50 protein-coding genes, 2 pseudogenes and 1 riboswitch (1 of these 53 cut by a window edge) are annotated in these 55,522 nt (G+C 65.1%); of the genes and pseudogenes, 26 read left to right on the forward strand and 26 right to left on the reverse strand.

Annotated elements, in window-relative coordinates; all coding sequences use genetic code 11:
- Positions 1-104: 104 nt before the first annotated feature.
- From ACGLHT_RS19800 to ACGLHT_RS19810, 3 genes are all read right to left on the reverse strand, one after another.
- Positions 105-398, reverse strand: a complete 294-nt coding sequence (locus ACGLHT_RS19800) for a hypothetical protein (RefSeq protein WP_013972806.1) — start codon at positions 396-398, stop codon at positions 105-107.
- Between the two features lie 84 nt (positions 399-482).
- Positions 483-1,835 (reverse strand): GntP family permease, encoded by a 1,353-nt coding sequence (locus tag ACGLHT_RS19805; RefSeq protein WP_015270532.1) that lies wholly within the window; start codon positions 1,833-1,835, stop codon positions 483-485.
- Between the two features lie 111 nt (positions 1,836-1,946).
- Entirely contained in the window at positions 1,947-2,486 is a 540-nt protein-coding gene (locus ACGLHT_RS19810) for a gluconokinase (RefSeq protein ID WP_085664749.1), read from the reverse strand.
- 206 nt (positions 2,487-2,692) lie between these two features.
- Between ACGLHT_RS19810 and ACGLHT_RS19815 the strand changes: the two genes are divergently transcribed.
- From ACGLHT_RS19815 to ACGLHT_RS19825, 3 genes and pseudogenes are all read left to right on the forward strand, one after another.
- The gene (locus tag ACGLHT_RS19815) at positions 2,693-3,712 is read left to right on the forward strand and encodes a LacI family DNA-binding transcriptional regulator (protein WP_025339312.1); all 1,020 of its coding nucleotides are present in this window, start codon (positions 2,693-2,695) and stop codon (positions 3,710-3,712) included.
- 427 nt (positions 3,713-4,139) lie between these two features.
- Positions 4,140-4,823: pseudogene (locus ACGLHT_RS19820) on the forward strand (PAS domain-containing protein); the annotation flags it as partial.
- A gap of 111 nt (positions 4,824-4,934) precedes the next feature.
- Positions 4,935-5,360, forward strand: a pseudogene (locus ACGLHT_RS19825) (methyl-accepting chemotaxis protein); the annotation flags it as partial.
- On the opposite strand, the gene ACGLHT_RS19830 reads toward ACGLHT_RS19825, so the two are convergent.
- The 8 genes from ACGLHT_RS19830 to ACGLHT_RS19865 all read right to left on the reverse strand — a co-directional run bounded on the left by ACGLHT_RS19830 (position 5,335) and on the right by ACGLHT_RS19865 (position 13,037).
- Complete coding sequence (locus ACGLHT_RS19830) at positions 5,335-8,607, reverse strand: transporter substrate-binding domain-containing protein (RefSeq protein WP_274120599.1); 3,273 nt, start codon at positions 8,605-8,607, stop codon at positions 5,335-5,337. The pseudogene ACGLHT_RS19825 and the gene ACGLHT_RS19830 sit on opposite strands and share 26 nt — an antisense overlap.
- 13 nt (positions 8,608-8,620) lie before the next feature.
- On the reverse strand, positions 8,621-9,235 hold the full coding sequence (locus ACGLHT_RS19835) for a response regulator transcription factor (RefSeq protein ID WP_274120585.1): 615 nt from the start codon (positions 9,233-9,235) through the stop codon (positions 8,621-8,623).
- Positions 9,236-9,466: 231 nt separating this feature from the next.
- Entirely contained in the window at positions 9,467-9,709 is a 243-nt protein-coding gene (locus ACGLHT_RS19840) for a DUF1272 domain-containing protein (protein ID WP_137164101.1), read from the reverse strand.
- A 66-nt stretch (positions 9,710-9,775) separates the two neighbouring features.
- Complete coding sequence (cobM, locus tag ACGLHT_RS19845) at positions 9,776-10,528, reverse strand: precorrin-4 C(11)-methyltransferase (RefSeq protein ID WP_025339307.1); 753 nt, start codon at positions 10,526-10,528, stop codon at positions 9,776-9,778.
- 31 nt (positions 10,529-10,559) lie between these two features.
- Positions 10,560-10,946 (reverse strand): cobalamin biosynthesis protein, encoded by a 387-nt coding sequence (locus ACGLHT_RS19850; protein WP_274120584.1) that lies wholly within the window; start codon positions 10,944-10,946, stop codon positions 10,560-10,562.
- The gene (locus tag ACGLHT_RS19855; protein ID WP_075045338.1) at positions 10,946-11,632 is read right to left on the reverse strand and encodes a CbtA family protein; all 687 of its coding nucleotides are present in this window, start codon (positions 11,630-11,632) and stop codon (positions 10,946-10,948) included. Before ACGLHT_RS19855 ends, ACGLHT_RS19850 begins: the two co-directional genes overlap by 1 nt.
- A 9-nt stretch (positions 11,633-11,641) precedes the next feature.
- Complete coding sequence (locus ACGLHT_RS19860) at positions 11,642-11,830, reverse strand: CbtB domain-containing protein (RefSeq protein WP_025339304.1); 189 nt, start codon at positions 11,828-11,830, stop codon at positions 11,642-11,644.
- Between the two features lie 92 nt (positions 11,831-11,922).
- Positions 11,923-12,147, reverse strand: a riboswitch (cobalamin riboswitch).
- Positions 12,148-12,557: 410 nt separating this feature from the next.
- Positions 12,558-13,037 carry a GNAT family N-acetyltransferase gene (locus tag ACGLHT_RS19865; RefSeq protein ID WP_137164098.1) on the reverse strand — a complete coding sequence of 160 codons (480 nt, stop codon included), beginning with the start codon at positions 13,035-13,037 and terminating at the stop codon, positions 12,558-12,560.
- Between the two features lie 125 nt (positions 13,038-13,162).
- On the opposite strand from ACGLHT_RS19865, the gene ACGLHT_RS19870 reads away from it, so the two are divergent.
- From ACGLHT_RS19870 to ACGLHT_RS19890, 5 genes are all read left to right on the forward strand, one after another.
- Positions 13,163-13,792, forward strand: a complete 630-nt coding sequence (locus tag ACGLHT_RS19870; protein WP_025339302.1) for a LysE family translocator — start codon at positions 13,163-13,165, stop codon at positions 13,790-13,792.
- 21 nt (positions 13,793-13,813) lie between these two features.
- On the forward strand, positions 13,814-14,686 hold the full coding sequence (locus ACGLHT_RS19875) for an alpha/beta fold hydrolase (protein WP_274120582.1): 873 nt from the start codon (positions 13,814-13,816) through the stop codon (positions 14,684-14,686).
- A 96-nt stretch (positions 14,687-14,782) separates the two neighbouring features.
- The gene (locus ACGLHT_RS19880; protein ID WP_025339299.1) at positions 14,783-15,670 is read left to right on the forward strand and encodes a pirin family protein; all 888 of its coding nucleotides are present in this window, start codon (positions 14,783-14,785) and stop codon (positions 15,668-15,670) included.
- Between the two features lie 180 nt (positions 15,671-15,850).
- Complete coding sequence (locus tag ACGLHT_RS19885; protein WP_274120581.1) at positions 15,851-16,780, forward strand: DNA-3-methyladenine glycosylase; 930 nt, start codon at positions 15,851-15,853, stop codon at positions 16,778-16,780.
- 184 nt (positions 16,781-16,964) lie between these two features.
- Positions 16,965-17,225 (forward strand): DUF1652 domain-containing protein, encoded by a 261-nt coding sequence (locus tag ACGLHT_RS19890; protein WP_025339297.1) that lies wholly within the window; start codon positions 16,965-16,967, stop codon positions 17,223-17,225.
- Between the two features lie 19 nt (positions 17,226-17,244).
- Here the strand turns inward: ACGLHT_RS19890 and ACGLHT_RS19895 are convergent, their stop codons facing one another.
- From ACGLHT_RS19895 to ACGLHT_RS19925, 7 genes are all read right to left on the reverse strand, one after another.
- Positions 17,245-17,859 (reverse strand): Yip1 family protein, encoded by a 615-nt coding sequence (locus ACGLHT_RS19895; RefSeq protein ID WP_075045332.1) that lies wholly within the window; start codon positions 17,857-17,859, stop codon positions 17,245-17,247.
- A gap of 96 nt (positions 17,860-17,955) precedes the next feature.
- The gene (locus tag ACGLHT_RS19900) at positions 17,956-18,243 is read right to left on the reverse strand and encodes a hypothetical protein (RefSeq protein WP_075045331.1); all 288 of its coding nucleotides are present in this window, start codon (positions 18,241-18,243) and stop codon (positions 17,956-17,958) included.
- A 169-nt stretch (positions 18,244-18,412) separates the two neighbouring features.
- Complete coding sequence (gene alkB, locus ACGLHT_RS19905) at positions 18,413-19,060, reverse strand: DNA oxidative demethylase AlkB (RefSeq protein ID WP_274120580.1); 648 nt, start codon at positions 19,058-19,060, stop codon at positions 18,413-18,415.
- Between the two features lie 279 nt (positions 19,061-19,339).
- On the reverse strand, positions 19,340-20,785 hold the full coding sequence (locus ACGLHT_RS19910) for a curlin (RefSeq protein ID WP_274120579.1): 1,446 nt from the start codon (positions 20,783-20,785) through the stop codon (positions 19,340-19,342).
- A 16-nt stretch (positions 20,786-20,801) separates the two neighbouring features.
- A complete protein-coding gene (locus ACGLHT_RS19915; RefSeq protein WP_025339292.1) occupies positions 20,802-21,275 on the reverse strand; it encodes a curlin in 474 nt (157 codons plus the stop codon).
- A gap of 15 nt (positions 21,276-21,290) precedes the next feature.
- Positions 21,291-23,528 carry an Ig-like domain-containing protein gene (locus ACGLHT_RS19920; protein WP_274120578.1) on the reverse strand — a complete coding sequence of 746 codons (2,238 nt, stop codon included), beginning with the start codon at positions 23,526-23,528 and terminating at the stop codon, positions 21,291-21,293.
- A gap of 32 nt (positions 23,529-23,560) precedes the next feature.
- Positions 23,561-24,889 carry a hypothetical protein gene (locus ACGLHT_RS19925; RefSeq protein WP_023662458.1) on the reverse strand — a complete coding sequence of 443 codons (1,329 nt, stop codon included), beginning with the start codon at positions 24,887-24,889 and terminating at the stop codon, positions 23,561-23,563.
- A 441-nt stretch (positions 24,890-25,330) separates the two neighbouring features.
- On the opposite strand from ACGLHT_RS19925, the gene ACGLHT_RS19930 reads away from it, so the two are divergent.
- The 8 genes from ACGLHT_RS19930 to ACGLHT_RS19965 all read left to right on the forward strand — a co-directional run bounded on the left by ACGLHT_RS19930 (position 25,331) and on the right by ACGLHT_RS19965 (position 34,534).
- Positions 25,331-26,071: a gluconate 2-dehydrogenase subunit 3 family protein gene (locus ACGLHT_RS19930; protein ID WP_024087189.1), complete on the forward strand. Its 741-nt coding sequence runs from the start codon at positions 25,331-25,333 to the stop codon at positions 26,069-26,071.
- Between the two features lie 3 nt (positions 26,072-26,074).
- The gene (locus ACGLHT_RS19935) at positions 26,075-27,859 is read left to right on the forward strand and encodes a GMC family oxidoreductase (protein ID WP_274120577.1); all 1,785 of its coding nucleotides are present in this window, start codon (positions 26,075-26,077) and stop codon (positions 27,857-27,859) included.
- A gap of 12 nt (positions 27,860-27,871) precedes the next feature.
- The gene (locus ACGLHT_RS19940) at positions 27,872-29,116 is read left to right on the forward strand and encodes a cytochrome c (protein WP_024087188.1); all 1,245 of its coding nucleotides are present in this window, start codon (positions 27,872-27,874) and stop codon (positions 29,114-29,116) included.
- A 272-nt stretch (positions 29,117-29,388) separates the two neighbouring features.
- Complete coding sequence (gene ptxS, locus ACGLHT_RS19945) at positions 29,389-30,408, forward strand: transcriptional regulator PtxS (protein ID WP_274120576.1); 1,020 nt, start codon at positions 29,389-29,391, stop codon at positions 30,406-30,408.
- Positions 30,409-30,478: 70 nt separating this feature from the next.
- Positions 30,479-31,267 carry a TIM barrel protein gene (locus ACGLHT_RS19950; protein ID WP_024087186.1) on the forward strand — a complete coding sequence of 263 codons (789 nt, stop codon included), beginning with the start codon at positions 30,479-30,481 and terminating at the stop codon, positions 31,265-31,267.
- Entirely contained in the window at positions 31,260-32,210 is a 951-nt protein-coding gene (locus tag ACGLHT_RS19955; RefSeq protein WP_024087185.1) for a sugar kinase, read from the forward strand. Before ACGLHT_RS19950 ends, ACGLHT_RS19955 begins: the two co-directional genes overlap by 8 nt.
- A 57-nt stretch (positions 32,211-32,267) precedes the next feature.
- Positions 32,268-33,560, forward strand: a complete 1,293-nt coding sequence (locus ACGLHT_RS19960) for an MFS transporter (protein WP_023663526.1) — start codon at positions 32,268-32,270, stop codon at positions 33,558-33,560.
- Positions 33,561-33,571: 11 nt separating this feature from the next.
- On the forward strand, positions 33,572-34,534 hold the full coding sequence (locus tag ACGLHT_RS19965; RefSeq protein ID WP_013972765.1) for a D-glycerate dehydrogenase: 963 nt from the start codon (positions 33,572-33,574) through the stop codon (positions 34,532-34,534).
- Between the two features lie 531 nt (positions 34,535-35,065).
- On the opposite strand, the gene ACGLHT_RS19970 is transcribed toward ACGLHT_RS19965, so the two are convergent.
- Positions 35,066-36,370, reverse strand: coding sequence for an MFS transporter (locus ACGLHT_RS19970; protein WP_274120575.1), 1,305 nt, complete (start codon positions 36,368-36,370; stop codon positions 35,066-35,068).
- Positions 36,371-36,795: 425 nt separating this feature from the next.
- On the opposite strand from ACGLHT_RS19970, the gene ACGLHT_RS19975 reads away from it, so the two are divergent.
- Positions 36,796-37,671: an AEC family transporter gene (locus tag ACGLHT_RS19975; RefSeq protein ID WP_025339272.1), complete on the forward strand. Its 876-nt coding sequence runs from the start codon at positions 36,796-36,798 to the stop codon at positions 37,669-37,671.
- Between the two features lie 117 nt (positions 37,672-37,788).
- Here the strand turns inward: ACGLHT_RS19975 and ACGLHT_RS19980 are convergent, their stop codons facing one another.
- From ACGLHT_RS19980 to ACGLHT_RS19995, 4 genes are all read right to left on the reverse strand, one after another.
- Positions 37,789-38,382: a hypothetical protein gene (locus ACGLHT_RS19980; RefSeq protein WP_137164085.1), complete on the reverse strand. Its 594-nt coding sequence runs from the start codon at positions 38,380-38,382 to the stop codon at positions 37,789-37,791.
- A 214-nt stretch (positions 38,383-38,596) separates the two neighbouring features.
- On the reverse strand, positions 38,597-39,730 hold the full coding sequence (locus ACGLHT_RS19985) for an HlyD family secretion protein (RefSeq protein ID WP_137164084.1): 1,134 nt from the start codon (positions 39,728-39,730) through the stop codon (positions 38,597-38,599).
- The gene (locus ACGLHT_RS19990; RefSeq protein ID WP_025339269.1) at positions 39,727-41,376 is read right to left on the reverse strand and encodes an MFS transporter; all 1,650 of its coding nucleotides are present in this window, start codon (positions 41,374-41,376) and stop codon (positions 39,727-39,729) included. The genes ACGLHT_RS19985 and ACGLHT_RS19990 overlap by 4 nt, the downstream gene beginning before the upstream one ends.
- A gap of 205 nt (positions 41,377-41,581) precedes the next feature.
- The gene (locus ACGLHT_RS19995) at positions 41,582-44,098 is read right to left on the reverse strand and encodes an excinuclease ABC subunit UvrA (RefSeq protein WP_274120574.1); all 2,517 of its coding nucleotides are present in this window, start codon (positions 44,096-44,098) and stop codon (positions 41,582-41,584) included.
- Positions 44,099-44,257: 159 nt separating this feature from the next.
- Between ACGLHT_RS19995 and ACGLHT_RS20000 the strand changes: the two genes are divergently transcribed.
- The 5 genes from ACGLHT_RS20000 (at position 44,258) to ACGLHT_RS20020 (ending at position 50,131) form a co-directional block, all read left to right on the forward strand.
- Positions 44,258-45,076: an RHS repeat-associated core domain-containing protein gene (locus ACGLHT_RS20000; protein WP_274120573.1), complete on the forward strand. Its 819-nt coding sequence runs from the start codon at positions 44,258-44,260 to the stop codon at positions 45,074-45,076.
- A 193-nt stretch (positions 45,077-45,269) separates the two neighbouring features.
- On the forward strand, positions 45,270-46,445 hold the full coding sequence (locus tag ACGLHT_RS20005; protein ID WP_137164080.1) for a M20 aminoacylase family protein: 1,176 nt from the start codon (positions 45,270-45,272) through the stop codon (positions 46,443-46,445).
- Between the two features lie 82 nt (positions 46,446-46,527).
- Positions 46,528-47,838: a citrate-proton symporter gene (locus tag ACGLHT_RS20010; protein WP_015270478.1), complete on the forward strand. Its 1,311-nt coding sequence runs from the start codon at positions 46,528-46,530 to the stop codon at positions 47,836-47,838.
- A complete protein-coding gene (locus ACGLHT_RS20015; protein ID WP_274079470.1) occupies positions 47,838-49,292 on the forward strand; it encodes an amidase in 1,455 nt (484 codons plus the stop codon). The genes ACGLHT_RS20010 and ACGLHT_RS20015 overlap by 1 nt, the downstream gene beginning before the upstream one ends.
- A 65-nt stretch (positions 49,293-49,357) precedes the next feature.
- Entirely contained in the window at positions 49,358-50,131 is a 774-nt protein-coding gene (locus tag ACGLHT_RS20020) for an IclR family transcriptional regulator (protein WP_025339264.1), read from the forward strand.
- 147 nt (positions 50,132-50,278) lie between these two features.
- Here ACGLHT_RS20020 and ACGLHT_RS20025 read toward each other — a convergent pair whose 3' ends face one another.
- The 3 genes from ACGLHT_RS20025 to ACGLHT_RS20035 form a co-directional block, all read right to left on the reverse strand.
- Positions 50,279-51,190 carry a LysR substrate-binding domain-containing protein gene (locus ACGLHT_RS20025; RefSeq protein WP_025339263.1) on the reverse strand — a complete coding sequence of 304 codons (912 nt, stop codon included), beginning with the start codon at positions 51,188-51,190 and terminating at the stop codon, positions 50,279-50,281.
- A 281-nt stretch (positions 51,191-51,471) separates the two neighbouring features.
- A complete protein-coding gene (locus ACGLHT_RS20030) occupies positions 51,472-52,128 on the reverse strand; it encodes an HAD family phosphatase (RefSeq protein ID WP_274079457.1) in 657 nt (218 codons plus the stop codon).
- Positions 52,129-52,352: 224 nt separating this feature from the next.
- Entirely contained in the window at positions 52,353-52,598 is a 246-nt protein-coding gene (locus tag ACGLHT_RS20035; RefSeq protein ID WP_084785190.1) for a DUF2790 domain-containing protein, read from the reverse strand.
- Positions 52,599-52,849: 251 nt separating this feature from the next.
- Here ACGLHT_RS20035 and lexA point away from each other — a divergent pair, with 251 nt between their 5' ends.
- The 4 genes in view from lexA to ACGLHT_RS20055 are tightly spaced (at most 6 nt apart) and all read left to right on the forward strand, a layout consistent with a single transcriptional unit that may run on beyond the window.
- Positions 52,850-53,467: a transcriptional repressor LexA gene (gene lexA / locus ACGLHT_RS20040; protein ID WP_025339260.1), complete on the forward strand. Its 618-nt coding sequence runs from the start codon at positions 52,850-52,852 to the stop codon at positions 53,465-53,467.
- The gene (gene imuA / locus ACGLHT_RS20045; protein ID WP_025339259.1) at positions 53,467-54,087 is read left to right on the forward strand and encodes a translesion DNA synthesis-associated protein ImuA; all 621 of its coding nucleotides are present in this window, start codon (positions 53,467-53,469) and stop codon (positions 54,085-54,087) included. Before lexA ends, imuA begins: the two co-directional genes overlap by 1 nt.
- Positions 54,088-54,093: 6 nt before the next feature.
- Entirely contained in the window at positions 54,094-55,512 is a 1,419-nt protein-coding gene (locus ACGLHT_RS20050; RefSeq protein ID WP_274120572.1) for a DNA polymerase Y family protein, read from the forward strand.
- A protein-coding gene (locus ACGLHT_RS20055) for an error-prone DNA polymerase (RefSeq protein ID WP_274120571.1) crosses the window boundary here: on the forward strand, positions 55,488-55,522 show its start. The gene runs 3,067 nt beyond the window's last position; 35 of the gene's 3,102 nt are visible here — the first part of the coding sequence; it begins with the start codon at positions 55,488-55,490; the stop codon falls past the right edge of the window. The genes ACGLHT_RS20050 and ACGLHT_RS20055 overlap by 25 nt, the downstream gene beginning before the upstream one ends.

The following is a 55,522-nucleotide window of genomic DNA, read 5'->3' on the forward strand; positions in this document are numbered from 1 at the left end:
TGATGCGCAACAGTTGAAATTGCTGGGGCTGCTTTGCAGCCCTTTCGCGACACAAGGCCGCTCCTACAGGGATTGCGGCAACTTTTGGAATTTGAGCGCATTGATCAACGCTGATTATCGGCTGCTCCCTGCCGCCCGGTACCTTCCGAGCCACTGCCATCCATCCCCGGCAAATCCCGGTTGTCATTCTGTTCAGCGGGCGGGCTGTCCGGGTCGTTGCCTTTTATGCGTGGGTCGGTGTCCCGCGGCATGGGCTTTTCGATCGGGTTGAGGGTGCTGTCCGCGCCCGGCTTGGGCGCCGGGTTGTGCGGGTCGTCGGGGTAGGTGGGGCCGGTGCCGGCAGCGATGGCCAATGGCGCGGCGAGCAGGGCAATCAGCAGGATGCTTGAGCGGGGCATGGCAGGCTCCTTTGCTTCGGGTAGGGCTGATACTTCCGTTCGGCCCTACCCGAAGCTTCAAGGTGCCATTACCCCGATCAACGGTTACACCACCAGCGACAGCAACATGATGAAGATGATGCCGACGATCGACAGGATGGTCTCCATCATGCTCCAGGTCTTGAAGGTTTCCGCCACGGTCATGTTGAAGTACTGCTTCACCAGCCAGAAACCGGCGTCGTTGACATGGGACAGGATCAACGAGCCGGCGCCGGTGGCCAGCACCAGCAGCTCACGGTTGACCCCAGGCACCAGGTCGATCACCGGTGCGACGATGCCCGCACCGGTGATGGTGGCAACCGTCGCGGAACCGGTGGCAATGCGGATTACCGCCGCTACCAGCCAGGCCAGCATGATCGGCGAAATCTCCGCCTGCACGGCCATCTGCCCGATCACGTTGCCCACGCCGGTGTCTACCAGCATCTGCTTGAAGCCGCCGCCGGCACCCACGATCAGCACGATCGCCGCGGTCGGTGCCAGGCTCTGGTCAAGCATCTTCATGATCTGCTGGCGGTTGAAGCCACGGGCCGAGCCGAAGGTGTAGAAGGCCAGCAGCAGGGCAGCGAGCAGGGCGGTGATGGGGTGGCCGATCAGGTCCATCCACTGGCGCACGATGTGCTCGGCGGGCAGCACCACGTCGGCGAAGGTCTTCAGCAGCATCAGAACCACCGGCAGCAGCACGGTGACCAGGGTGATGGTGAAGCTTGGCAGGTTGCCCTGGTCGGACTCCTTGGCGATCTGGTCCATCAGCTCCTGGGACGGGGTGCCCGGGATGTAGCGGGAAATGAAGTTACCGAACAGCGGGCCGGCGATGATGGCGGTAGGCAGCGCCACGATCAGGCCATAGAAGATGGTCTTGCCGATGTCGGCATGGAAGATGCCGATCGCCAGCAGCGGGCCCGGGTGCGGGGGCACCAGGCCGTGCACCACCGACAGGCCGGCCAGCAGTGGAATGCCGATCTTGATCAGCGACACGCCGGAACGCCGGGCGACGATGAACACCAGCGGAATCAGCAGCACGAAGCCGATTTCGAAGAACAGCGGAATGCCCACCAGGAAGGCGGCGAACATCATCGCCCAGTGCACGTTCTTCTTGCCGAAGGCACGGATGAGGGTTTGCGCGATCTGGTCGGCCCCCCCGGAGTCGGCCATCAGCTTGCCAAGCATGGTGCCCAGGGCAAGCACGATGCCGACGAAGCCCAGCACGCCGCCAAAACCGTCCTGGAACGATTTCATGACCTTGGCCACCGGCATGCCGGAGGTCAGGCCCAGGAAGCCGGCCGCGATGGTCAGGGCGACGAAGGGGTGGACTTTGAAGTGGGTGATCAGCAGGATCAGCCCGACGATGGTAACCAGCGCGTCGAGCAGCAGGAAGGTATCAGTAGCCAGTCCGAACATGGTTTGAAGGCCTCGGTCTTATCGTTGTTTTGGCGTAGCTTTTTTGTAACTTTGCTTGCGCTTATGGGGCAGGGTAGCGCTGTCTTGTGTGGGCCGGGAAAGCCGCCACGGTCAGGCAGTTTGTGCCAGGCCCGGCTCACCGCGGCCCTTTAGCCAGCTGTCCACCGCTTCGGCAAGCGCTTCAATGGGCTGGGTGGCGTCAAGCGCGATAGTCAGGGGTTCGCCGTGTGGCGCCTCGAGGGCAGCGAACTGGCTGTCGATGAGGCTCGCCGGCATGAAATGCCCGGGGCGGGCCAGCACGCGTTTTTCCGCCTCGGCGGGTGACAGTTCGAGGAACACGAACACCAGCCCGGGCATGGCATCGCGCAGGGAGTCGCGATAGCGGCGCTTGAGGGCCGAACAGGTCAGGATCGGACGTTCCCCGGCCTGGGTCGTGGCTTGCAGCTCCTGACCAAGACGCACCAGCCAGCCGGCACGATCGCTGTCGTCCAGGGGGATGCCAGCGCTCATCTTGCGGATGTTTTCGGCAGGGTGGAAAGCGTCGCCTTCGATCAGGCGGCCGCCGCTTCGGGCGGCGATGGCAGCGCCGATGCAGCTTTTGCCGCAACCGGCCACGCCCATCACCACGATGGCGGACAGGGGAGAATTCATCAGTACCTCCTGCGGGTGAGATAGCGCTGTCTCGTCGTCGACGAACAGCCACCTCCCCGGTGTTATTGATCTTGTCCTTACGCAGTATGGACGCTTGGCGGCGAGCGCGCGGTGGCTGCTACCAAAGATTACATTGCCTGCGTCCTGAGACAGCGCTACCTTAGTGGCCGTTCCCTTTCCTTGCAAGTAGTAAAATTACAACATCCATGTCCCGCACCGGCTCCCGCACCACAGGTCGTCCCACCCTGGCAGAAGTTGCCAGGCTTTCCGGGGTTTCCCCGATTACCGCCTCGCGCGCCCTGCGTGGGGTCAGCACGGTTGCGCCGGAGCTGGTGGAAAAGGTCGTTGCTGCCGCAGCGAGCCTTGGCTACGTGGCCAACCCGGCGGCCCGTGCCCTGGCGTCGGCGCGCAGCCAGTCGGTGGTGGTGTTGATCCCGTCGCTGTCCAACCAGCTGTTCATCGATACGCTGGAAGCCATTCATGAGGTCATGCGCCCGCGCGGGCTCGAGGTGCTGATCGGCAACTATCACTACGATCTTGCCGAAGAAGAGAACCTGATCCGCAACTACCTTGCCTACCAGCCCTGCGGCATGCTGCTGACCGGTTTCGAGCGCAGCGAGGCATCGCGGCAGATGCTGGCGGCCAGTGGCGTGCCCTGTGTGCACATGATGGAACTGAATGGCGAGGCTGGGGCGTTGTCGGTCGGCTTCTCGCAGCAGCAGGCCGGGCGCGCCGCGGCCCGCCACCTGATCGAGCGCGGGCGCAAGCGCCTGGCGTTCATTGCCGCGCAGCTCGACCCGCGGGTGATGCAGCGTGCCGAAGGGTTCCGCCAGGCGTTGGCCGAGGCTGGCTTGCAGGCGGCCGAGCTGGAAGTGCTGGCGCCGGAGCCTTCTTCCATTGCCCTGGGCAGCGCGTTGTTCAGCCAGTTGCTGCAGCAGGCGCCGGATGTCGACGGTATCTTCTTCTGCAACGACGACCTGGCCCAGGGCGCGGTGCTGCAGGCATTGCGCCAAGGGGTGGAGGTGCCGCGGCAGGTGGCGATGGTCGGTTTCAACGACCTGCCGGCTTCGGCGCACATGGTGCCGCGGCTGACCTCGATTCGCACGCCTCGGGCCGCCGTGGGGCGCGGTGCTGCGCAGGCGCTGCTGGCGTTGCTCGATGGCAAGCGGGTGCCGAATGCGCAGCAGGACCTGGGCTTCGAGTTGATGGTGCGGGAGAGTTCCTGAGTTTGTCCTGAGGGGGGTGGTGGTTTCGAGACCGAGCGCCGCCCGCGCGGCGCTTCGCAGCACAAGGCTGCTCCTACATCTGTTTCAGGCCAGTAACGCCTGTACCAGTGCACGCGACCGCCTTGTTCGTACAACGCGATATCGAGCCATGCGCCAGAGCGTTCGCGCACAAACCTCACAGAAATAATTGGCCCGAAACAGATGTAGGAGCAGCCTTGTGCTGCGAAGCGCCGCGCGGGCGGCGCTCGATCTCACAGGCGCCACAAAAACCACGACTTACGCCAGGCGATCTATGCTCAGGACACCGCGCATACAGGAGCCCGGCGTCATGTTCGATTTCCACCGCAAGTCCGATCTGGTCGAGATCCAGCGCAGTCATGAGGCCTTGGCCAGCTTGCAGGCCAAGCTGGCGGCGATCAGCCGCTCCATGGCAATGATCGAGTTCACCCCCGACGGCACGATCCTCGATGCCAATGAGCGCTTCTGCCAGGCCATGGGCTACAGCGCCGAGGAGTTGCGCGGCAAGCATCACCGGCTGTTCTGCGACCCTGGCTACGCGAAAAGCGCCGAATACCAGCAACTGTGGCGTGAACTGGGGCAGGGCAAGGCCATCAGCGGTACCTTCGAGCGCATCGACAAGGCCGGCCGCGAAGTCTGGCTGGAAGCCAGCTACATGCCGGTGCTGGACGAGCAGCGCCAGGTCACCAGCGTGATCAAGGTGGCATCCGACATCAGCCAGCGGGTGATGGAGGAGCACGAGAGCGAAAGCCTGCTCAAGGCCATCGGCCGCTCCATGGCGGTGATCGAATTTACCCCGCAAGGCCGGGTGATCAAGGCCAACCAGAACTTCCTCGACACCATGGGCTATCGCCTGGACGAGGTGGTCGGTCGCCATCACGGGCTGTTCTGCCTGGCGCATGAGCGCGAATCGGCCGAGTACCGCGAGTTCTGGGCTTCGCTCAACCGCGGCGAATACCATTCGCACCGTTTCGAACGCGTCGACAAACATGGCCAGACGGTCTACCTGGAGGCGTCCTACAACCCGATCTTCGACAGCAAGGGCCGCTTGTACAAGGTGGTGAAGTTCGCCAGCGACATCACCCATCAGGTCAGCACCCAGCAAAGCGCTGCCGATGCTGCCCATGCCAGTTCGGTACAGACTGATGCCTGCGCGCGCAAGGGCACCGAGGTGGTACAGCAGGCGGTACAGGTGATCGAGCAGATTTCCCATGAACTCAACGACGCGGCCCGCAGCATCGATGCGGTAAGCAAACAGTCGGATGTGATCGGGCAGATCGTGCTGACCATCCGTGGCATTGCCGACCAGACCAACCTGCTGGCTTTGAACGCGGCCATCGAGGCGGCCCGCGCCGGCGAGCACGGGCGCGGTTTTGCCGTGGTGGCCGACGAGGTGCGCAACCTGGCGGCGCGAACCAGCAAGGCCACCCTGGAAATCGTTGACGTGGTGCGGCAGAACCACGACCTGTCGCTGTTGGCCGTGGCCAGCATGCAGTCGAGCCTGAAGCGTACCGGTCATGGCGTGGCGCTGGCCAACGAGGCCGGCACGGTGATCATGGAAATCCAGCAGGGTTCACGGCACGTGGTAAACGCCATCAGCCAGATCAGTTCGACGCTGCAATTGCATTGAGCGCATCGCCCAGCTCGTCCAGCAGGGTCTCCAGGCTGGCTTGCAATTGCAGGCGCAGGTCAGTCGTCTGCAGGCCTTGGCCTTGGGCCTGTTCGATGGCTTCGCAATCGTGGACCAGCGTGCGTACCTTGAGCATCTTCGCCCCGCCCTTGATCCGGTGAGCCAGGGCGCGCACAGCCTCGCCGGGGGCATCTGCTGCCAGTGCGCGCAAGGTCGCAAGGTCTTCGCTGACGCTTTGCGCCAGCTGTTCCAGCAGATTCCGCGTCAGTTGTTCGTCGTCCTGGGTCAGGTGCCGCAGTTCGCCAAGGTTGAACCCGCTGGCGCGCCGCGCTGGCGGCTGTTGCCGGGGGTGAGCGTGGGGCAGGTGGGCCTTGAGCGTACGCAGGCCAATGGGTTTGAACAGGCATTCGTCCATGCCGCTGGCCAGGCAGCGGGCACGCTCCTCGGCCTGGGCGTTGGCGGTGACGCCGAGAATGCGGCATGCCGCCAGGCCGCGTTCGCCCTCGAGGCTGCGGATGCGGCGGGTCAGTTCGTGGCCGTCCATGACCGGCATGCTGCAGTCGGTGATCACCAGGTCGAAGCGCGCTGCCTGCCAGCGTGCCAGCGCGATTTCCCCGTTCTCCGCCAGCGTCACCCGATGCCCCAGGGTATGCAACTGCCGCTCCAGCAGCAGCAGGTTGGCGGGGTAGTCGTCGACCACCAGTATGTTCAGCGGGCCGCTGCTGCTTTCCAGCTCCGGGGCGTGCTGTTCGACCTGTACCGGTGCTGCGCACGCGGGCAGCCGCACGCAGACCTGCACCTTGGTACCTACGCCTTCGACGCTCTGCAGGCTCAAGGTGCCGCCCATCAACTCGGCCAGGGTGCGGCTGATGACCAGTCCCAGGCCGGCGCCCTGGCGTGCCCGTGGGCCGTCGGCCTGGACGAAGGCGTTGAACAGCCGGGCCTGGTCGGCAGGGCTGATGCCGATGCCGGTGTCTCGCACATTCAGTTCCACTGCCAAGATGTCAGCGTCGCTGGGCGAGTGCAGCAGCAGGCTGGCCTGGACTTCGCCGCGGTCGGTGAACTTGATGGCGTTGCTGATCAGATTGGACAAGACCTGCTTGAGGCGCAGCGGATCAGCCAGTACCCAGACCGGCGCAGCGGGCAGCTCGCTGTGCAAGTGCAGGCCTTTGGCCCGTGCATTGCCTTCGAACACCCGCACGGTGGCGCGTACCAGTTCGACCAGGTTGGTGGGCACCGGCTGCAGGGTGATGTGCCCGGATTCGATGCGGGAAATGTCGAGAATATCGCCAATCAGCTCAAGCAGGCCGATGGCCGAATCGTAGGCGGTCTGCAAGGTCTGGGTGTCGCAACGGCCGCCGCGGCTGTCTTCCAGGGCCAGCTCCAGCAGGCCGATCACGGCATTCATCGGGGTACGGATTTCATGGCTCATGGTGGCCAGGAAGGTGCTTTTGGTCTGGCTGGCCTGTTCGGCGTCGTCCTTGGCCTGGCGCAGCTGCTCGAGCAGGCCGCGGCTGAGCGCCAACTGCGCTTGCAGGGCATGCTGGGCCTCGGTGCGCTGGTTGATCAGCTTGCGCAGGTAGCTGTTCCAGAACACCACCCCGGCCAGCAGCAAGGCCGACAGCACCAGCACCTGCAAGGCCAGGGTGCGGTAGTCGCGCCAAGGGCTGTCACTGACCAGGGTGTTGGTGCGCCAGCGGTTGATCAATTGGTCCAGCTCTTCGGGTGGAATGCTCAGCAGCGCCTTGTCGAGGATTGCCTGCAACTGCGGCTGGTCGGCGGCCACGGCGAAGGCGGCGATGGCCGGGTCGTCGTCGAGCACGCTGGCAATGCGCAGGCGGTCCTTGAACACATGGCTGATGTAGTAGGCGGCATTGATATGGCTGCTCAAGGCGACGTCGGCGGCACCGTTGGCCACGGCTTCCATCAGGCCGAGCGGGTTGTCCACTTCGACCATCCTGGCCTGCGGGTAGCGTTGTTGCAGCACGGCCCGTTGCGGCGAGCCGCGCACCAGGGCGATGCGCTGGCCGTCCAGCGCCATGGTCTGCGCCGGTAATGCATTGTCGCTGCGGGTGACCAGCACCCGCGGGCTGACCAGGTAGGGGCGGGTATAGCGCAGTTGTTTCGAACGGTCTGCGCTATAGCCCAATGCGCCGATCATCTGCGCATCGCCGCGCGCCAGGCGCTCGACCATTGCCTGCGCCGACGGGCTTTCGACCGGCTTGAAATGCAGCCCCGTGCGCAGCGAGATCTGCTTGAGCAGGTCGAGGGTAATGCCGCTGGGGCGGTGCTGGGCGTCGTTGAAGGTCAGTGGTGCCAGCGATGTGTTGACCAGCACGCTGATGCTGGGGTTTGCGCTGATCCAGGCTTCTTCTTCGGTGGTCAGGGCGGTGAGGTGGCGTTGCAGCAACAGGCTGGTGTTGCCACTGCTCCAGCGGCGCAGGATGTTCAGGCGTTCGCTTTCGCTGATGCGCGCCAGTGCCTTGTCGACCAACTGGCGCAGGCGCGGGTTGTCATTGGCCAGGGCAAAGGCAAACGCCCCGGGGGCGACCTGGCAGAAGTGGTCGATCTTCAGTGTGCCCTGGTAACTCTTGCCAATCGCGAAGTCGGTACTGATGGCATCTCCCAGGTAGGCGTCGGCCTCGCCCAGTTCGACGGCGGCCAGCCCGGCCAGCGTCGAGCGATACAGGCTCAGTTGCGCCTTGGGGTACAGGCTGCGAACGCTGCTGGCCGGCAGGTAATGATCGACCATGGCCAGGCGCAGGCCGGCGAGGTCGGGGGTGTTCTTCAGGCTGTGCCCCTCGCGGGTGACGATGACCGGCAGGTCGTCGGCGTAGCTCGCGCTGAGGCTGAGCTGGGCATCCGCTGCCTCGAAGGCGTTGGAGCTGCCCAGCAGGTCGATACGGCCGTCGCGTAGCGCAGCGATGGCTTCGTGGCGGCTGTCGTAGCGCCGTACTTCGATGGTGGTGCCCAGCTGTTCAGCGATGATGCCTGCGTAATCGGCGCTGAGGCCTTCATAGTCGCGCTGGCTGACATTGATTTCCAGCGGTGGGTAGTCGGGCCGCGAACTGCCAAGCACCAGGTGCTGGCGTTGCTGGAGCCATTGCCGCTCTTCGCTGGACAGCGCGAGCGGGGCGGCGGCGCTGACCGAGCGTGCCAGCAACTGGCGGGGTTCGCTGTTGGCCAGCAGCGCGCCGGAACTGGCCAGGCCGATGACCAGAAGGGCGCTTGCCAGCAGGCGCTGCATTGCCACCGAGCGCTCAGTAGACGTTGTTGCGTTTGGCCAGGTCGACCATCTCAACCAGCGATTCTGTCTTGAGCTTTTCCATGATGCGGCCCCGGTAGGTGCTGATGGTCTTGGCACTGAGGTTCATGCAGGTGCCGATATTCTTGTTGTTCTCGCCGCGTGACAGGCGCCTCAGCACTTCCATTTCCCGGTTGGAAAGGCTCGCCAAGCGCATAGGCTCGCTTTCCAGCGAGTTGCTGTTGACCGACATCTGCGGGAAGGTCGAGTAGCCCTTGACCAAGGCCTTCAGAGCGAACAGCAAGGCCTCGTGGTCCTCGTCCTTGGTGACGAAGGCTCCGATGCCGGCATCCAGGCAGCGCCGTACATACAGGTCGGTGGCCTGGCCGGTCAGTACCATGATCTTGGGGGCCGGTTCCAGGCTTTGGAGGCGCTTGATGACTTCCATGCCGTCCAGGCCCGGAAGCCCGATGTCAAGGATGACCACGTTCGGGCGCAGTTTGCGGACCAACTGAGTGACTTCACTGCCATCGCCAACTTCGCCGACGACCTCAAAGCGCTCGCGGTTGAGCAACATTTTCAAGGACAGTCGCACTATGGGGTGGTCGTCGACGATGAGCACGGTAGTCATGAAGAAAACTCCTGTCAGGATGTGGTCCGCTTCCTGGATCACTCAGGAATACGTCTGCAAGTAGGGTTATCGGAAGCGCTGCACGATACGACCATTCCCGAAATTTGGTAATGCCGAGTATAGAAGTGTTGAAAGTCTCCGCACTTGTTGTTGAAAAGTCCTACAAAAAATAGGAAAGACATTACCCTTGCAAAGCGGCGATGTCTGTCTTTTTTTATGTTTTGAAGTAGCTCACGCGCAGGCGGAATGTGCTTTGCTCACGCGCTGGGTCGAGGCGGGGTTGTTGGCCAGCGCCTGGCCGACCCGTGTCGGGCGTGCCACCAACTGGCCGGTGCAGTTCGGGCAGCGGCCCTGGAAACGGGTTTCGGCGCAGGTGCGGCAGAAGGTGCATTCGAAGGAGCAGATCAGCGCATCGGGGCTGTCACCGGGCAGGTCGGTATCGCAGCACTCGCAGTTTGGGCGTAGGTCCAGCATGGGCATGATTCCTGTTTGCAGGCGGGAAACCGGAGTCTGCTACGCCCGTGGCGAGCCTGGCAATGCTCAATCGCCAGGGCGATACAGGTGGGCGTGCCCGGCCCGGTACAAGGCCGATTCGGCAAACGGTGTGTCGCCCAGCACATGACCCACCAGGATCAGCGCCGTGCGCCGGAAGCCCTTGGCCGCGACGCGTTCGACGATATCGCCGAGGGTGCCGCGCACCCAGTCCTGGTCCGGCCAGGTGGCGCGATGCACCACCGCCACCGGGCAGTGCGTGCCGTAGTGCGGCAGCAGTTCTTCGACGATACGCGACAGGTGCTTGACCCCCAGGTGGATCGCCAGGGTGCTGCCATGGCGCGCCAGGTCGCCAAGTTGCTCGCCGGGCGGCATCGGCGAACTGTCGCCATAACGGGTAAGGATAACGGTCTGTGCTACCTGGGGCAGGGTCAGTTCGCAGCCGAGCAGGGCGGCGCTGGCCGCCGTGGCGGTGACCCCGGGGATGATCTGGTAATCGATGCCCAGCGCCTGCAGATGGCGGATCTGCTCGCCGATGGCGCCGTACAGGCTGGGATCGCCACTGTGTACCCGGGCCACATCCAGGCCTTGCTCATGCGCACTGCGCATGGCGGCAATGATCTGTTCCAGGTGCAGTTCGGCGCTGTTGATCACGGTCTCGGCCTGGTGGCCCTCGAGCACGGCGGCCGGTACCAGCGAGCCGGCATAGATGATCACCGGGCACTGGCGGATCAGCCGTTGGCCCTTGATTGTGATCAGTTCCGGGTCGCCGGGGCCGGCGCCGATGAAGTAGACCGTCATGGAAAGTCCTTGCAGGAAAGAGGGGAAACGTTCAATAGGCCAAGGCGAGGGTAGCCGGGCCCAGTACCTGGCGCCTCAGCAGCAACCTGGCTGTGCCGAGCCGCTGGCTGGCCTGGGCCAGTGCCGCGCTCTCTGCCACGCCCCAGCAGCCGCAGTGGGCATGGGCAGCAGCGGAGCGGTGGCTGAGCTGGTGTTCGTAGGGTTGCAACTGCGCGGTATCGTACAACACCAAGGGCACGCCGAGGCGTTCGGCCAGTTGCTGCAAGCCGGGTTCGTCGGCCTTCAGGCTGATGCTGGCGATACCGTGCAGGTCGGCCAACGCCAGGCCCTGGTTGGCCAGGGCCTGGCGTAGCAAGGTTTCCAGCGTATCCGCCGGGCAACCCCGGCGGCAGCCGAAGCCGGCGTAAAAGGCAGGCATCAGGCTTGGCTGGAGCGCCGGAACAGCCAGGCGCTGAGCAGGCCCAGGGCCAGCCAGAAGGCGGCGTTGGTCAGCCAGGAGGCCACTTTGAACTGGGTTTCCAGTGCGGCGGGGGCCAGGCTCTCGTGCACCTCGGGTTGCGGCGCACCGATCACGTGGGGAATGACCAGCAGCACGGCGCCCAGCGCCTTCAGCAACCAGTGGCGGGCGAAAACCAGCAGGGCAAGGCCCAGCGCGGTGGCGCTGGCGGTGCCGATCCACCAGGCCTGACGTTGTCCCAGGTCGGCGGCTGCAGTACCTGGCAGTTCCGGCGGCAGGCCCAGGGTCGGGGCCAGGCAGAACACGGCGAAGCCGGCCAGGCCCCACAGTGCGCCGGTGCCGGCACGCTTGGGTTCGCGCAGGCTGTACAGGGCGGTGAGGATCAGGGCGAAGCCGACTGCGACCACCAAGTTGCCGCCGGTGGTGGACAGCACCCGCTGCCAGCCGTCTTCCGGCGACCAGGCTTCGGCACTGTGTTCATGTGCGGCCACTTCGCCAGCATGCTCGTGCTGGGCGACCGGAGCTGAGGATTCGTAGGTTTCTGCCTCGAGAATCAGCGGGGCGACCCAGAAGCTTTGCAGCAAGGTCAGCAGCAAGGCCGCCAGCAACCCGCTGAAGCCCGCGGTACGGGCAATGCGTGTGATCATCGGGCGTACTCAGTGGCAGGGGAAGGCGGCGCTGTGGCGGGTGTCGTGGGCGGCGTTGTGCACGGCTTCGATGTGCGAGAAGCCGGCGAAATACACCAGGCACAGGCCCAGCAGGCTGGCGCCGACGGCGATGACGACACGCTGGCTGAGGGTGACGGGGGTGGTGATGCTGTGTTGCTTGGCGCTGGTGACGGGCATGACGCGTTCCTCTGCTTTTTGTGGGCAACGGGCAAGCGCGGCAGCCCCGAGCGTGGCAGCCCAGGGGAATGCAACAGCGCCCGCCCACCGCGGGGTGTTCATGAACGCCAGGCCGGTCTCCGGGCTTGCGAGGAGGAGCCAGGCTCCTGGAAGGCGTCACCTTCCCATGCCGGGTGATCGGGCACAGTGGTACAGACGCTTCGCTCGCTTACCGTTGCGGGGGCAGCACCGGCCTTGTCCGGCCCTGCTGGAGGGCCTGTGACGCACCGGTTTCCCGTTTCACCCCCATCGGGGGCACCTGAACGCGAGGCATAAGGAGACCATGGGGCGGGGCTGCCGTCAATTGCCCTGATGGTAGGGCTTTGGTTTTGCAGTGCCTGGGAGATCGAGCGCCGCCCGCGCGGCGCTTCGCGGCACAAGGCCGCTCCTACATCTGTTTCCGGCCAGTTACTCCTGTGAGTTCACCTCTGTCCGTCTTGTTTGTTCCATTCGATATCGAGGGGCGCACGACTGCTCCTCATCAATCTTCAGCCAAGCACCAAGGCTGCAACCCACCTGGCACAGGAGTAATTGGCCGGAAACAGATGTAGGAGCGGCCTTGTGCCGCGAAGCGCCGCGCGGGCGGCGCTCGATCTCACAGGCGCTGAAAAGCTCAAGGCATGCGCACTCAAGCCCTCATGCAAGCCGATTCGGCCTGTAGTGGTCTATGCCGTGAGCATTCACCTGGTCAGCCCCGGGCAAACGCCGCCAGCTTCTCCCCATCCAGCCGGTAGCGCACCCACTCATCCTGTGCTTCGGCCCCCAGCTTCTGATAGAAGCCGATCGCCGGCTCGTTCCAGTCCAGCACGCTCCATTCCAGCCGCCCGCAATCATTCGCCACCGCTTCGCGGGCAATATGCCGCAGCAATTGCCGCCCGGCACCGTCGCCACGCTGCTCGGGCGTTATGTACAGGTCTTCCAGGTAGATGCCGTTGCGCCCGAGCCAGGTCGAGTAGCTGTAGAAATACACGGCAAAGCCGATTGCCCGGCCATCGCGCTCGCAAATCAGGCTGTGCACGGTGCTGCCCTCGTCAAAAAGGCTGTGCTCGATATCGGCAACGCTCGCGATCACCTCGTGGCGAGCGCGTTCGTACTCGGCCAGTTCGGTGATGAAGGCCAGGATCTGCTCGGCATCGGCGCGAACGGCAGGGCGAATGGTAAGGCTCATGGTGACGGCTTCCTTGGTCTGGTGGTAGCAGTACAGCGATGTGTATCTACACAATTTAGTGAAACTGTATCGGTCGCAGAGGAGGGCGACTCCGTTAGTGTGACAGCACCCATAAAAAATGTGGAATGCCTGCCATGCTTGCCTCTGCCGATCTGCTCACCGCCTTCGTGCTGTTTGCCTTCGTGTCCTCCATCACTCCTGGCCCCAACAACACCATGCTGCTGGCCTCGGGCGTCAACTTCGGTGTGCGCCGCTCCATCCCCCACGCCATGGGGATCAGCGTCGGTTTCATGGTAATGGTGCTGGCCGTTGGCCTGGGCCTGGGCGAGGTGTTCAAGGCCTGGCCGCCGCTGTACACGGTACTGCGCTACACCGGCGCCGCCTACCTGCTTTACCTCGCCTGGAAGATCGCCACCTCCGGGCCGGTCGGCACAGCCTCATCCAGTGCCCGCAAACCGCTGGGCTTCTGGGGGGCGGCGGCATTCCAGTGGGTCAATCCCAAGGCCTGGGTGATGGCAGTCGGTGCAATCACCACCTACACGCCGGCGCAAGGCTATGTGACCAACGTCATTGTCATTGCCGCCTTGTTTGCCCTGGTCAACCTGCCCAGCGTGGGGGTGTGGGTGATGTTCGGCAGCGCCCTGCGCAACCTGTTGCAGAACCCACGCTGGCTGATGCTGTTCAATGTCCTGATGGCCTTGTTGCTGGTGATTTCACTGTACCCGCTGCTGTTTGTAGAATCGGCGTTTTCCTGACCCCGCGAGTACAGCAAGCCGATGCAGTTGATCCCCTGGTCCCACGAATGCGCCGAAGGCTTCACCCTGCGTGGCTGGCGAACCCCGGCCAGTGGCAAGCCGCTGCTGCATTTTCTGCACGGCAACGGCTTCTGCTGCCTTGCCTACCAGCCATTGCTGATGCGCCTGGGCGAACATTTCGACCTGTGGCTCAGCGATGTCCAGGGCCATGGTGACAGTGACCATGGCGGGGTTTTTCGTGGCTGGAACCGCACCGCTGCGCTGGCGGTGGAGGCTTTCGCCGCCGGGCGGGGCGAGTATGGCGACGTACCGCGCTTTGCCGTCGGGCACAGCTTCGGTGGCGTGCTCACCGGCCTGATCCTGGCCAGTGAACCGCAGCTGTTCACCCGTGCCGTGCTGCTTGACCCGGTACTGTTCAGCCGGCGCATGCTGGGTGTGATGGGGGTGGCAGCCCTGGTCGGCTTGCACCAGCGTCACGCCCTGGCGCGCAAGGCCGCCAGCCGTCGCAGCCACTGGCCCGACCGCGAGGCAGCCCTGGCGTCGCTGCATGGGCGGGGTATCTTTAAGGGGTGGACCGATGCGGCGCTGCGGGCCTACGTCGAGCATGCCATCGGCGACTGTGGCGAAACGGTGGTGCTCAAGTGCCGGCCCAGCCGCGAAGTGGAAATCTTCAGTTCCTTCCCCAAGCGCATGTGGGCAAGCCTGACGGCGATCCGCACGCCCACGCGGGTGCTGTACGGCGAGCACACCTACCCCTTCGTGCCCCATTCGGTTAGCCGCCTGGCGGCGCTCAACCCTCAGGTGACCGCCAGGCAGGTTGCGGGTGGGCATTGTTTCATGCAGGAAGACCCGGTCATTGCTGCCGAACAGGTGCTGGATTTCTTGCAAGGCTGACTGTTCCATGAGTGGAACGATGAATGCCAAACAAGCCTGCTACCGCCTGATTGGCATCATTGATAAGGTTATCTCAACCAAGAGAGGAGCCTTCTCATGAAAACGATTCTGGGTATTCACCGCAGCCCCCACGCCCACTGGGTAGGTGATGGTTTCCCGGTGCGCAGCCTGTTCACCTACGACAACCTGGCCAGCAAGATCAGCCCGTTCCTGCTGCTGGACTATGCCGGCCCTCATGACTTTACCCCGACCAGTGCGCGGCGCGGCGTTGGCCAGCACCCGCACCGCGGTTTCGAGACCGTGACCATCGTTTACCAGGGCGAACTGGAGCACCGCGACTCTACCGGTGCTGGCGGCTTGATCGGCCCCGGTGACGTGCAGTGGATGACTGCTGCCAACGGCATCATCCATGAAGAGTTCCACTCCCCAGGCTTCGCCCGCACTGGCGGTACGCTGGAGATGGTACAGCTGTGGGTCAACCTGCCGGCACGGGACAAGCGCGCAGCGGCTGGCTACCAGACGCTGCTGGCCGAGGACATCCCGGTGGTGGCGCTGGACGGCGAGGGCGGTAGCCTGCGGGTGATTGCAGGTGAATATCGTGGGCATTCGGGGCCGGCGCGAACCTTTACCGCCATGGATGTCTGGGACATGCGCCTGAATGCCGGTGCAACCTTGCAGCTGCCGGTTGCCGCCGGCCGCAATGCGGCGCTGGTGGTGTTGCGCGGCAATGTGCGGATCAACGGCGAGCGCGAAGCCGGCCCATCCAGCCTGGTGCTGCTTGACCGCGGTGGTGAGGATGTTGCCGTCGAAGCGCTGGAAGGTGCCAGCCTGCTGCTGCTCAGCGGTGAACCGATCGACGAGCCGATCGTGGGCTATGGCCCGTTCGTGATGAACAGCCAGGCAGAAATTGCCGAGTCGTTCGACGACTTCCATGCCGGGCGGTTCGGGCAGATGCAGGATGCACGGGACGGTGCGGCGCATTGATCCTTGCCTGAAAAAGCTGGGGCTGCGTTTGCAGCCCTATCGCGACACAAGGCCGCTCCTACAGGGAAGCACGACCCCCTGTAGGAGCGGCCTTGTGTCGCGATAGGGGCGCAGAGCGCCCCCAGCACTCAAAAGCCACGTCCGGATTGAAACCATTGGCATTACTGGCATGATCACCCCATGCCCAAGCTCACCCCCCTGCACGCCGTACGCCGATCTTTGCCCACCCCCGGCCACCACACCCTGTGGCTGCGCTACCGCGCCCCTTACCACTGGCCCTCGACCCTGGCCTTCCTCGCTGCCCGCTGCATCCCCGGCATCGAGACCTGCCTCGACGGCACCTACCGCCGTACCCTGGTAATTGCCGGCCGCCACGCCGTCTTGCACGCCACACCTTCGGGCAGCCAGTACCTGCGGGTCCGCCTTGAGGGCGTCCCGGCCCACGCGCTACCCGGCCTGACCGCCAGGCTGAGGCGGGTCTTCGACCTCGATGCCGACCCCGCGCGCATCAATGCCGAACTGTCCCGCGATCCGCTGATGGCCCGCCTGCTACAGGAGCGCCCGGGCCTGCGCGTGCCACAAGGCTGGGACGCCTGCGAGCAGGCCATGCGCACTGTGCTGGGCCAGCAGGTCAGTGTGGCCGGTGCCATGACCCTGGCCGGCCGCCTGGTGCAACGCCACGGCGTGCCCTTGCGCTGGCCCGCACCGGGCCTGAGCCACGTGTTTCCGGCGCTGCCGGTATTGGCGGCTGCGCAGTTCGAGGATATGGGCATGCCGCGGGCGCGCGCCGCCACCCTGGGCACGCTGGCCAGTGCCTTGCTGGCCGAACCCGGGCTGCTACGCCGCGGGCAAGTGCTGGATCAACTGCTGCGCAACCTGTGCCAACTCAAGGGGATCGGCCCCTGGAGCGCGCACTACCTGGCGTTGCGCCAGGCCGGCGCGGCCGATGCCTTGCCGCTGGGCGACGTGGCGCTGGTCAAGGCGTTGCGCCTGCTCGAAGGCGACGACGCCCAACTGGCGCAACGAGCCCTGGCCTGGCGACCGTGGCGAGCCTATGCGGCGCAGCATCTGTGGGCATCGCTGGGGCCTGCCGGCACCGCTCGTCGCTAAGTCTGCCATTGCGTTCGAACACTCGGCCTGCACAGGCAATCTTCCACTAAGGTGCTAGAGGATTCCCCGCATGATCATTGCCCAGGCGCATGGACGCCTGCCCCGGCATGCGCAATATCAATTGGCGCCTCGCCCGACAAAGGCGTACTCACACAACAGGCCATCCCAAAGAGAGGGTCGTACCATGTCGTTGATAGGAGTTTCGATGCTAGAAATGCGGCAGATGATCGAGCAGGCCTGCCTGCCCGACCGTTGCGAAGTCAGCTGCACGGACGGCGCCAACCTGACCATCCGCCTGGGTCAGGGCCAGAGTCTCGACGAGGGCGTGACCCTGAGCGGGGTCCCCCTGCATAGCCTCAACAGTTGCCGCGACCTAGTCAACTTGGTGGGGCAGCTGCACGCGCTGCGTGACAGCCACCCGGCGCCACTCAAGGCGATCGCCTGAGGCGCCTGCCGCGCCCCGGTCAGCCCAGGCTGGCCGGGCGCACATATTCCGGCATCAGGCCGTTGAACCAGAACAGGATCATCGCCACCAGGATGGTCACCAGCAGCAGCAACCCCACCCCCCACACGCAGGTCGCGAACAGCATGGCCTGTTCCTTCTTCAGGCGCAGAAAGGTCTGCAACCCGCCATACAGCAACACACTGGCATAGGCCGAGGCAGCCAGCAGCGCCGCCAGCGCCAGCCAGCGGATCGGCAGCAGGCCGACCACCCCGGCAAAGAACCATGGCGTGGCGCAGTAGGCGGCAAAGCCGATGCACTGGTTGAGGCTGGGCTGCGCATCGAAACCGCGCGACATCCAGCGGATCATCGTGCCCATCAACATCACTCCGACGACTGTGGTGGCATAGAGCAGGCCCGCCAGTTGCGCGGCGCTGGCCATGCTCAGGCGCACCCGCTCCTCGGCCGCCAGGCTCCAGCCGAAGGTGGTGGTGCCGACGAACAGGCACACCGCGGGGATCAATGCCAGGGCCAGCAGGCGCGGCAGATATTGCTGCGGGTGGTCTTCCTCGGCCCGGCGAATATCCAGCCAGGCGTCGGCGGGGTGAGTGAAGAGCTTGAGCAACGGACTGTTCATTGGCGTTCTCCGCGTTCTCCGGCAGGCATGGGCCCTTTTGCTATGGAGACGTGACGCGCCCCGTGGGTTCAGCCGGGTTGATCGCCGTTGATCGTCTTACAGCAGTTCCAGCAGCAGGTTCAGGCCGCCATCACCGCACTTGCCCTGGTCGCGGACCACACCGTGGTAGCTGCGCCCGTCCCAGACGAAGGCCACGCTGTGGGCACGGTCGACCTTGTCGGGCAGCGGCGGGCAGATGTGCAGGCGCAGGCCCGGGCGGCCTTGCAGGTTGAGGGCGGCGAGTTGGCACTGGCATTCCACGCTTTGTGCCACCGGGCCGAACAGGGTGTCGCGTACGTAATCGAGTTGCAGTGAGGAATTGGGCGCGCGGCAGGGCATTTTCATGGGCGCGCGGCTCCGCTGTGAGGGGTTGGGGAACAGGGCTGGCAGGGCATGGCGGGCTCCAGGCTGAAGAGGGCATGGCATATCGTTTGAAGCTTGCCTGGCCAAGATGTTCAACGTGTTTCATGCGCGTTCATCCTGTTTGCGCCGGGTGGCGGGCCGTTGGTCCGATTCAGCCACCGGCCTTGCGCAAGGTCAGGTTGATCCGCCGTTCACCCAGGCGCGGATGCACGCCGGGCTTGATCGGGAGCACGCCGTGAAACCGCAAGCGGTCCCCTCCACCCCAGACCAGCACATCGCCATGGCTCAGCGGGATGCGCTGGGTCTTGTCGGCGCGCTGCAGGCCACCGAACAGGAACACCGCCGGCAAGCCCAGCGACACCGACACGATCGGTTGGCCGAAGTCCTGCTCGTCGCGGTCCTGGTGCAGGCTCAGGCGGGTGCCCGGCAGGTAGTGGTTGACCAGGCAGGCATCCGGCACGAAGCCGTCGAACCCGGCCATGGCCGCGGCGCGGTTGGCCAGCTCGAGCAACACGGGGGGCAGGGCGGGCCAGGGTTTGCCGCTGAGCGGGTCGCAGGGGCTGTAGCGGTAGCCGTGTTCGTCACTGACCCAACCTAGCGTGCCGCAGTTGGTCAACCCTACCGCCATGCGCAGGCCGCCTGGGGTGTGCATGTGCCGGAACGGCGCGGCACGCAGCACCGGGCGCAGGGCATCGAGCAGAGGCTCGATCTCGGCCAGGGCGAAGCCGGGCAGCAGCACGGTGTGACTGGCCAGGCGTTGCGGCTGGGGGTCGAACAGGTCGAGGTCGGACTGGATCATGGGATTGGGTAGCGGCTTGGTTGAGGACCATTGTAATGCGCTTGGCAGGCTTGGCCTATTCGCGGGTGGACAAGACGCCCCGCTTTGTAGGAGCAGCCTTGTGCTGCGAAGAGGCCGGTGCAGGCAACAGATATGTATGGCCATTGCCGGCCCCTTCGCAGCACAAGGCTGCTCCTACAAGGCCCTCGCTAAATCAATAAAAAAAAAGGAGTTGTGACAGGAATAAAAAGGAACCGCGGCACCAGGGAGAGGAGCACCGCGGTTCAAGGGGGGAGCGATCTACTGCTGGGTCACGGTGGCCACGTTCGCGCTGCCCAGCTGGCTGATGGTCGCGGTCTGGGTGACACCGCTCTGGTCGACGTACGCCTTGTTGCCCTGGCCTCCCTGGGTCACGTAGGCGACGTTGTAACTGTCAACCTGCTTGATGGTGGCTTCGTTGCCGCCACCGTACAGCTGGTTGGTGTAGCTCTGGTTGCTGTAGCCGGACTGGTCCAGGTTGATGACGTTGCCGGTGCCCTGGCTGTTGCCGTAGGCATAGTTTTCGGTGCCACGCTGGTCGGCGATCAGGATGTTGTCAGTGCCGTTCTGTTCGAAGTACAGCTCGTTGTTCATGTCGGCCTGCTTGGTCTCCATCTGGTTGCCGGTGCCTTTCTGGGTCAGCGTGGCCAGCTGGTTGTCACCGTTCTGGGTCAGGTTGGCGCCGTTGCCATTGCCGTTCTGGTTGATGGTGGCGTTCTGGTTGGTACCGAACTGCCCGCCCATCTTGGCGCCTTTCCAGTTGCTGGCAGTGACGCTGTTGCCATTGCCCTTGGTGTTGATGGTCAGGTTGAGGTTTTCACCGTTCTGGTAGGTGAAATGCACGTTGTTGCTACCGGTCTGGGTGATGGTGGTGGTCGAGTTGTTGGTCTCGAACTGGTCCGACCAGCTGGCGTTGGCCGTGCCCTGTTGCGACAGGCTGACCTTGTTGTTCATGCCGAAGCTCTGGTCGATATAGCCTTCGTTCATCTGGCCGGACTGGGTTACCGATGCCTGGCTGGCGGTCTGGTTGTCCTGCCACACTTCCACCGAGTTGCCGCCACCGTACTGGCCAATGCCGATGGTGCCGCCGGTGCCGTCGCGCTGGTCGCCATACGCCCAGTTGCCCTTGCCATCCTGGTAGACCTGGATATCGCCATCGACGTAGCTCAGGTGCTCGGCGGCGGCGTAGTTGTCCTGGCCGGTCTGGTTGATGATGCTGCTGTTGTTGCTGCCACCAAAGGTCTGCTCGATGAAGGCCTCGTTGCGCTGGCCGGATTGCCAGGTGGTGGCCTTGCTGCCTTCCTGGCTGTCCTGCCACACGGTCGAGGTGTTTTCGGCGCCTTGCTGGGTTTGCAGCGATTGGTTGCCCAGGCCCAGCGACTGGCTGACGAAGGCATCGTTGTAGCTGCCGCTGGCGTGCTGGGTGACCTGGCTGCCGTTCTCGAACAGTTGGTCGGCGTAGCCGGCGTTGTACTGGCCGTTGGCGCTCTGCTGGATATCGCTGGTGCTCTCGGATTGCACCGCCAGGTGGTTGTTGCCCTTGCCGGTCTGGGTCTGGGTGGCCGAGGCGTATGGCGCCAGGGACTGGCTGACTTCGGCGATGTTTTCCTTGCCGTCCTGGGTCTGGGACGAGGTGCTGTCAGCAGCCATGGCCTGACCTGCAAGGGCCAGGACGATAGCGGCACTTAACGGAGCGAGCTTGTACATGGGGGTGCCTCCAGGTCTATCGGTATTGGGTGATCTGAACGTGCTGGCCATTGCCGGCCTGAGTCACGGAGCTGTTGAGGCCAGTGCCGGACTGCACGATGCTGGCGCTGTTGTCGTTGCCGATCTGCTCAATGGCCGCGCTGTTGCTGCTGCCGCTCTGGCGGATCGACGCGCTGTTGCCATTTCCCTGTTGGCTGATGATGGCCATCAGGTCGCTACCTTCCTGCAAGATGTACGCTTCCTGCGCGCCTCCGGCCTGGACGATGCGGCCCAGCAGGGCCTGGCCGTTCTGGTCGAGGGCGGCGCGGTTGCCCGCGCCTTGCTGCTCGATCACCGCAGCCTGGCCGGCGCCGGCCGGCAGCAGGCGGATGATCACCGGGTCGCCGAGGTCGTTGCCGGGCGCGAGGTCGGCATTGTCCAGCAGGTCGTCGGCCCAGCAGGCCTGGCCCACCAGGGCCAGGCCGAGCAGCAGGGGGTACAGGCGTTTCATTGCAACCTCCGGCCTTTACTGCACGGTTACGTTGACGGTGCGTGTGGTGCCCTGGCTGGTGGTGATCGTCGCCGTCGGTGCCGCAGTCGGGATGATCGTGGTGCTATTGCTCACCGCCAGGCGCCAGCGGCCGGTCAGCGCTACCGTGGCGGTACCAAGGGTCTGCACGCCGGTAGTGGTGGTAACCCGCACGGTGACGGTGTTGCCGGTGGTGACCGACGAGGTACCGCTGAGGTCCCAGTTGTAACGGTTGTTGGAGCGTGCCGTGACCGTGGCTGCCGTGACCGCGAAGGTTTCGGCGGCGGGCCGTGGCGACACGTTGACGGTGACGGTGCTGGGGTTGGACAGCGCCCCCAGCGAGTCACGAGCCTGGTAGGTGAAGGTGGTGGTGAAGGCGGTGGTCACCGTGGCCGGTGGGGTGTAGGTCACCGTGGTGCCGTTGGTGCTGACGGTGCCCCGGCCGACAGCCGGCTGGGTGAGGGAAGCAGCAGGGACAGTCAGCGGCACGTTGCCTTCCGGATCGGTGTCGTTGGCCAGCACGTTGATGGTCAATGGCACGCCCAAGGTGGCGACGGTTTCCGGGTTGGCGGTTGGTGCCCGGTTGGGCGCTACGTTGATGGTGACAGTAGCCGGTTCCGACTTCAGGCCCTTGGCGTCCACCGCCCGGTAGCTGAAGGTGGCCACCACGGGTTGCGTGGCCCCGGCTGGCGGGGTGTAGGTGACCGAGGTGGTGCCGTTCATCACCACGCCGCCAAGACCGGTACCGGGCTGGGTGAGGTCGCTGATGGTCAGCGGTACGTTGCCATCCGGGTCGCTGTCGTTCTGCAGCAGGTTGAGGGTGATCGGGATGCCCACGCTGGTACTGCCGGTATCGGCCTGGGCCAGCGGCGGCTGGTTGGCCGCCTCGACCGGCGCGTTGCCGACCACGACTACCGGTTCGACATCGCTGCCGCCGCGTGCCGATTTCACCGTGATGGTGGCTGGTGGCTGCGGCACGTCGTTGACGGTCAGGCTCTGCAGCGTGCCCGCCTTGGACAGGCGACCGTAGCCTTGGGCGATCAGGTCCGGGACCGCCACTTCGTCACTGGAACGGGCCTCTATCAACAGGCGCTTGTTGGCCCAGTCGTAGCGTGCGGTGCCGACCTTGACCACGTCGGTGAGCTTGCTCGACAGCGCGGTCGGCTGGGTACCGCCGGCGCTGTCGCTGGCGGTGACCACCACCACTGCAGGCGGTGCTTCCTGGCCGAACTGCTGGTGGAAGAACAGCCCGTTGTTGTCGGCGGTGAGGGTGTACTGGCACGGCGAAGGCGGGGTGCCGACCAAGGCAATGCCATTGCGCATGCACAGGCTGGCTGTGCTGGGCGCCTTGGCGAACACTTCCGTACGGGTGCCGGTGGCATTGCGCGAATAGGTGGCGCGTTCCAGGCTGACCGGGGTCTGGGCCCGTTGGTCGAGTACCTTGCCTGAAACAGTGAAGGTGTTGGTCTGGATGGTGCCAGCGGGGCCTTGAATGCGCACGAAGTTGGTATTGAAGGGGCTGCCGGTCACCGCCTCGGTGATATTGGGGTCGCCGATGTAGGTTTCGATGGCGCCGGTATCGGGGTTGACCTCGGTGTAAGGCCCGCCAACACCCTTCAGCCAAGGGCCGATCGCCCCCGCCAGCGCTCCCCGGAAGTTGCCTGGTGCGCCAATGCCAATGTCCCGGGTGATGTTGATCGCCCGACGCCCCGCCGTGGTGACGTTGACCGTCTCCACCCCGTAGGGATGGGTGATGGTGTAGGTACCGGTACTTGGGACCGAAGCACGGATGCGGATCCGGGCGAAGCTTTGCTGGTCACCATCGACAGGGTTTTCGGCGGCGAAGGCAGCCTCCACCCCGGCTACATAAACCTCCAGTTCATAGCCGCTGTTGCCGACCTGCGGAATGGCGGTTTCCGCCAGGAACCAGAACATCTCGGGCGGCCAGTTGTCCGGGAACACCAGCGGCAGGGCATCGTCATAGATGCCAGGCTCGGGCAACAAGGTACACATGTACGCCGGTGCCCCCGGCGCGCCTGGCGCACGCGTACTGGTAGCACGGGATTGGCACAGCTCCAGGGACTGGTCGAGGCTGTCCTTGTACCACATCGGATAGCCACCGGTGGCGAAGGTGTAGGGCCCCGGGTCGACATCGGACAGCGCGGCAAACGCGGCGCTGGTAACGGTAAGGGAGAAACCGGCGGCCAACAGCGCACGGCGCGACCAAGTGTTCATGCTGCCTCCTTGAAGGCTGAGCCTTTGTCTGTTCATGGCACCAGCACCACGTCTTCGGTGTCGCTACCGCCGTTGGTACTGGTGACCTGCACCTTGGCCGGCGGGATCGGCGACAGGCTGGTGCTCAGCGTCTTCACGGCACCTGTGCCGCTCAGGTTGCCGATCAGCGCGCCGTTGCCGGTGTGTGCGGTGAGCACTGGCGGCGTGGTTTCGTCGCTGGTGCTGGCCACCAAGGTCAGCTCGCCGGTGGACAGACGGAACTGGGCCTGGGTGATAACGACCAGGTCGGTCAGCGGTACATTGGCGGTGGTCAGGCTGCTGGCAGGGATCGCCACGCTGTTGTCGGCGGTCAGCGTCAGGATCGTCCCGGCGGCCGGGTCGAGCACCGACTGGGCGTACCAGGCACCGGTACCGTTGGCCTCGGTGAGGTTCAGGTTGGGTGTCTGGCTGGTCAGGGTGACGCTGGCCGGTGGCGGCGGGGCCATCACGAAGATGTCCTGCTGGGCGCGCAGGTCGCCGTTCTCGGTATGCCGCGAGTAGGTACTGCGTTGCGGCATCAGCGGGGTTGGCAGGGTCACTTCGGAAAGCTTGCCCGAAACCGCGAACAGCTCGGTGCGCAGGTCGATGCCGCCGGGGCCTTCGATGCGCACGTAGTTGGTATTGAAGGGGCTGCCGGTCACCCGTTCTTCCAGGTTCGGGTCGCCGATGAAGCGCTCGCTGCCTTCGGTGTAGGGGCCGTTGACACTGCGCAGGAACGGCCCGACATCGCCTTTCAGGGCGCCGGTGAAGTCGCCTGCGCCGGCAATGCCGATGTCGCGGGTCATGTTGATCGCCCGGCGCCCGGGCGCAGGTACGTCGAACACTTCGACGCCGTAGGGGTGAGTGACCACGTAGGTGCCGGCGGTTGGCACGTCGACCCGGATACGCACCCGGGCGAAGCTGACCTGGTCGCCGTCGACCGGTTCTTCGGCGGCAAATGCCGCTTCGATCGCGGTGCCGTAGCTGAGGTCGATGCCGCGAGTGGCGTCGACGATGGCGGCATCGGCGGTGAACCAGAAAGCTTCGTCAGGGAAGTTGGTGGGGAAGACGATGGGTTGGGTATCGTCGAACACGCCGGGGGTGGGCAGCAGCGTGCACATGTACGAAGGTGCGCCGGGTGCGCCAGGCACACGCGAGCTGACCGCCTTTGTCAGGCACAGGTCAAGGGTACGACCGTGACTGTCCTGGTACCAGGCTGGGAAACCACCGTTGGCGGGAACATAGGCGCCTGGATCGACAGCGTTCAAGGCAGCCTGCGCCGGGAGTTGGAGCATGCCGGCGAAAATGGCCAATGCCAGCGGGTGGGGTATCGGTCGGTGCATGAGACATTTCCTCCTGCAAACGGGCCCATGGACTTGGGGCGTCTGGCAGGAGATCGGCAATAGGCGTGCCAAGGCAGAAAAAATGTGCTGCAGCCCTTGCAGGGCAAGGGATCCATTTCTCTTGCAAGGGCGATTGCAGGGGGTGGGCCGTTGGGTACCGTGTCCCCAAGGTTGGGGACTGGGGCAGGTGGTACCGACCCAATCAATTGCGTGAACGCGGCCCTGTAGGTGCGGTCTTGCGGCGAATACCCATGTAGCCAGCCAAGGCCGGCCGGCCGCAAAGCCCGGGCAGCCCTTTGAAATCAAGCCTGAAACCGGTTTCAAAACATTTCTGAACGCGCTAGATTATCCGGCTGTTTTTTTGATGGCCCATCAAGACCCCCCCATATTGAAAATCAGATGGCGCTTTTCAAGGCCGCACACAGCCGATGAGGATTCGCAATGCCTGAGCATGCCCCCGACAATCCGCGCAGGGACTTTCTGCGCAAGACCTTGACCTTGATCCCTGTGGTCACAGTGGCCAGCACGGGGCTTGGCGTGGGTGCCAGTCAGCTGCTTGCGGCCCCGCAACACGAGCCCAAAGTGCCGGCCACGCCGCCTGTGGGCAACTACCAGCCGACTTTCTTCACTGCCGAGGAGTGGGCCTTCGTGCAGGCTGCCGTCTCGCGCATCATCCCGGCCGACGAACTTGGCCCTGGCGCACTTGAAGCCGGCGCTGCCGAATTCATCGACCGGCAGATGAACACCCCCTACGCAACTGGCGCGCAGTGGTACATGCAAGGCCCTTTCAAGGCCGACGCCGCGCCCGAACTGGGGTACCAGCTGCAACTCAGCCCGCAACAGATCTACCGCCTGGGCATCGCCGCCGTGGATGGCTGGTGCAAGGCCAATTCCGGGCAAGTTTTTGCTGCGCAAGATAGCGCTACCCGAGACCGCATTCTCAGCAAGATCGAGGCTGGAGAGCTGGTTTTCGACGCCGTGCCAGCCAAGGTGTTCTTCAGCCTGCTGGTGCAGAACACCCGTGAAGGGTTCTTCTGCGACCCGATCCATGGCGGCAACAAAGGCATGGTCGGCTGGACCCAGATCGGCTTCCCCGGCGCCCGTGCCGATTTCATGGATTGGGTCGAGCGCAACGAGCCTTACCCGTTCCCCGCTGTTTCGATCCGTGGCGAGAGGGCCTGAGGCATGACGACCGTGATGAAGAAAGTGGACGCGGTGATCGTGGGCTTCGGCTGGGCCGGCGCGATCATGGCCAAGGAACTGACCGAGGCGGGGCTGCAAGTGCTGGCCCTGGAGCGGGGGCCGATGCAGGACACCTACCCGGAAGGCAGCTACCCGCAGGTGATCGACGAACTGACCTACAGCGTGCGCAAGAAGCTGTTCGTCGATGTGTCCAAAGAGACCGTCACCATCCGCCACGGCATGAACGACGTGGCGCTGCCCAATCGCCAGCTCGGTGCCTTCCTGCCGGGCAAAGGTGTAGGTGGCGCAGGCCTGCACTGGTCGGGCGTGCACTTCCGGGTAGACCCTATGGAGCTGCGCATGCGCAGCCACTACGAAGAACGCTACGGGCGCAAGTTCATCCCCGAAGACATGACTATCCAGGACTTCGGGGTCAGCTACGAAGAACTGGAACCGCACTTCGACTTCGCCGAGAAGGTGTTCGGTACCTCTGGCCAGGCCTGGACCGTCAACGGCCAGGTCGTTGGCGAAGGGAAGGGCGGCAACCCCTATGCGCCAGACCGTTCCAGCCCGTTCCCGCTGCCTTCGCAGAAAAACGTGGTGTCGGCCAGGCTGTTCGAAAAGGCGGCGGCCAGCCTGGGCTACAAGCCCTACAACCTGCCCTCGGCCAACACCTCCGGCTCGTACACCAACCCGTACGGGGCGCAGATGGGGCCATGCAACTTCTGCGGTTTCTGCAGCGGCTACGTGTGCTACATGTACTCCAAGGCCTCGCCCAACGTGAACATCCTGCCGGCGCTGCGTCAGGTGCCGAACTTCGAATTGCGGCCCAACGCTCATGTGCTGCGGGTGAACCTGGACGACAGCAAGCGCAAGGCCACCGGCGTCACCTACATCGACGCCCAGGGGCGGGAAGTGGAGCAGCCGGCGGACCTGGTGATCCTGGCGGCGTTCCAGTTCAACAACGTACGCCTGATGCTGCTGTCCGGCATCGGCAAACCGTACGACCCCATCAGGAACGAAGGCGTGGTCGGGCGTAACTTCGCCTACCAGAACATGGGCACGGTCAAGGCGTTCTTCGACAAGGACACCTACACCAACAACTTCATCGGCGCCGGTGGCAACGGCATCGCCATCGATGACTTCAACGCCGACAACTTCGACCATGGCCCGCACGGCTTCGTCGGTGGCTCGCCGATGTGGGTGAACCAGGCCGGCACACGGCCGATTGCCGGCGGCGCCATCCCGCCTGGCACACCGGCCTGGGGCAGCGCCTGGAAGAAGGCCACCGCCGATTACTACACCCACCAGGTGTCGATGGACGCGCATGGTGCCCATCAGTCCTACCGTGGCAACTACCTGGACCTCGACCCGACCTACCGCGACGCCTATGGCCAGCCGTTGCTGCGCATGACCTTCGACTGGCAGGAAAACGACATCAGGATGAACCAGTTCATGGTCGACAAGCTGAGCAAGATCGCCCAGGCGATGAACCCCAAGACCATTGCGGTGCTGGGCAAGAAGGTCAAGGACCACTTCAACACCGCCAGCTACCAGACCACCCACCTGAACGGCGGCGCGATCATGGGCACCGACCCGAAGACCAGTGCGTTGAACCGCTATCTGCAAAGCTGGGACGTGCACAACGTGTTCGTTCCGGGGGCTTCGGCGTTCCCCCAAGGGCTGGGCTACAACCCGACCGGGCTGGTGGCTGCGCTGACCTACTGGTCGGCCCGCGCCATCCGCGAGCAGTACCTGAAAAACCCTGGCCCGCTGGTTCAGGCTTGAGGAGCGATGCGCATGAAGACAATGTTGATCGCAACCCTGCTGGGTGCCAGCGTGGCTGCACAGGCTGCGCCGAATGACGATGCGCAGGTGCGCCAGGGCGAGTACCTGGCCCGCGCCGGCGACTGCGTCGCCTGCCATACCGCCAAGGGCGGCAAGCCGTTCGCCGGTGGGCTGCCGATGGAAACACCGATCGGCACGGTGTACTCCACCAACATCACCCCGGCGGCCAGTGGTATCGGCCAGTACAGCTTCGAAGACTTCGACCAGGCGGTGCGCAAGGGCATCGGCAAGGATGGCAGCACCCTGTATCCCGCCATGCCATACCCGTCCTATGCGCGCGTCAGCGAGCAGGACATGCAGGCGCTGTATGCCTACTTCATGAAGGGCGTGGAACCGGTCGAGCAGACGAACAAGGCCACCGATATCCCTTGGCCGCTGAGCATGCGCTGGCCGCTGGCGGTCTGGCGCGGGTTGTTCGCGCCAGAGGCCAAGCCCTGGCAGGCATCGGCGGCGGCCGACCCGGTGGTCAACCGCGGTGCATACCTGGTCGAGGGCCTGGGGCACTGTGGTGCGTGCCATACGCCGCGGGCGCTGACCATGCAGGAAAAGGCACTGAGCCCACAGGAGGGCGAGCAGTTCCTGGCTGGCAGTGCACCGCTGGAAGGCTGGATTGCCAAGAACCTGCGTGGCGACCACAAGGACGGCCTGGGTAGCTGGAGCGAAGAGCAGCTGGTGCAGTTTCTCAAGACTGGCCGTAGCGACCGCAGCGCCGTGTTCGGTGGCATGAGCGACGTGGTCGAGCACAGCATGCAACACATGAGCGACGCCGACCTGACCGCTATCGCCCGCTACCTGAAGACGCTGCCACCGAGCAACCCTGACGACCAGCCGCACGTGTACGACAAACAGGTGGCGGATGCGCTATGGAAGGGTGACGACAGCAAGCCCGGGGCGGCGGTGTACATCGACAATTGCGCGGCCTGCCACCGTACCGATGGCCAGGGCTATACCCGCGTGTTCCCGGCCCTGGCCGGCAACCCGGTGGTGCAGACGGCGGATGCCACATCGCTGATCCACGTAGTATTGGCGGGGGGCACGGTGCCGGCGACGCACGCGGCACCGTCGAACTTCACCATGCCGGCGTTCGGCTGGCGCCTGAGTGACCAGGAGGTTGCCGAGGTGGTGAACTTCATTCGCACCAGTTGGGGTAACCAGGGCAGTGCCGTCACTGCCAGTGACGTGAAATCCCTCCGTTAACTGCATTCCCCTGTCTGCACCCCCAATCCACTGTGGGAGCGGGTTTACCCGCGAATGCGTCGGCACATTCAAAATCGCATTCGCGGGTGAACCCGCTCCCACAGGGTTTTGCATTTATTTTTCTATATTTATCAGTTAGTTAAAGAGCACTATTATTGCATTTACTGTGCGTGGATATCGCACTCCCGACCAACGGCATGTTGACGAACGCGTGCGATTTTGCTGTATTGAAACCGGTTTCATCGCTATCACAACAATCATAAGGACAGCCCATGACCGACGCGCCTGCCCATGCCCGCGAACGGGTCACCATCAGCGAAGTAGCGCGTGTCGCTGGCGTTTCCAAGGCCACCGTCTCCCGTTACATCGGCGGTGACCGCCAGTTGCTCGCCGAAGCCACCGCCAAGCGCCTGGAAGAGGTCATCGAGCGCCTCGGTTACCGCCCCAACCAGATGGCCCGTGGCCTGAAGCGCGGCCAGACGCGCCTGATCGGCATGCTGGTGGCCGATATCCTCAACCCCTATTCAGTGGCCGTGATGCATGGCGTGGAAACAGCCTGCCGCCAGCATGGCTACAGCCTGGTGGTGTGCAACACCAACCGCGACGACGAGCAGGAGCGTCACCACCTGGTGGCCCTGCAGTCCTACAACGTCGAAGGGCTGATCGTGAACACGCTTGGCCATCACCCCGGCGAATTGCTCAACCTGCAGCGCTACATCCCCATGGTGCTGGTCGACCGCCAGTTGCCCGAACTGAATGTCGACCTGGTTGGCCTGGACAATGCCGACGCGGTCGAGCAGGCCCTCGACCACCTGCAAGCTCAAGGCTACCGCGACATCCTGGCGGTAACCGAACCCCTCGATGGCACCAGCTCGCGCCTGGAGCGAGTACAGGCGTTCGGCACCTCGGTCAGCCGTCGCCCCGGGATGCGCCAGCAGGTGCTGGAAATCGGCGCCGGGCTGGATGACCAGCTGGCTGCGTTCCTCGCCGGCAACGGCCATGGCCCGCAGGCCATCTTTACCTTCAACGGTGTCGCCACCCTGGCCGTGACCCGGGCCCTGCACGAAGCCGGGCGCAATCTGTTCGTGGACGTCGGGCTGATCGCCCTCGACGACCTCGACTGGTACCCCTTGGTCGGCAGCGGCATCACTGCACTGGCCCAGCCCACCGAGCGAATCGGCGTGGCGGCATTCGAGAGTCTGCTTGGCCGCCTGCGCGGCGACAGCGGGGCAGCCCGGCGTATCGACTTCAAGGCCGAGCTGATCATCCGAGGTTCAACCCAGCCACAGTAATCACAGGCAGGCACCTGCGTGTCTGCTGTCATCAAAAAAAATTGAAACCGGTTTCATAAGGACAAGAACAATGCACTCGAACCCCGTTTCCATCAGCCTCTCCAGCTACGGTGCCGACTTTGTCCGGCAACGTGGCCAGGAGCAGTTCCTTGACCTGCTGGCTGCCGCCGGCGTTACCCGCGTGGAGCTGCGCGAAGAACTGTTCACTGGTGCGCCGGACACTGCAGCGCTGGCTGCAGCCATTGCCGCGCTACGCCTGGAGTGCCTGTATTCCACGCCCCTGGAACTGTGGACCGCACAAGGCGTGCCTGACCCGCAATTGGCGCAGAAGCTTGAAACTGCCCGCGCCCTTGGCGCGGTCGCGCTCAAGGTTTCCCTGGGCCACTACCATGCGGGCTGTGACGTCGCGGCCTTGGCGACGCTGTTGCCGGCGCATGGGCCATTGCTGCTGGTGGAGAACGACCAGACCGCGCATGGTGGACGGATCGAACCCCTGCAGCAGTTTTTCCAGCGCGCCGACGAGCTCGGGCTGACCCTGGGCATGACCTTCGACATCGGTAACTGGCAGTGGCAGGGCGAGCCTGCCCGACATGCCGCACGCCAGCTGGGCCGCTGGGTGCGCTATGTGCACTGCAAGGCCGTGCAGTGCCGGGCCGATGGGCGCCTGGTTGCCGTACCGCCAGAGGCATCGGACCTGCAGGAGTGGGCCGAGCTGATGGCCGAGTTCACCCCTGGCGTGGTACGCGCTGTCGAGTACCCGCTGGTGAGCGACGATCTGCTGGCGCTGACCCGTGCCCAGGTGCGCGACCTGGCGGCGCTGGGGCAGGGCGTATCGAGCGAGGAGCTGAGCCATGCATGAGCATGACGTGTTGTGTTTCGGCGAGACCATGGCCATGTTCGTCGCCGAGCAGGCCGGCGACCTGGCCAGTGTCGGCCAGTTCGGCAAGCGCATTGCCGGCGCCGACAGCAACGTGGCCATCGGCCTGGCGCGGCTGGGCTTCAAGGTCCGCTGGCTGAGCCGGGTGGGCGACGATTCGCTGGGCCGTTTCGTGCTCGACAGCCTGCGCCGCGAAGGGCTGGATTGCTCTGGTGTCGAGGTAGATGGCAGCTACCCCACCGGCTTCCAGCTCAAGGCCCGCTGCGATGACGGCAGCGACCCGGCGGTGGAGTACTTCCGCCGTGGCTCGGCGGCCAGCCGGCTGTCGCCGGCGCTGCTGCGCCCGGGTTCTCTGCAGGCCCGCCACTTGCACGCCACCGGCATCCCGCCGGCGCTGTCGGACGGCTGCCGGGCGCTGTCCCATGCGTTGATGGACGCCATGCGTGCCGCCGGGCGCAGCATCTCGTTCGACCCCAACCTGCGCCCCTCGCTGTGGCCTGACCAGAGCAGCATGGTGCGCGAAGTCAATGCCCTGGCGGCCAAGGCCGACTGGGTGCTGCCAGGCCTGGAAGAGGGCCGCCTGCTGACCGGGCAGCACACCCCGGCAGACATCGCCGCTTTCTACCTCGACCAAGGGGTGGAACTGGTGGTGATCAAGCTGGGCGACGCCGGTGCCTACTTCCGCAGCGCCAAGGGCGAAGGCCAAGTGGCGCCAGTGCCGGTCAGCCAGGTGGTAGACACTGTTGGCGCTGGCGATGCCTTTGCCGTCGGCGTGCTCAGTGCGCTGCTGGAGGGCCACCCGGTAGCCGAGGCAGTGGCGCGTGGCAACTGGTGCGGCAGCCGCGCCGTGCAGTCGCGTGGCGACATGGAAGGGCTGCCGCTGCGCCATGAGCTGCAAGCCCACGACCTGCGCAGAAGCGCCTGAACACTTGACCCGAAACACCTGTTGCAACAAAAACAAAAAGCTCAGGAGAAACGAACCATGCAAAGCCAAAGCCTGGCACCTCGCCGCTGGTGGTACATCATCCCGATCGTGTTCTTCACCTATAGCCTGGCGTACCTGGACCGCGCCAACTACGGGTTCGCCGCCGCTTCCGGCATGGCTGAAGACCTGCATATCACCCCCGCACTGTCTTCGCTGCTGGGGGCACTGTTCTTCCTTGGTTACTTCTTCTTCCAGGTGCCCGGTGCCATCTATGCCGAAAAGCGCAGTGTGAAGAAGCTGATCTTTGTCTGCCTGATACTCTGGGGCGGCCTTGCCACGCTCACCGGCGTGGTCAGCAACGTCTACATGCTGATCGCCATCCGCTTCCTGCTCGGGGTGGTGGAGGCGGCGGTGATGCCGGCCATGCTGGTGTACCTGTGCCACTGGTTCACCCGCGCCGAGCGTTCGCGCGCCAATACCTTCCTGATCCTCGGCAACCCGGTGACCATCCTGTGGATGTCGGTGGTGTCGGGCTACCTGGTCAAGCATTACGACTGGCGTTGGATGTTCATCATCGAAGGCCTGCCCGCCGTCATCTGGGCGTTCTTCTGGTGGCGCCTGGTGGATGACCGCCCGGCCCAGGTGAACTGGCTGAGCGAGCAGGAAAAGGCCGCCCTGGAACAGGCGCTGGCTGCCGAGCAGCAAGGTATCAAGCCGGTGAAGAACTACCGCGAGGCGTTCCGCTCGCCGCAGGTGATCATCCTTTCGCTGCAGTACTTCTGCTGGAGCATCGGTGTGTATGGCTTCGTGCTGTGGTTGCCGTCGATCCTCAAGCAGGCGGCCAACCTCGACATCGTGCAGGCCGGCTGGTTGTCGTCGGTACCTTACCTGGCGGCGGTGCTGGGCATGGTCGGTGTGTCGTGGGCGTCCGACCGCCTGCAGAAGCGCAAGCGTTTCGTCTGGCCGCCACTGCTGATCGCCGCCGTCGCGTTCTATGGCTCGTACGCCTTGGGCACCGAGCACTTCTGGCTGTCGTACGCGTTGCTGGTGGTCGCCGGCGCCTGCATGTACGCACCCTATGGCCCGTTCTTCGCAATCGTGCCCGAGATCCTGCCGGCCAACGTCGCCGGTGGTGCCATGGCACTGATCAACAGCATGGGCGCGCTGGGCTCGTTCGGTGGCTCGTGGCTGGTGGGTTACCTCAATGGCGTCACCGGCGGGCCTGGTGCCTCCTACCTGTTCATGTGCGGTGCGCTGCTGGCCGCAGTGGCGCTTACCGCCGCACTCAATACTTCCCAGACATCCGGCCGGGCCAAGCGCGGCAACTCGCGTCTGGCCATGAACCATTAGGAACCTGTGCAATGAAGAAGCGAATCGTCCTGTACAAACGCCTGTCCGACGACTTGATGGCACGCCTGCAAGAGCGCGTCGAGGTGACCTGGGTGGATACCTCCCAGCCCGATGGCCTGGCCCGTCTGCGCGATGCCTTGCCGGGGGCGCACGGGCTGCTGGGGGCCAGCCTGCGCCTGGATGCCAGCCTGCTCGACCTGGCGCCACAGCTTGAAGTGGTGTCCAGCGTTTCGGTCGGTGTCGACAACTACGACATCGCCGAACTCAGCCGGCGTGGCGTGATGTTGACCAACACTCCCGACGTGCTGACCGAAACCACCGCCGACACGGGCTTTGCCTTGATCCTGGCCACCGCCAGGCGGGTGGTGGAGCTGGCGAACTGGGTGCGAGACGGGAGCTGGCAGGCCAACCTCGGCCCGGCGCATTTCGGCAGTGATGTGCACGGTAAGACGCTGGGCATCGTCGGCATGGGCCGCATCGGAGAGGCCCTGGCCCGGCGCGCCGCGGCCGGCTTTGGCATGCGTGTGCTGTATCACAGTCAGCGTGCAAAGCCAGAGGTGGAGGCGCGCCATGCTGCGCGTCAATGCAGCCTGGACGAGCTGTTGCAGCAGGCGGATTTCGTTTGCCTGACCGTGCCGCTGAGTGCCAGCACCGAAGGCCTGATCGGCGCGCGGGAGCTGGCGCTGATGAAGCCGCAGGCAATCCTGGTGAACATTTCCCGCGGGCGCGTGGTGGATGAGCCGGCGCTGATCGAAGCGTTGCGTGCCCGGCGCATCCGCGGCGCCGGCCTGGATGTGTTCGTGCAGGAGCCGTTGCCGGCGCAGTCGCCGTTGTTGCAGCTGGACAACGTGGTGGCGACCCCGCATATCGGCTCGGCGACCGAGGAAACCCGCCAGGCCATGGCGCGCTGTGCGGTGGACAACCTGCTCAGTGCCCTGGCTGGTGAGCGTCCGGCCAACCTGGTGAATGGCTGAAGCCAGATCAACAAACCTGCGCGGCCCCTGTGGGAGCAGGTTCACCCGCGAAGCAGGCAATGCGGTGGATGGCACCGGCTGCGCCGGTGTTCGCGGGTAAACCCGCTCCCACAGGTAACGCGCATTCCTTCAGCTGGTGGGCATCCTGTTGGAGCGGGCATGCCCGCGAAGTAGGCGACGCGGTGGATGGCACCGGCTGCGCCGGTGTTCGCGGGCGCGCCCGCTCCCACAGGTACGGCGCATTCCTTCAGCTGGTGGGCATCCTGTGGGAGCGGGCATGCCCGCGAAGCAGGCGACGCGGTGGATGGCACCGGCTACGCCCGCTCCCACAGGTACGGCACATTCCTTCGGCTGGTGGAGTCCCTGTGGGAGCGGGTTTACCCGCGAAGCAGGCGACGCGGTGGATGGCACCGGCTACGCCGGTGTTCGCGGGTAAACCCGCTCCCACAGGTACCGCGCATTCCTTCAGCTGGTGGGGTTTCTGTGGGAGCGGCCTTGTGTCGCGAAAGGGCTGCAGGGCAGCCCCCGGAGTCAATGCGATTCTGAACGTTGCGCCTGCGCTGGCGCAGCACTCTCCACCGGCTCCAGCGGCGGGTGCTCCTGCGCCGCATGCATCAGGTCTTCGGTCACCCGCAGCTCGGCACCGGTCGGCGAGAAGGTGGTCGAAGCGGTGAACGGGGCCGGGTGCTCTGCCGCCGGGCGCTTGCCACGACGCCACATGAAGAAGCACACCATGGCCAGGTTGACCACGGCAAAGGCCCAGAACAACCCGGCCTCGCCAAACTCGGTCATCATCGGCGAAATGGCCACCGGCGCCATGGCCGAACCCAGCGAGTTGATCAGCAGCAGGCCCTGGATCATCGGCACCAGTGCATCCGATGGCGCCCGGTCGGCCGCATGGCTGACCGCCACCGGGTACAGGGTGAACACGCCACCACCCAGCAGGAACAGCATCGCCGGCAGCAGGATCGAGTCCGACGGCAGGAACACCGTGACCAGCGACAGCAGCACGCACAGCGCGGCCAGGGCGATCAGCACATCCTGGCGGTCCTTGCGGTCGGACCAGCGTCCGACCGGGTATTGCAGCAGCATGGCACCAAGAATCACCCAGGCCATCATGTTGCCGACTTCGCCCACATCCAGACCGATGCGCTGTAGGTACAGCGGCAGCAAGGCATAGATGCCGGCAATGGCCACACCCGAACCGAAGCAGCCGACCAGGCCCGACGGCGCAACGCCCAGCAACTGGCGCGGCTTGAGCGGTTCGACCTGGTCCAGCAGTGGCGACACCCGCGGCAGGATCACGATGGGCAGTACCGACAGGGCGGCGAGCACGCCGGCCAGCATGAACGGTGCGGTGTCACCCATCTGGGTGATTTCGCCAAGGCCGGCCTGGGCGATGACCCCGGCGCCGTAGAAGGCAATCATGTACAGCGCCAGCAAGCGGCCGCGGATCTTGGCGTCACCGGCCAGCAGCAGCCAGCTTTCGATCACCAGGAACACGCCCACTGCCGCCCAGCCGTTGATCAGGCGCAGCACCGACCACCAGGTGACGTCGTAGAACAGGCCTTGCAGCAGGATGGTCACGGCGATCAGCGAGGCGAAGCTGGTATAGGCGCGGATATGGCCGATGCGCAGGATCAGCCGGTCGTTGAAGATGGCACCCAGGGTCAGGCCGATGAAGTAGGTCGAGGAGACCACACCGATGGTGGTGGCTGATTCGCCGGCAGCGCCCAGGCGCAGGGTGGTGAGGGAAGACATGAAGCCGTTGCCCAGGGCAATGATGAACAGCCCGAGCAGGGGCGCCAGCGCCATGGCCAGCAAACGCGGAGACATAGGTACCTCTAGTTGGATGAGCGGAATGAGCGCCTTTTCGGACGCGCACACCGGCTCGACCCGAACGGGGCCGAGTGGCTGCACGGATGTGCCTGGGCTGGATGCGACGTTGCCGGTTGCCACCGTTCAAGGCGACGGGCGAAAAGGAAGCGCGATTCTACGGGCTTGCGCGGTTTTGCCCAAGGGGCTTGGGTGTGCGACGAGACGCCGCAGTCTGTGGGCGACACGAATGCGTCTTGGGCGGACATCCCGGGGCCGCTTTGCGGCCCAATCGCCGGCAAGCCAGCTCCCACCTCGACTGCATCGACCTCAAGCATTGTGCAGTACCTATGGGGGCCGGCTTGCCGGCGATTGGGCTGCAAAGCAGCCCCGGCAATCCCGCAGACTGCGGCATAATGCGGGGCCCACCCCCAAGGAAGGCCCCCATGTTCGCTTCGCTGTTCGCAGTCCTGGCCCCGGTTTTCATCGTCGCCGGCATCGGCTATGCCTGGGCCCGCAAGGGCCTGGACTATCCCACCGAATTCATCGCCCGGGTGGTGATGACCGTCGGCACCCCGTCGCTGGTGCTGTCCACGCTCAGCCGCACCGAACTGGACCCGACCGCCTTCACCAGCATGGCCATGGCCTGCCTGCTGTGCACCCTGGGCATGGCCCTGGCCGGCTTGCTGGTGTGCCGCGCTTCGGGCATGCACTGGCGTGTGCTGTTGCCGGCGTTCATGTTCCCCAACACCGGCAACATGGGCCTGCCGATCAGCCTGTACGCCTTTGGCGAACACGGCCTGGCCCTGGCCGTGGCGTTCTTCCTGACCCTGTCGATCGTGCAGTTCACCCTCGGCATGGCCATTTCCGGTACTGCGGCTTCGCTCAAGGCACTGCTGCGCAACCCCATCGTGATCAGCCTGGCCGGCGCCATGCCGATCATCTTTCTCGATTTCGAGTTGCCGCGCTGGCTGGCCAATACCGCAGACCTGCTGGGCGGCATGACCATCCCGCTGATGTTGCTCACACTGGGCGTGTCGCTGGCCAGCATTCGCCTGCGCCATGTGGGCAGCGGCATGCTGCTGGGCGGTTTGCGCATTGGCCTGGGCGCTGCCGTGGGCTGGGCGGTAGGTGCGGCGCTGGGCATGGGCAGCCTGGAGCGTGCGGTGCTGGTGGTGCAGTCGGCGATGCCGGTGGCGGTGTTCAATTACCTGATGGCGGTGCGCGCCAACCGCGAGCCGGAGCAGGTGGCGAACCTGGTGATGTGTTCCACGGTGTTGTCGTTTGCCTGGTTGCCGGTGGTGCTGGCCTGGTGGATGTAAGTCTGTACCGGCCCTTTCGCGGGTAAACCCGCTCCCACAGGTACTGCGCAGGTCTAAAGGCCTGTGATGGACCTGTGGGAGCGGGTTTCCCCGCGAAGAGGCCGGCACGGCAGACGGCTATTTCTCCTGCAACCGCCACCCCTGGCTGGTCAGCACCATCGCCCGGGTTTCCCTGAGCGGCGTGTCATTGCTGGCCACCGCCTTGCCCAGTTCGGCAATGCTGGCCTTGACCCCATCATCCCCGGCCCACGCCGGTAACCCGGTGATCTTGTAGGCATAGGTCACATTCGACATCTTCTGCCCGGTCGCCTCGCTCGGCTCACTGAACTGCTCGATGGCGGTGACCTGCGCCTTGCCGAAGCACAGCCCGTTATCCGCTTTGTAATACTTGCGGCCTTCGTCGGTGAGGTCATAGGCGTAGTAGATGTCCGTGCGTGCCGCTTGCCACAGGCGGGCGGGCACCTCGGTGCGCGAGATCTCCTTTTCGCTGACCACACCTACCTGGGCCAAGGCATGCAACGCCTTGTTGGTGCCATGGAGGTCGAAGTCCTGGGTCTTGGTCGGGAATGAACTGATGACGAAGCAGTGCGGGTACTGGGTATCGAGGTAGGCCTGGGCGGCCTTCTGGAAACTGGCCTCGCTGGTGTCCTCGCTGTTCGAGCAACCGGCCAGGGTTGCCAACAGCGCCAGCGGCACGATCTTCCTGTACATGGTGACACTTCCTTGAGTGACAAAGGCAAACGGGTCGTGCGCGATTAGAACCTACGGGCTAGAGCGGCGCAATCATGGCAAGACGGCATCTCTGCATGATCTTCGCTGGCCTCTTCGCGGGTAAACCCGCTCCCACAGGTATTGCACAGTTTTCAAGACCTGTGGTGAACCTGTGGGAGCGGGTTTACCCGCGAAGAGGCCAGTGGCAACAACATCAATCCTGGCTGCGAGTATCGATACTGACCACCACCGACATCCCCGGCCGCAAGCGCCGAGCCTCCGGCTGGTCGGCATCCACGGTGATCCGCACCGGTATGCGCTGGGCAATCTTGACGAAGTTGCCGGTGGCATTGTCCGCCTGCAGCAAGGCGAACTCCGAGCCGGTGGCCGGTGAGATCTGCTGCACGTGCCCATGCAGCTTCAGGTGGTTCAGCGCATCCACGGTAAAACTCACCGGCTGGCCGATGCGCACATCGGCCATCTGGGTTTCCTTCATGTTGGCGATCACCCACAGGGTGTCGGGCACCAGCGCCATCAACTGCGCACCGGAATTGACATAGGCACCCAGGCGCGTGCCGATCTGCCCCAGCTGGCCGTCGCGCGGGGCGGTGACGCGGGTGTTGTCGAGGTCGATGCGGGCCAGCTCCACGGCGGCCTTGGCGTTTTCCACCGAGGCCTCCAGCGCGGCCCGGTTGACCACCACGGTTTCGCGGTCCTGGCGGGCGATTTCCAGTGCCGCCTTGGACTGGGCCAGGCTGGCGACCGCAGCGGCTTCGCTGGCCCGGGCCAGGTCCAGATCGCGCCGCGACACTGAGCCGTCGCTGACCAGCGCCTGGTTGCGGCCGAGGTCGGCCCTGGCCTTGGTTGCCTGGGCGGCGGCATCGCCGATGGCGGCTTGGCGCTGGGCAATGGTGGCTTCGGCACTGTTGCGCTGCTGCAGGTTGTTGGCCAGGGCCGCCTGTTGCTGCTGCAGCTGGGCGATGGCCTGGGCCAGGCGCTGCTTGTAGATGCGGTCGTCCAGTTGCACCAGCAGGTCGCCGGCCTTGACGAACTGGAAGTCATGCACCGGCACATCGACGATATAGCCGCTCAGCTGCGGCCCGATGATGGTCACCTGGCCGCGCACCAGGGCGTTCTCGGTGCTTTCGATGGCGCTGCTGAATGGCGGCAGGCGCCAGGCATACAGCACCAGCAGGATGCCGGCCAGGGCCACGCAGGCGAAGCTGATCGACGACAGGATACGCACCCGCCGCGAACGCACCGGGCTGGTCGGCTCGCTGGGCGGCGTGGCGCCTTCCGGGGTTTCGGCGATGGCAGTGGTGGTCGTGGTGCGGGTGTCGTCGGTCATCGGGTGGGCGCGCCGGGGGTGGAGTCAGGGGAAATGGCCCGGCGTTTGGTGTGCCAGAGCCAGGTGCTACGGATGCAGATCCAGATCATGGTCAGAATAGCGATGCTGCCGATCAGCACGAACACATCGTTGTAGGCCATGATATTCGCCTCGCGGGTGGCGGCACTGGCCAGCAGGCGCATGCCGGCTTCGCTGCGCAGGGCCGGGTCGGCGATGATGCCGCCGTAGCCGGCACCGCCACTTTGCACGCGGGCCGTGACCAAGGGTTCCAGGTAGCTGAGGCGGTCCATCAGGTGGCTGGAGTGGAATTTTTCCCGCCAGGTCTGGAAGGTGCCCAGCAGTGCCGCGCCAATGAGGCCGCCGAGGTTGTTGCAGATGCCGAACAGCACCGAGAAACTCACCAGGTTGCGCGGGTTGGCGCGCACATGGCTGATGCCAAGGGCCATGGACGGGCCGAGGAAGAAGGTGCTGCCGAACGCTAGCAGGAACTGGCTGAGGTACATCTGTGCCGGGCGAGTGAGGTTGCTCGAACTGCTGTCCATGAAGGCGCCGGTGGCCATTGCCAGCAGCGAGATGAACAGCGGGATCACCAGGTGGTTGGGGTTGATGGTGAGTGCACTGCTGGCCAGGCCGGCCACCGCGCCCAGCAGCATGACCGCGTACAACGTGCGCATCTGCTCGCTGCCCAGGTTCAGTGCCTGCAGGAAGCCGACTGCCCCGGTGGACTGCTCCGAGGTGACCATGCGGATCAGCACCACGCACAGGGCCAGGCGAATGATCGCGCCGCTGCCCAGCCAGCGGGTCATCAGCAGCGGGTTCTGGCGGTTGTGCTCGATAGCCAGGCCGCTGAAGATCAGCGCGATCGAGGCCGCCAGGGCCATGCCGATCCAGGGCGCCTCCAGCCACCAGTCGATACGCCCGAGAGACAGCACGGCGCACAGCAGCGCGGTGCCACTGGCCATCAGCGAGAAGGTGAGAAAGTCCAGCGGCTCGAAGGTCTTGAAGCGGTCACCGGGGGGCAGCTTGAGCATCAGCACGCAGCCCAGCGCGGCCAGCGCCAGGCCCAGTTCGAACAGGTACAGGCCGCGCCATTCGGCGATCTGCAGCAGGTCTTCGGAGAAGATCCGCGCCAGCGGCAACGCCAGCTGCGAGGCGCCCAGGCCAAGCACCATCGCCTTCAGCCGCCATTGCGCCGGGAACGCCTGGATCATGTAGTACAGCCCCAGCGAGCTGAGCGCGGCACCGACCATGCCATGCGCTGCCCGCACGGCGATGGCCGAGTTGAGGTCGTTTACCAGCAGGTGGGCGAAGGTGACCAGGGCATAGAGCACCAGGAACACCTCGGTGAACGCGCGCAGGCCGAATTGCTGGCGGAACTTCACCAGCAGCAGGTTGATGGACACGTTGGTCATTACATAGGCGGCCGGCAGCCAGGCCATTTCCGCCGTGGTTGCACCCAGCGCTCCTTGCAGGAACACAAGGTTGGCGGTGACCAGCGCGTTGCCCAGGCCACCGGTGATCGCCACCAGCAGCCCGACCACGCCGTAGGCCAGCCGTTTGGCGGGCGTGTGCAGGGGCGTGGAGGGGGAGCCCGGCAGGCTGGGTTTTTCGTGGGGGAGCCACTGGCGGGGGGCGTATTTGTCCATGGGGCAGACTGTACTTCAGCGGCCGTTGCAAAAAAACAGTCTACAGCCTGCACCGGCCTCTTCGCGGGTAAACCCGCTCCCACAGGGTAACCACAGATCTTGCAAGCTGTGCAGTATCTGTGGGAGCCAGAGGTTCACCACAGCTCTTGCAAGCTGTGCAGTACCTGTGGGAGCGGGTTTACCCGCGAAGAGGCCGGTGCAGGCGCTACAAGGCCTTGGCCAGAAACTCCGCAGTGCGGCTTTCAGCGCACCCGGCCACCACCTGTGGCGTGCCGCTGACCACCACCTGGCCCCCGGCGTCCCCGGCCCCAGGCCCGATGTCGATCACCCAGTCGCTCTGCGCCACCACTCGCATGTCATGCTCGACCACCACCACGCTGTGCCCACCATCGACCAGGCGGTTGAGCTGCACCAGCAGCCGGTCGATGTCCTGCGGGTGCAAGCCGTTGGTAGGTTCGTCCAGTACATACAGCGTCGCCCCGCGGGCCATGCGTTGCAGCTCGGTGGCCAGCTTGATGCGCTGCGCCTCGCCGCCCGACAGTTCGGTGGCCGGCTGGCCCAGGCGCAGATAGCCCAGGCCGATGTCCTGCAGCACCTGCAGGCAGCGCCGCGCCGCTGGCTGTTCGGCGAACACCAGTAGGGCCTGGTCGACCGTCAGCTGCAGCACCTGCGCAATGTTCATGCCCTGCCAGCTCACCGCCAGGGTTTCCGGGTTGTAGCGGGCGCCATGGCAGGTCGGGCAGGGCGCATAGACGCTGGGCATGAACAGCAACTCGACGCTGACGAAACCTTCGCCCTCGCAGTTCTCGCAGCGCCCCTTGGCAACGTTGAAGGAGAAACGCCCGGCATCGAAGCCTTTTGCCTTGGCCTGTTCGGTGGCGGCGAACAGCTTGCGCACATGGTCGAACAGGCCGGTGTAGGTGGCCAGGTTGGAGCGGGGCGTACGGCCGATCGGCTTCTGGTCGACCTGCACCAGGCGCTTGATGCTGCCAAGGCCCGCGCTCACATGCCCGCCGCTGGCCTGTTCAGGTTCATCTTCCAGGCTCTGCTCTTCGGGCTCGTTGCGTTGGGCGGCATGGCCCAGGTGCGCACCCACCAGCTCCAGCAGCGCCTGGCTGACCAGGCTCGACTTGCCCGACCCGGAAATACCGGTAACGGCGGTAAAGCAGCCCAGCGGGAATTGCGCACTGAGGTTGTTCAGGTTATTGCGGCTGATACCTTCGAGCTTCAGCCAGTCGTGGGCCTGGCGTGGTGCGCGCGTGGTCTGGGCCGGTGCACTGAACAGGTAGGCCCGGGTGCTCGACTGCTCGACCTGGGCCAGGCCCGTGGGCGGCCCGCTGTAGAGGATGGTGCCGCCATGCTCGCCAGCGGCAGGCCCTACATCCACCAGCCAGTCGGCGCGGCGCATGGTGTCCAGGTCGTGTTCCACCACATAGACCGAGTTGCCCGCATGCTTCAGGCGCTGCAGCGCCTCGAACAGGGCTTCGCTGTCGGCCGGGTGCAAACCGGCCGAAGGCTCGTCGAGCACATAGATCACGCCAAACAACTGCGAGTTCAGCTGGGTGGCCAGGCGCAGGCGTTGCAGCTCGCCAGAGGACAGGGTCGGGGTGCTGCGCTCCAGGGCCAGGTAGCCCAGGCCCAGGTCGAGCAGGGTGTCGATGCGTTCGAGCAGCTCGTTGGCGATGCGTTGGGCCGCCAGGCGCTTTTCCAGGGTCAGGTCGTCCTGCCGTTGTGCCAGGTAATCTGCTGCCGCCACCTTGCGGAACACCTCGGCCAGCGCCTGCAGCGACAGGTGCGACAGCTCGGCGATATCCAGGCCGGCGAAGGTCACCCCCAGGGCCTCGCGCTTCAGGCGCTTGCCCTGGCACAGCGGGCACGGGCTGGGGCGCATGAACTGGGCAACGCGCTTGCGCATCTGCGCGCTTTGCGAGTGCATGAAAGTGTGCAGCACGTAACGCCGGGCACCCATGAACGTGCCCTGGTAGCTGGGCTCTAGCTTGCGCTTGAGGGCGGCGCGGGTCTGCGCCGGGGTCAGCCCGGCATACACCGGAGCGGTGGGCGTTTCTTCGGTGAACAGGATCCAGTCGCGCTGCGCCTGTGGCAGGTCGCGCCAGGGGGTATCGACGTCATAGCCCAGCGTCACCAGGATGTCGCGCAGGTTCTGCCCCTGCCAGGCCATCGGCCACGCCGCCACGGCGCGCTCGCGGATGGTCAGCGACGGGTCGGGGACCATGGTCGCTTCGTTCACTTCGTAGACCCGGCCCATGCCATGGCATTCCGGGCAGGCGCCCTGCGGCGTGTTGGGCGAGAAATCCTCGGCATACAGCATCGCCTGGCCGGCCGGGTAGTGGCCGGCGCGGGAGTAGAGCATGCGGATCGAACTGGACAGGGTGGTCACGCTGCCCACCGAGGAACGTGCACTCGGCGTGCCGCGTTGCTGCTGCAGGGCCACGGCCGGGGGCAGGCCTTCGATGGCGTCGACGTCCGGCACGCCGACTTGGTCGATCAGGCGCCGGGCATAGGGCGCCACCGACTCGAAATAGCGGCGCTGGGCTTCGGCATACAGCGTCGAGAAGGCCAGCGAGGACTTGCCCGAGCCGGACACGCCAGTGAACACCACCAGGGCGTCACGGGGGATATCGACATCGATGTTCTTGAGGTTGTGCTCGCGGGCGCCACGGACGCGGATGAAGCCGGTGGGGGTGGTGGGGCGTGGGGGCATGAGGCAGTCCTTGGCTGTAGCTGAACAGTGCGCCCAAGGTAACAGCAATTGCAGCGCTCGTGCGTGGCAATGTTTCCACTCAGCAAATCTGGGAGTTATTGAGACCGATGCTTGCAGTTAGTGTGGTTTGGAAGGCACGAAAAACAGGAACTTGCAATCATGCAAACTTCAATATTACTGGCAATTGATCAGCAATCATCAATCCAGGCGGGTAATAACTTCCCAGTCCATCTATATACACCCTATGGCTATCGGGCAGCCCAGGCCGGCCCTTTATTGGCCTTTACCGGAGAACCAAGAGCATCATTGCCGCGCTGTTACCTGCTGGGCAATGGCAAGCGAGCGTATGACACCGTGTTGATGCGTTTCCAACGCCCGGACATCTTCAGCCCATTTGGTCGGGGAGGGCTTAATTCCTATGCTTATTGCCAAGGAGACCCTGTCAATAATGTAGATCGCGATGGCCATTCGATAACACGTGTGATCGGCCAGTTTCTCGGGAGCATGACCGGTACTGTGGGAATGTTTTCATCCTTGGTCAAGGCTGCTAAAAACATTGTTCGCCGGTCAAAGGCAAACATCAACAATCAGCCAGTGCCTGAGGAGTTCGATTCGCGCAGCCGCAGAAATAACGCAATCGTCTTCAATACTGGCTTGGTGAGCACAGCATTGAAGGTACCTGGTATTGCAGCGGCATTTGGCTTTCCCGCTGCATCCCGGGGCGCTGAGGTGTTGACCTCCGCTGGTATTGTAACTGCGGGTGTCGGTGGCGCGGCCAAGTTCGATCAGTTGATCTTTGACAGTACCAGAACCATTAAAACCGCCAGGGAACTGAGGTTACCGCTGGGTACGCTGTTGAGAGCGTCGGTAATGGAGGCCAGTGGGTGGTATTTGCTCAGAGGCAAAGAGTCGCCGCTGATCGCATCCAGGGACCGGGTCGTGCAGGGGCGCGCGAGGTTCAGAGAAACCTCTGTGTGATCCGAAGCAGGAAGCCAGGTAAGCCCAGGCATTAGCCCAGGCCCTGCTTTTATGTTCCACAGCATGAAACCAGATTCGATTGTGCTTCATCGCTCCTCGCGCTTATCTGTCAGCCAAGCACGACCTGCCTTACCCGTCGTGACCTCAAGGCGAACAACAAGAACGGGAAACCACCCGCGCGAGGAGACTCTACATGTCCCGACATCAGCACATCCTGGCCTGGCTGAACGATGTGGCCAGCGACCTGCACGCAATCCGTCACGATATCCACGCTCACCCGGAACTGGGGTTCGAAGAAAGCCGCACTTCGGCGCTGGTTGCCCGACTGCTCGAAGAATGGGGCTATGAAGTGCACACCGGTATCGGCAAGACCGGCGTGGTCGGCGTACTGCGCAATGGCAGCAGCCCACGCCGCCTGGGCCTGCGCGCCGACATGGACGCGCTGCCCATCCATGAGGCTACCGGCGCCGCGTACAGCAGCCAGCACCTGGGCTGCATGCACGCCTGCGGCCATGACGGGCATACCACCATGCTGCTTGGCGCCGCGCGCTACCTGGCTGCGACCCGGCAGTTCGACGGCACGCTGACGCTGATCTTCCAGCCGGCCGAGGAGGGCCAGGGTGGCGCCGAGGCGATGCTGGCTGACGGCCTGCTGGAGCGCTTCCCTTGCGATGCACTGTTCGGCATGCACAACATGCCCGGGCTGCCGGCGGGGCACCTGGGCTTCCGCGAAGGGCCGATGATGGCCTCGCAAGACCTGCTCACGGTGACCCTCGACGGGGTTGGTGGCCATGGCTCGATGCCGCACCTGACCGTCGACCCGCTGGTGGCGGCGGCCAGTGTGGTGATGGCCCTGCAAACCGTGGTGGCGCGCAATATCGATGCGCAGGAGGCGGCCGTGGTTACCGTCGGCGCCTTGCAGGCCGGCGAAGCGGCCAACGTGATCCCGCAGCAGGCGCTGCTGCGCCTGAGCCTGCGCGCGCTGAACGCCGAGGTGCGGGCGCAGACCCTGGAGCGGGTGCGGGCCATTATCGTCAGCCAGGCCGAGAGCTTTGGCTGCCGCGCCACCCTCGAACACCGCCCGGCCTACCCGGTGTTGGTCAACCATGCCGCGGAAAACGCCTTCGCCCGGCAGGTGGGGGTGGAATTGCTCGGTGCCGAGGCAGTGGATGGCAACACCCGCAAGCTGATGGGCAGCGAGGACTTCGCCTGGATGCTGCAACGCTGCCCCGGCGCCTACCTGTTCATCGGCAATGGCGTATCGCGGCCGATGGTGCACAACCCGGCCTACGACTTCAACGACGACATCCTGCTGACCGGCGCCGCCTACTGGGGCGCGCTGGCAGAGCGCTGGCTCGCGCCCGCCTGACCTTTCCTTTTGACGACTGCCGCTGGAACCCGGGCGCGATCGCGCCTGGGCGATCACCCAATCATTGTGTGGAGTGTTTCCTATGCAGACTTCGAGCACCGGCGTGTCGCGTACCCGGCAAGTGGTCGCCGCCGTCATCGGCAACGCCCTGGAGTGGTATGACTTTATCGTGTACGGCTTTCTGGCCAGCATCATCGCCCGCCAGTTCTTCCCCTCCGACGACGAATACGCCTCGCTGCTGATGGCCCTGGCCACCTTCGGCGTCGGCTTTTTCATGCGCCCGGTGGGCGGCGTGCTGCTGGGCATGTATTCCGACCGCAAGGGCCGCAAGGCGGCGATGCAGATGATCATCCGGCTGATGACCGTGTCCATTGCCATGATCGCCTTTGCCCCCGACTACCTGGCCATTGGCATGGCCGCGCCGATGCTGATCGTGGTGGCGCGCATGCTGCAGGGTTTTGCCACCGGCGGCGAGTACGCCAGCGCCACGGCCTTCCTGGTGGAGAGCGCGCCGGCCCACCGCAAGGGCCTGTACGGCTCGTGGCAGCTGGTGGGGCAGTGCCTGGCGGTGTTCTCCGGGGCGGCGATGGTGGCCTTGGTCACCCACTTGTGCACGCCAGCGGCGCTGGACAGCTGGGGCTGGCGTATCCCGTTCGTGCTCGGCCTGCTGATCGGCCCGGTGGGGCTGTGGATTCGCAAACACATGGAAGAACCCGAGGAATTCATTGAGGCGCGCCGCCAGGCCAAGGGCCAGTCGCCCAGCCTGTGGCAGGTGCTGCGTGAGCATCGGCGCAGCCTGTTGGTATCGATGGGCCTGGCCTGTGGCGCGACGGTGTCGTTCTACGTGGTGCTGGTGAACATGCCGACCTTCGCCCACAAGAACCTCGGCCTGCCGCTGGACCAGGTGCTGCTGGTGCAGATGCTTGCGGTTGGGCTGATGACCGTGGTGATCCCGCTGTCCGGGGCGTTGTCTGACCGGCTGGGGCGGCGCCCGGTGCTGATGGCCTTCACCCTGGCGTTCTTCGTCATGGTCTACCCGTTGTATGTGTGGGTGGCTGCCGCGCCGTCGCTGGAGCGCCTGCTGGTGATGCAACTGCTGTTGTGCACCGCCATCGGTGGCTTCTTCGGGCCGGCGCCCACGGCCCTGGCCGAGCAGTTCCCGGTCGAGGTGCGTTCTACCGGTGTGTCGGTGGCCTATAACGTGGCGGTGATGGTGTTCGGCGGCTTCGCCCCGTTGATCGTCACCTGGCTGAGCAAGGTGCTCGGTACCCCGGTGGCGCCGTCGTTCTATGTGCTGTTCGCCTGCCTGCTGACACTGCTGGGCACCTATTGCCTGAAAGAAGCCCCACGCGCGGGCAAGCCTGCCGCTTTCAACCTTGGAGTGAAACCGTGATGCCGCTAGCCATCGACCCCATCGTTGCCCTCGATGCCGAGGCATTGTCCCGGGCCATCCATGCCCGCCAGATGTCGTGCCGGGAGGTGATGCAGGCTTATCTGGCGCATATCGAACGCTTCAACCCGCAGGTCAATGCGCTGGTGTCGCTGCGCCCGGCAGAGGCGCTGTTGGCCGAGGCCGATGAGCGTGACCGCGAGCTGGGCCGTGGCTATTCGCGCGGCTGGATGCATGGCATGCCCCAGGCGATCAAGGACCTGGCCGCCACTGCCGGGCTGCGCACCACGTTGGGCTCGCCGCTGTTCGCCGAGCAGGTGCCCGAGCAGGACGCGATCAGTGTGGCGCGGGTGCGGGCCAGTGGTGCGCTGATCGTGGGCAAGAGCAATGTGCCGGAATTCGGCCTTGGTTCGCAGACCTACAACACCCTGTTCGGCACCACCACCAACGCCTACGACCCGGGTAAGGTGGCCGGGGGCAGCAGCGGTGGGGCGGCGGCGGCGCTGGCCATGCGCCTGCTGCCGGTCGCCGACGGCAGCGACATGATGGGCTCGCTGCGCAACCCGGCGGCGTTCAACAACGTGTATGGCCTGCGCCCGTCGCAGGGCCGCGTACCCCACGGGCCGGCGCCGGAACTGTTCGTGCAGCAGCTGGCCACCGAGGGGCCGATGGGCCGCAGCGTGGTGGATGTGGCGCGGCTGTTGTCGACCCAGGCGGGCTTCGATGCGCGTACGCCGTTGTCGCTGAGTGATGGCCGGCGCGATTTTGCCGCCGGGTTGCAGCGCGATTTCCGCGGCGTGCGGGTTGGCTGGCTAGGCGACTACGACGGCTACCTGGCGATGGATGACGGGGTGCTGAGCCTGTGCGAAGCGGCCCTGGCAGACTTCGCCGAACTGGGCTGCCGGGTCGAAGCCTGCCAACCGGCGTTCGACCTGGCGCGTTTGTGGCAATGCTGGCTGACCCATCGCCACTTCCTGGTGCACGGCAACCTCGCTGCGGCCTATGCCGACCCGGGCAAGCGCGCGCTGCTCAAGCCCGAGGCGCAGTGGGAGGTGGAGGGTGGCCTGCACCTGAGCGCGGCGGCGGTGTACCAGGCTTCGGTGGCCCGCAGCGACTGGTACCGCGCGCTGGGCAAGCTGTTCGAGCGTTACGATTACCTGCTGTTGCCGTCGGCCCAGGTGTTCCCATTCGATGCACGGCAACCTTGGCCAACGGTGGTCGGCGGGCGGGCGATGGACACCTATCACCGCTGGATGGAAGTGGTGATAGGGCCGACCCTGGCCGGCTTGCCGAGCATCAGCGTACCGGTCGGTTTCAACGCTGCCGGGTTGCCCATGGGCCTGCAGATCATCGGCCCGGCCCAGGCCGACCATGCTGTGTTGCAGCTGGCCCATGCCCATGAACAGCTCACCCGTTGGGTTGCGCGGCGCCCACCCCGAAGCCTGCAAGCGCCATGAAACCGCTGGGCAGGCGCGGATCTTGCTGGCTATCCTGACCATCCAGCTACAGGGAGGTCACACTCATGGGCATCACGGCAGACAGTGGCGGCGTGCGTTCGGTGGAGCGGGCGCTGGCCATCGTCGACCTGCTTGGCGAACACCAGGCGCTGGGCCTGGAAGAACTGCATTACCTGACGGCGCTGCCCAAGGCCACGGTGTCGCGCATGCTCGCCACCTTGCAGGAGCAAGGCTGGGTCTACCGCGGCCTCAGCGACCGGCGTTACCGGCTGTGCGCGCGGCGCCTGTTCGGTGACCGCCAGCTACGTTTCAAGCGGCGCCTGGTGGAGCACGCCGCACCCATGTTGCTGGAGTTGAGCGAGCGCACCGGGTTGGTGGTTGACCTGTCATGTTTCGACGGCGAGCGGCTGGAGGTGATGGAAAGCGCCATCCCCCAGGTATTGCGCAAACGCTACCCGCACACCTGCCAGATCGTCGGCCATCATGCCAGCCTGTTCCACTCGGCGATGGGGCGGGCGTGCCTGGGTGAGTTGGCGGTCGACGAAGTGCAGCGCCTGGCGGCCCATGCGCGGGTGGGCGACGAGACGGTGCTGCGCGACATCGAGGAGGAAGCGAACAAGGGGTTCGGCCAGCGCACCGAAGGGCACTGGGAGTACCCGGTGCGCTTGCCGTTCCTGATCCGCGCGATAGCCCTGCCGGTGCATGCCGAAGGGCGCCTGGCCGGGAGCATTGCCTTGCACTGGCCGCTGGACCAGGCGCCGGTGGAGCGGGTGTTGAACCTGCACCTGAACAGCCTGGCTACAACGGTGGGGGAGGTGCAGCGGGCCTTGGTGGTTTGAGTCAGCCTGTGCCGGCCTCTTCGCGGGTAAACCCGCTCCCACAGGGTAAGTGCATTGCCCGAGGCTTGCTCGGTACCTGTGGGAGCGGGTTCACCCGCGAAGAGGCCAGTGCAGCAAACAACAAAAGAGGCTGTGTTCCGAGGCCCCTCAGCGCTCCAGGCTGTACATCCGGCACTCTGCCAGCAACGCCAGCAGGTTCGGCTCCCGCTCCCGCGCCTTCAAGAACACCACGCCGATATGCTGCTGCAAGCGATATTGCGGCTTCAGGGCAATCAACCTGACCCGGTTTTCGTACACCGCCGCGATACGCCCGGGCAGCAGGGCAAAGCCCACGCCCGAGCTGACCATGCTCAGCAGGGTGAAGATATCGTTCACCTGCATGGCCACCTTGGGTTCGAAGCCGGCCTGCTGGAACACCCGGGCGCCATCGCGGTGGGTGGCAAAGCCCTGGGTCAGGGTGATGAAGGTGGAGTCGGCCAGGTCGGCCAGGTCCACCTCGGCCTGCTCGGCGAAGGGCGAATCGATGGGCACGGCAAGGAAGATATCGTCGGAGAACAGCGGCAGCTGCTCGCAGGCCGGGTCGCTGACGCTTTCGTCGAGCGACACGAGGATGGCCTCCAGCTCGTGGTTCTTCAGGCGCTGCAGCAGGTCGACGTTGGAGCCCAGGGTCAGGTCGATGTTGAGTTCGCTGCGGCGCAGCTTGAGGCCCATGACCAGCTTGGGCACGGTTTTCACCGTCAGCGAGTAGAGCGCGCCCAGGCGGAAGCGTTCGGCATAGAAACCGGCGGCCTCGCGGGTCTGGCGGACCATCTGCTCGGCGTCCTGGATCAGCTGGCGGGCTTTCTTTTCCAGCACGTAGGCGCTTTCCAGCGGGATCAGCTGGCGGCCTTCGTGCTTGAACAGCGGGCAGCGCAGTGCGCTTTCCAGCGAGTGGATGGCACGGTGCACGCTGACGGCGCTGGTGGCCAGCTCGGCGGCGGCGCGGCCGAGGTTGCCGGTGCGCATGAAGGCGAGGAAGGTTTCCAGCTTCTTGAGGGTCAGTTCTTCGTCGATCAGCATGGGGGCCTGGGGTTTACGGCTTGGGGGTTATGGTGGAGTTGAGATCGAGCGCCGCCCGCGCGGCGCTTCGCAGCACAAGGCTGCTCCTACATCTGTTTCGGGCCAGTATCGCCTGTGCCAATGCACGCGACCGCCTTGTTTGCCCGGCACGATATCGAGGTGGACGCCAAGGGGCCGCGCGCTTTCGCCTCAGGAATAACTGGCCCGAAACAGATGTAGGAGCAGCCTTGTGCTGCGAAGCGCCGCGCGGGCGGCGCTCGATCTCAAACCCACCACATACCTCAAGCCCGACGCTCGATCAACGCCCACAACGCCGGGTCGTTGAAATCTTCGATCACCAACCCGGCCCCCGCCGCCAGCAACCGCTCCGGCGTCTGGGTAGTGGCCACACCCACGGTAAAGATCCCCGCGCCACTCGCTGCCGCCACCCCCGGCAGCGAATCCTCGAAGGCCAGTGCCTGCCCGGCCTCGGCACCCAGCCGCTGCAACCCGGTCAGGTAGGGCAGCGGGTCCGGCTTGGGCCGTGCCAGTTCCTCGGCCACCAGCACATGCTCGAAGCGCTGGCCCAGGCCCATGGCGTTCAACATGTGTTCGGCGTTCAGCCGCGGTGCGTTGGTCACCACGCACATGCCGATGTCACGAGCCCGGGCATGTTCCAGCAGGCGCACAAGGCCCGGCATCGGTTCGAGAGCCGGCGACATGTCGCGGAACAGCGCCTCCTTGCGGTCGGCCAGCTCCTGGCACTGCTCGGCACTGGCACCGGCAAACAGCTCGGCGAACAGCTCGCCGTTGGCGCGGCCGCTGACCTGGGCATCGAACTGCGCCTGGCTCAGCTCGCGGCCGTCATGCTCGCGCAGTAGTTGGCGAAAGGCCTGCAGGTGCAAGGTGTCAGTGTCGGTGAGGGTTCCGTCGAGGTCGAACAGCAGGGCAGTCAGCATTGGGTATCCAGGTCCAAAATCATGGGCGGGCCAGAAGGGAGATTCTTTGCCTTTGGAGTCACGTGAACTTCGCGACTTCCTGAGTGTACTGGAGTACGGCAGCCTTGGCAGAGCTGTGCTCGAACGCGAGGTTGGCGCCTGCGCGTCGAGTCAGCAACTGCCAAAGCTGGAAAGCCAACCGAGTAACCGGCCGTTGGCACGCTCCGGCTTTCGAAGTTTGGTCATCAGTTCTGGTTGGCGGAGGTGGCCGGGCGCAGGTAGCTGATCTTCTGCACCTTGCCGTCGCTGTCACGGTAGGTGAGGGTGGCGGTGTCGGCGTGGTCGGTGGCGTGGCCCGAGGCCTCCACCGCGATCACTTGGGCGATATCCAGGTTCATGCCGTACTGGTACGGGGAGGCGGTCTGGGCGAAGGCGCCGACGCTGCTGCCAAAGGTCAGGGTGGCGATGGCGATTGCTTTGATGAAGGTCATGATCATGCTCCGTTAGCTTGGGTAGTGGGATCAGCGACTGCTTGCTGCCTGGGTTGAATATTGCGCGATAATATTTAGTGCGCAAAATATATTCCCACTATCCGGTCTATTGGAGCGCTGCATCGCCGGCAAGCGCGGCTCCCACAGTGTCCCTGCTGATTCAACTCGCCATGTGCAGTCAGGTTTGCCGGATCGCAGCCGCCAAGCCGTCGACGAAGGGGGCTGTTCAGCGTGCTCCGAAAAGAGTACAAATGTGCTCCATGGACAATCTTACCCCAAAACGCCGCGCCATCTTCGAGTTCATCCGTGAGCGCATCGCCGACCACGGCCAGCCGCCGAGCCTGGCCGATATCGCCACGCGCTTCGGTTTTGCCTCGCGCAGTGTCGCGCGCAAGCACATCACCGCCCTGTGCCAGGCCGGCTACATCGACGTCACGCCGAACCAGGCGCGGGGCATACGCCTGGCCGAACGGCTGCGCCGCCCGGAAATCCTCGAAGTGCCGGTGCTGGGCCAGGTGGCGGCAGGCGCCCCCATCGGCCCGGACCTCGACATTCACGAGCAGTTGCTGCTCGACCCCAGCCTGTTCCGCCGTACCCCCGACTACCTGCTGAAGGTGCGTGGCGACTCGATGATCGACGACGGCATTTTCGACGGCGACCTGGTCGGCATCCTCCAGCAGGCCGACGCCCGCGATGGCCAGATCGTGGTCGCCCGCCTGGACGGCGAGGTGACCATCAAGCGCCTGCAGCGCCAGGGTGGCAATTACCGGCTGTTGCCACGCAACCCGGCCTATGCGCCCATCGATGTGCGGCCTGAACAGGAGTTCTTCATCGAAGGCGTGTTCTGCGGCTTGCTGAGGCGTGACTGATGGGCGCGGTGGTCGACCTCGACAGGTTGCTCGACCAGCGCCGGGTATGGCGCGGTCGGCAGGCCCAGGCGCGGCCGCTCGGCCTGCAGCCCACGGGCCATGCCGCCCTTGACCAATGCCTGCCGGAAGGTGGCTGGCCGGCGGCTGCGCTCAGCGAACTGTTGCTGGCCAGCCCCGGCTGTGGCGAATTGCAGCTGCTGTGGCCAACCCTGGCCCGCTTGAGCGCTGAAGCCAGCCGAATCGTGCTGGTGGCACCGCCATTCATTCCTTACGCCCCGGCCTGGCAGGCCGCGGGGGTGGACCTGCGCTGGCTGGTACAAGTGGACGCCGCACCTGCCGATGCCTTGTGGGCCGCCGAGCAGTGCCTGCGCTCCGGCAGTTGCGCGGCGGTGCTGTGCTGGCCGGAACGTGCCGATGACCGCGCCCTGCGGCGCTTGCAGGTGGCTGCCGAAACCGGCCAGGCGCTGGCCTTCGCCTGCCGGCCGCAACAGGCGGCGCACAACCCTTCGCCCGCAGCGCTGCGTATTGCCGTCGACACCCGCCCGGCACAATGGCGCGTGCTGAAAAGCCGTGGCGGCATGCCCCCGGCGCTGCCCATCGCCTGCCCGGGGCGGGGCTGATGCAACATGCTCTGGGCCTGCATCCTGCTTCCGCAGCTGGCGCTGGACACGGTCCTGCGTGAGCGTGACGACCCTGATACCCCCCTGGTGCTGCTTGGCGGGCCGACCCAGCGACGCGTGCTGCAGGCGGTCAACCCGGCGGCGGCCGCGCTCGGCCTGCGGGCCGGGCAAACCCTGACGGCGGCGCGTGCGCTGGCCGATGGCTTCAGCTGCGTCGAAGCCGACCCCAGGCGCATCGACCAGGTGCAGCAGTTGCTGGCAGCCTGGGCCTACCGCTTCAGTGCCCAGGTCAGCCTGCACTACCCACGGGCGCTGTTGCTGGAGGTGGGCTCCAGCCTGCAACTGTTCGGCCCCTGGCCGCTGTTCGAGGCACGCCTGCGCCAGGAACTGGCGGAACTGGGCTTGCGCCAACGCATCGTCCTGGCCAGCAACCCGGTGGCGGCGCGCATGCTCGCCAACGCTCACGATGGCCTGGCCGTGAGTGACGCCGATGCCACCCGTGCGGCGCTGCTGGGCATGCCCATCGAGCGTATCGGCCTGCCTGCGCAGGCTGCCGAGGCCTTTGCCCGCATGGGCCTGCGCCAGTTGAGCCAGGTGCTGGCCTTGCCCCGCGACAGCCTGGCCAGGCGCTTTCCGGCCCAGGTGCAGCTGCACCTTGACCAGTTGCTCGGCCTGCGCAACCTGGGGCTGGGCTTCTACCAGCCGCCGGACCGTTTCGAAGCCCGGCTGGAGCTGAACTTCGACGTCGAATCGCACCAGGCCCTGCTGTTCCCGCTGCGGCGCATGCTCAACGACCTTGCCGCGTTCCTCGCCGGGCGTGACTGTGGCGTGCAGCGTTTCTGCCTGCACCTGGAGCACGCCGAAGGGCCGGATACTTTGCTGAAGGTAGGCCTGCTGGCCGCCGAACGCGATGCGGCAATGTTGTTCGAGCTGGCGCGCGGGCGCCTGGAACCGCTACGCATTCCCGCACCGGTGCGCAACCTGCGGCTGGTTGCCGAGGACCTGCCACCCTTCGTGCCGCAACACCAGGCATTGTTCGACCCGCGTGCGCAACAGGCGCAACCTTGGGAACAATTGCGCGAACGGCTGCGCGCCCGCTTGGGGGATGAGGCGGTCAAGGGCCTGAGCGTGGCAGCCGATCATCGCCCCGAGTGTGCCTGGCAAGCGGTAGAGCAGGGTGCCCAGGGCAACATGCCGGTCGTTCCTGGCAGCCGCCCTGGCTGGCTGCTGTCGGCCCCCATGGCGCTGGACGAAGGCGGCTATCGCCTGCAAGGCCATGCCGAGCGCATCGAGTCGGGCTGGTGGGATGGCGGCGATGTGCGCCGCGACTATTACCGCATCGAAACCCGCGACGGCCTGCGCGGCTGGGCCTATCGCGACCTGGGCAAGGCCGGCCCGTTGTGGCTGCAGGGCTGGTTCGCGTGAACATCCCGGG

Source organism: Pseudomonas sp. PsB (assembly GCF_043658375.1).
Classification (GTDB): domain Bacteria; phylum Pseudomonadota; class Gammaproteobacteria; order Pseudomonadales; family Pseudomonadaceae; genus Aquipseudomonas; species Aquipseudomonas putida_Z.

Bases quoted from the DNA above. Each gene is read 5' to 3' on its own strand.
- ACGLHT_RS19800 (WP_013972806.1), bottom strand. From the start codon at position 398: ATGCCCCGCTCAAGCATCCTGCTGATTGCCCTGCTCGCCGCGCCATTG.
- ACGLHT_RS19805 (WP_015270532.1), bottom strand. From the start codon at position 1,835: ATGTTCGGACTGGCTACTGATACCTTCCTGCTGCTCGACGCGCTGGTT.
- ACGLHT_RS19810 (WP_085664749.1), bottom strand. From the start codon at position 2,486: ATGAATTCTCCCCTGTCCGCCATCGTGGTGATGGGCGTGGCCGGTTGC.
- ACGLHT_RS19815 (WP_025339312.1), top strand. From the start codon at position 2,693: ATGTCCCGCACCGGCTCCCGCACCACAGGTCGTCCCACCCTGGCAGAA.
- ACGLHT_RS19830 (WP_274120599.1), bottom strand. From the start codon at position 8,607: ATGCAGCGCCTGCTGGCAAGCGCCCTTCTGGTCATCGGCCTGGCCAGT.
- ACGLHT_RS19835 (WP_274120585.1), bottom strand. From the start codon at position 9,235: ATGACTACCGTGCTCATCGTCGACGACCACCCCATAGTGCGACTGTCC.
- ACGLHT_RS19840 (WP_137164101.1), bottom strand. From the start codon at position 9,709: ATGCTGGACCTACGCCCAAACTGCGAGTGCTGCGATACCGACCTGCCC.
- cobM (WP_025339307.1), bottom strand. From the start codon at position 10,528: ATGACGGTCTACTTCATCGGCGCCGGCCCCGGCGACCCGGAACTGATC.
- ACGLHT_RS19850 (WP_274120584.1), bottom strand. From the start codon at position 10,946: ATGCCTGCCTTTTACGCCGGCTTCGGCTGCCGCCGGGGTTGCCCGGCG.
- ACGLHT_RS19855 (WP_075045338.1), bottom strand. From the start codon at position 11,632: ATGATCACACGCATTGCCCGTACCGCGGGCTTCAGCGGGTTGCTGGCG.
- ACGLHT_RS19860 (WP_025339304.1), bottom strand. From the start codon at position 11,830: ATGCCCGTCACCAGCGCCAAGCAACACAGCATCACCACCCCCGTCACC.
- ACGLHT_RS19865 (WP_137164098.1), bottom strand. From the start codon at position 13,037: ATGAGCCTTACCATTCGCCCTGCCGTTCGCGCCGATGCCGAGCAGATC.
- ACGLHT_RS19870 (WP_025339302.1), top strand. From the start codon at position 13,163: ATGCCTGCCATGCTTGCCTCTGCCGATCTGCTCACCGCCTTCGTGCTG.
- ACGLHT_RS19875 (WP_274120582.1), top strand. From the start codon at position 13,814: ATGCAGTTGATCCCCTGGTCCCACGAATGCGCCGAAGGCTTCACCCTG.
- ACGLHT_RS19880 (WP_025339299.1), top strand. From the start codon at position 14,783: ATGAAAACGATTCTGGGTATTCACCGCAGCCCCCACGCCCACTGGGTA.
- ACGLHT_RS19885 (WP_274120581.1), top strand. From the start codon at position 15,851: ATGCCCAAGCTCACCCCCCTGCACGCCGTACGCCGATCTTTGCCCACC.
- ACGLHT_RS19890 (WP_025339297.1), top strand. From the start codon at position 16,965: ATGTCGTTGATAGGAGTTTCGATGCTAGAAATGCGGCAGATGATCGAG.
- ACGLHT_RS19895 (WP_075045332.1), bottom strand. From the start codon at position 17,859: ATGAACAGTCCGTTGCTCAAGCTCTTCACTCACCCCGCCGACGCCTGG.
- ACGLHT_RS19900 (WP_075045331.1), bottom strand. From the start codon at position 18,243: ATGAAAATGCCCTGCCGCGCGCCCAATTCCTCACTGCAACTCGATTAC.
- alkB (WP_274120580.1), bottom strand. From the start codon at position 19,060: ATGATCCAGTCCGACCTCGACCTGTTCGACCCCCAGCCGCAACGCCTG.
- ACGLHT_RS19910 (WP_274120579.1), bottom strand. From the start codon at position 20,785: ATGTACAAGCTCGCTCCGTTAAGTGCCGCTATCGTCCTGGCCCTTGCA.
- ACGLHT_RS19915 (WP_025339292.1), bottom strand. From the start codon at position 21,275: ATGAAACGCCTGTACCCCCTGCTGCTCGGCCTGGCCCTGGTGGGCCAG.
- ACGLHT_RS19920 (WP_274120578.1), bottom strand. From the start codon at position 23,528: ATGAACACTTGGTCGCGCCGTGCGCTGTTGGCCGCCGGTTTCTCCCTT.
- ACGLHT_RS19925 (WP_023662458.1), bottom strand. From the start codon at position 24,889: ATGCACCGACCGATACCCCACCCGCTGGCATTGGCCATTTTCGCCGGC.
- ACGLHT_RS19930 (WP_024087189.1), top strand. From the start codon at position 25,331: ATGCCTGAGCATGCCCCCGACAATCCGCGCAGGGACTTTCTGCGCAAG.
- ACGLHT_RS19935 (WP_274120577.1), top strand. From the start codon at position 26,075: ATGACGACCGTGATGAAGAAAGTGGACGCGGTGATCGTGGGCTTCGGC.
- ACGLHT_RS19940 (WP_024087188.1), top strand. From the start codon at position 27,872: ATGAAGACAATGTTGATCGCAACCCTGCTGGGTGCCAGCGTGGCTGCA.
- ptxS (WP_274120576.1), top strand. From the start codon at position 29,389: ATGACCGACGCGCCTGCCCATGCCCGCGAACGGGTCACCATCAGCGAA.
- ACGLHT_RS19950 (WP_024087186.1), top strand. From the start codon at position 30,479: ATGCACTCGAACCCCGTTTCCATCAGCCTCTCCAGCTACGGTGCCGAC.
- ACGLHT_RS19955 (WP_024087185.1), top strand. From the start codon at position 31,260: ATGCATGAGCATGACGTGTTGTGTTTCGGCGAGACCATGGCCATGTTC.
- ACGLHT_RS19960 (WP_023663526.1), top strand. From the start codon at position 32,268: ATGCAAAGCCAAAGCCTGGCACCTCGCCGCTGGTGGTACATCATCCCG.
- ACGLHT_RS19965 (WP_013972765.1), top strand. From the start codon at position 33,572: ATGAAGAAGCGAATCGTCCTGTACAAACGCCTGTCCGACGACTTGATG.
- ACGLHT_RS19970 (WP_274120575.1), bottom strand. From the start codon at position 36,370: ATGTCTCCGCGTTTGCTGGCCATGGCGCTGGCGCCCCTGCTCGGGCTG.
- ACGLHT_RS19975 (WP_025339272.1), top strand. From the start codon at position 36,796: ATGTTCGCTTCGCTGTTCGCAGTCCTGGCCCCGGTTTTCATCGTCGCC.
- ACGLHT_RS19980 (WP_137164085.1), bottom strand. From the start codon at position 38,382: ATGTACAGGAAGATCGTGCCGCTGGCGCTGTTGGCAACCCTGGCCGGT.
- ACGLHT_RS19985 (WP_137164084.1), bottom strand. From the start codon at position 39,730: ATGACCGACGACACCCGCACCACGACCACCACTGCCATCGCCGAAACC.
- ACGLHT_RS19990 (WP_025339269.1), bottom strand. From the start codon at position 41,376: ATGGACAAATACGCCCCCCGCCAGTGGCTCCCCCACGAAAAACCCAGC.
- ACGLHT_RS19995 (WP_274120574.1), bottom strand. From the start codon at position 44,098: ATGCCCCCACGCCCCACCACCCCCACCGGCTTCATCCGCGTCCGTGGC.
- ACGLHT_RS20000 (WP_274120573.1), top strand. From the start codon at position 44,258: ATGCAAACTTCAATATTACTGGCAATTGATCAGCAATCATCAATCCAG.
- ACGLHT_RS20005 (WP_137164080.1), top strand. From the start codon at position 45,270: ATGTCCCGACATCAGCACATCCTGGCCTGGCTGAACGATGTGGCCAGC.
- ACGLHT_RS20010 (WP_015270478.1), top strand. From the start codon at position 46,528: ATGCAGACTTCGAGCACCGGCGTGTCGCGTACCCGGCAAGTGGTCGCC.
- ACGLHT_RS20015 (WP_274079470.1), top strand. From the start codon at position 47,838: ATGCCGCTAGCCATCGACCCCATCGTTGCCCTCGATGCCGAGGCATTG.
- ACGLHT_RS20020 (WP_025339264.1), top strand. From the start codon at position 49,358: ATGGGCATCACGGCAGACAGTGGCGGCGTGCGTTCGGTGGAGCGGGCG.
- ACGLHT_RS20025 (WP_025339263.1), bottom strand. From the start codon at position 51,190: ATGCTGATCGACGAAGAACTGACCCTCAAGAAGCTGGAAACCTTCCTC.
- ACGLHT_RS20030 (WP_274079457.1), bottom strand. From the start codon at position 52,128: ATGCTGACTGCCCTGCTGTTCGACCTCGACGGAACCCTCACCGACACT.
- ACGLHT_RS20035 (WP_084785190.1), bottom strand. From the start codon at position 52,598: ATGACCTTCATCAAAGCAATCGCCATCGCCACCCTGACCTTTGGCAGC.
- lexA (WP_025339260.1), top strand. From the start codon at position 52,850: ATGTGCTCCATGGACAATCTTACCCCAAAACGCCGCGCCATCTTCGAG.
- imuA (WP_025339259.1), top strand. From the start codon at position 53,467: ATGGGCGCGGTGGTCGACCTCGACAGGTTGCTCGACCAGCGCCGGGTA.
- ACGLHT_RS20050 (WP_274120572.1), top strand. From the start codon at position 54,094: ATGCTCTGGGCCTGCATCCTGCTTCCGCAGCTGGCGCTGGACACGGTC.